This is a genomic window from Tenacibaculum piscium, assembly GCF_021390755.1.
In the GTDB taxonomy this organism is placed as follows: domain Bacteria; phylum Bacteroidota; class Bacteroidia; order Flavobacteriales; family Flavobacteriaceae; genus Polaribacter; species Polaribacter piscius.
In genome coordinates, this window is the sequence record NZ_JAJGWR010000001.1 from 807037 (window position 1) to 862545 (window position 55509).

A 55509-nucleotide genomic window follows, 5' to 3' on the forward strand; every position below is an offset into this window, starting at 1 on the left:
ACGCAATAAATTTACAACGTCATTTAAGTTCATGCCTTTTTTTAGCAGATATTTTCCACCTTTAGGTTTGGTGAATTTTTTCTTATCGGCTACCCAGTTAAAATTTTCGGGTTTGTCAATATAAGTAGCAAGTTGTTTTTTAACATCTTCAAATGTATCGTTTGATTTTATATAAATAGCGCCATTTTTAGTAATTGCTTTTCCGTAAATTTTCTGATAAAAATTAAAGCCAATAATCCCACCAATTAAAAAGATAGTCGCAATAATTCCGTATATTATTTTTTTAGTCATGATTATTTTTAATAAATTTATTTCTAAGAGCTTGTTTAAAAATTAAATAAAAACTAAATTCTCGTCATGCTGAATTTATTTCAGCATCGCATCAATAGGAGAACAGTGGCGAATCAGGATGCGAAACTGAAATAAATTCAGTTTGACGGATTCGATTCGATTATTTAAAATTATTGATTAATTGAAATAAAATTTCGTCTTTATATTTTTTATTTTTTTCATCACTAAAAATCCATTCTTTTTTGATACCAATTTGTTTAAAATGGTGTTTGTTAAAAAGTTGGATACTTTTTTGATTATCGCTGATAATATTTGCATATAATTGATGTACTTGCAACTGTGTAAAACAGTAATTTATCAATAATTTTAGAGCTTGAGAAGCGAATCCTTTTTGTTGATAATCGGGATGAATTAAAATACCAATTCCCGCTCTTTTATGTTGCGGATTAAAATCAAAAAGGTCAATCATTCCGATAGCTTTTTTTGTTTTTTTGGCTTCTTTTTTATCTTCAATAATTAGTTCAATAACTAATCGTAATTGTTTTGCTTGATAAATATCTAAATGTGCATTTTCGAGATATTGTTTTAAAACAAATCGTGAAAATGGTGTTTGCGTATGGCTAATTTCCCAAAAAGATTCGTTGTTTTCAATATCAAAAAGAAAGGCTAAATCTTCGGGTTCGATGGCTCTTAAAGTTAGATTTTCGCCTTTTAAAGTTGTCATTTTTAGCTATTTTAAATTTAATTTACATTTTTTTTGATGAAATATAGATGAAATTTAGTTACAATTTAATTTCTCCTTTAAAAACGAATTCGGCTTTTCCTGTTAAGAAAATATTGGTGTAATTTCCATTTTTTTCTTGAAAACGAACTTCTAACAAACCGCCTTCAACAGGTAATTTTATGGTATTTTCGGTAGTTTTTTTGGTGGCGTGCATGGCAATTGCAACGGCCGTAACACCTGTTCCACAGGCTAAGGTTTCATCTTCTACGCCTTTCTCATAGGTTCGAACTCTAAAGGTATTGTTGTTTATTTGTTCGACAAAATTGACATTACTTCCTTGGATTCCGTAGTTGTTATATCTGATTTTTTTACCATTTTCATAAACAGGATAATCAGCTAAATTTTCGACTAATTCCACATGATGCTGTGTGCCTGTATTGGCAAAAACGGCGTCTTTTTTGATGATAATTTCAGTAACATCAATCATCTGTAAAGAAACAATATCGTTGGTTATTTCGGCATAATGTTCGCCATCAAAAGCCGTAAATGTTGTTTTTTTATCAATAATATTTAGCTTTTTAGCAAAAGCAACTGCACATCGTCCGCCATTTCCGCACATCGTTTGGCTTGCATCAGCATTGAAATAAAACATTTCAAAATCGGTTGTTGCGTGGTTTTCTATTAAAATTAAGCCATCAGCACCCACGCCAAAATGTCGATGACACAATTTATTAATTAATTTCGTGTCGTCTTTTGGAAATACTTTAGTTCGATTATCTAGGATAATAAAATCGTTTCCAGTTCCTTGGTATTTATAAAAAGTCAAATTCATAGTAGGCAAATATACATATTTTAAGCAATCTAGTTTTATGTGATTTAACGTAATTTTAAGTGTTAAAAACACGTTAAACAATTTTTTAAAACTTTAATAAAAATGTTAAAAATACTATCTTTGGTAGTATCTAAATGTTGATGTGAAATTTTGTACGTTTTATTATAATCAAATTAAAAACAATATACATAACAAAATGAAAAACATACTTAAAACGCTATTTATAGCAGTATTAGGAGGCGTAATTGCACTTTCAGGATATACACTAATTATTGAAAAATCAGCTATAAATACCGAAAATTCTATTGAAAATAGTCGCCAAAATAAAGTAATTACTTCGGATAGTGTTCCTGTAAATTATATGCCAGAAACGGCTATTAATTCGTCAGCACCCACCGATTTTACCGATGCTGCCGATAAAACGGTTCACGCTGTTGTACACGTGAAAAATACCGCCGTAAAAACACAACAAAATCCATTTGCACAATTATTTGGAAGAAATGAAATTCGAAAATATGAACAAGTAGGAACGGGAAGTGGTGTTATTATTTCGCCCGATGGCTATATTATTACCAATAATCACGTAATTGAAGATGCTTCCGAAATTGAAATTACACTCAATAATCGAAAAAAATTAAAAGCTGTCGTAATTGGAACCGATAAAAATAATGATATCGCCCTTTTAAAAGTAGAAACACCCGAAGTTCTACCGAATTTAACTTTTGGTAATTCTGATAATATCAAAGTTGGCGAATGGGTTTTGGCAGTCGGAAATCCATATAATTTAACATCCACCGTAACTGCAGGAATTATTAGCGCCAAAGGACGAGATTTAGACGGAAATAAAAATATAGATGCTTTTATTCAAACCGATGCCGCTGTAAATCCTGGAAATAGTGGCGGTGCATTGGTAAATACGAGCGGAGAATTAATCGGGATTAATACCGCAATTTCTTCAAGAACAGGCTCTTTTATAGGATATTCTTTTGCTGTACCTTCTAATATCGCCAAAAAAATAGTCGATGATTTATTGGAATTTGGAACAGTTCAAGAAGCAATTATTGGAATTAGTATTGATAATTCTATCAAAGATATAGAAGGCGTACTTATCGGTGAAGTTGAAAAAAATAGTCAAGCAGTAGCCTCAGGTTTGCGTAAAGGCGATGTTATCACCAAAGTAAACAATGTTGAAATTATTACTTTTTCTGACTTAAAAGGACAATTAACTGCAAAACGTCCTGGCGAATATGTTAATTTAACCGTACACAGAAATGGAAAAATACTTATCAAAAAAGTACAATTAACCAAAAAAAATACCTTTACATCACGCTCTTTTGGTGTGAAATTAAAAAATGTAACATCCGAAGAAAAAGAAAAATACCACATAAAAGGAGGTGCTAAAATTATTGCAACCAATAATAAAGGTTTTCAATATTATAATGTCGGAGCAAATTATATTTTAACTAAAATAAATGGAAAACAAATTATCAGCGCCTCAGAAGCCGTAGCAATTCTAGATACTTACACAGGAAATGAACAAATGTATTTAGAACTATTAAGTCCGTCAGGAAAAATAGAACGCTACCGATTTTAACATATATAGCAACAGATACCAACAATAGAAAAAGTGGAACACAAAAAAGAAACTGATTTAAGAATAAAGAATAGACTTACAAGAAGTATTCTTGATGTAAACACACAACTTGAACATTTTACAATAATCAGTTATAAAGTAGCTATTGAAAAAATTGAACATTTAATACCTAAACCATTCAAAATTTGGACATTTAAAGAATTAGGAAAGCAATATGCGCTCGTTAGTGCTGTCGCTTTTAAGGATAAAGATTTTTCATTTTATAAAATTTCTAGACTTTTAAAATTTAAGTTTTTTCAAACTAACTTCAGAACGTATATAATTGATAAACGAGACAACAGTCATTCTGCTTGGTTTTTTGGAACAACTTTGGGATCAATCACATCTATTATTCCTAAGAACTTATGGAATATGCCTTGGGAATATGGGAAATATAAATTTAATTTTAAAAGGAATAATAATCTTTATTCTGAATATAAGGTGGAGTTTAAATCTAAGCTTGGAAATGGACTTATAGAAATTGAAAGTTCAGGAGATGATGTAAAACTGTTAAAAGGATTCAAAGATATGGATGAGCAAACTCATATATTAACACATCCAGTAATTGGATATTATGATTTATCTAAAAAAGAACTAGGAACTTATGAAATCTGGCATCCCAAAATAAATTTAAAAGAAGGAAAAAGTAGTAAATTGTATTTTGAATTATTTGAAGAACTTGGTTTTCTTACTAAATCTGAAATGAATAATCCTCATTCTGTATTAATTACTCCAAAAATTGAATTTGATATATTATTACCACCAAGAAAAATAAAAATTGTTGGTAACAAAGTAGAAAAATAACGGTAAAATTGTTAAACTTGGCTAAATGCTAAAATCAGAATAGTAAGTGCTTTTTTATCCCTTACTATTCTGATAGCAACAGATAAAACTTTTAAAAAGCTGTTTGAAAAACCTATGTTTATAGTATTTTTATATTATTTTTGTGTCAAATTTTTTTAAATTTAGTTAACACACAACTATGTCAACAATAACAAATTACGAAAAAGAAGTAGTAAATCAAGCGCAAGTAAGAAGAGCTACCGTTGAATTTATTAATATCGTAAACGATTTATGGTACGATAAATCAATCGAATTAGTTTTATTTAGAAACCAATTAGTAGATAAAAGAGCATCCGAAGTTTTAAAATTAATTGATTATGCAAAACAATTTGTAGCAAAACCAATTTCAATAAACGATGCTCTAGAAATAGCGAAAGCAATACAAAATATTGAGTTACCAGCATCAAAATTAGATATCGGTAAATTAGCGTACGAATATCATTTACAAGATGATGCAACAACCGATAAATTATCTTTTGTAAAAAATAAATTAAAAGATGCTACTAAAGCGGAAGAAATTGAACCAAAAGATGTTGTTTTATATGGTTTTGGTCGTATCGGACGTTTGTTAGCACGTGAGTTAATGAGCAAAATGGGGAAAGGTTCTCAATTAAGATTAAGAGCCGTAGTTACTCGTGGAGAAATTAACGAAGCAGTTTTAGAAAAAAGAGCCTCTTTATTAAGTATCGATTCTGTTCATGGAGATTTCTTAGGAACTGTTCAAGTAGATGCTGACAACAATGCGTTAATTATCAATGGAACTACTGTATATATGATTTCTGCTGGAAAACCAGAAGATATCGATTATACCGCTTATGGAATTAACGATGCCTTAATTATTGATAACACAGGAGCATTTAAAGATAAAGAAGCATTAAGCCGTCATTTAGTGCCAAAAGGAGCAAGTAAAGTATTATTAACTGCCCCTGGAAAAGGAATTCCAAATATTGTTCACGGTGTAAATCATGAAGAAAATAATCCTGATATTGTGGATATTTTTTCAGCAGCATCTTGTACAACAAATGCAATTACACCAGTCTTAAAAGTCTTAGAAGATAACTTCGGAATTAAAAAAGGACACTTAGAAACGATTCATGCGTATACGAATGATCAGAACTTAGTGGATAACATGCACAGTAAATACCGTAGAGGTAGAGCAGCCGCTTTAAACATGGTAATTACCGAAACAGGCGCAGGAAAAGCCGTTGCAAAAGCATTACCAGCTTTAGAAGGAAAATTAACTTCGAATGCAATTCGTGTACCAGTTCCAAACGGTTCTTTAGCTATTTTAAACTTACAATTAAACAGTACAACAACTGTTGAAGCGGTAAATGCAATTATGAAGCAATATGCTTTAGAAGGCGATTTAGTAGAACAAATTCAATATTCAATGAATAATGAATTGGTTTCTTCGGATATTATTGGAACGACTGCACCATCAATTTTTGATAGTAAAGCAACTATCGCCGATGGCGATACAATTGTTGTCTATGTTTGGTACGATAACGAATACGGATATTCGCACCAAGTAATGCGTTTAGCAAAACACATTGCTAAAGTTCGTAGATTTACGTATTATTAATGGTTTATATTAATAAATAATAAAAAAACCGAAACTTTTGTTTCGGTTTTTTAGTTTAAAATACTCTTGTAAATATACTTTGTAAATTGTAAAATCATGAATATTCAACAAACAATACAAGCGCTTCGAGATGAATTAAATCAACATAATCACAATTATTATGTGTTAGATAATGCGACTATTTCAGATTATGATTTTGATATTAAATTAAAAGAATTAGCGAACTTAGAAGCCGAAAATCCGCAGTATTTTGATGCCAATTCACCAACCCAAAGAGTAGGCGGAGAAATTACCAAAAATTTTGATACCGTTACCCATAAAAATCGTATGTATTCTTTAGATAATTCTTATTCAAAAGATGATTTATTAGACTGGGAAAAGCGACTTCAAAAAATGCTTGGTACAGATGCTATTGAATATACCTGTGAGTTAAAATATGATGGCGCATCTATCAATTTAACGTTTGAAAACGGTAAATTTATAAAAGCAGTAACCCGTGGCGATGGTTTTCAAGGTGATGAGGTAACGGCAAATATTCGTACGATAAAATCAATTCCGTTGCAAGTAAATAATTTTTTTTTAGGTGATTTTGAAATGCGTGGTGAAATTATTTTACCGCTTGATGGATTTCATAAAATGAATCAAGAACGCCTTGAAAATGATGAAGAACCGTATAAAAACCCAAGAAATACCGCAAGCGGAAGTTTAAAATTACAAGATAGTGCTGCGGTTTCAAAGCGTCCGCTTGATTGTTTGTTATATCAAGTTGTTACGGAGAATCGCAAGTATAAAACCCATTTTGAAATTTTAGAAAATGCTAGAAATGTTGGTTTTAAAGTTCCTGAAACCATTACGTTAGTAAGTTCTATTGATGCTATTTTTGAATTTATCAATTATTGGGATATTGAGCGTCATCATTTACCGTACGAAACCGATGGCGTTGTTGTAAAAGTGAATAATTTACAGCAACAAGAAGAATTAGGCTATACGTCAAAATCCCCACGTTGGGCAATTGCGTATAAATTTAAAGCAGAACAAGTATCCACAATTTTACATGAAATTACGTATCAAGTTGGACGAACAGGAGCTATTACGCCTGTCGCAAATTTAGAACCCGTACAATTGGCAGGAACTATTGTAAAACGTGCTTCGTTACATAATGCCGATCAAATTGAAAAATTAGATATCAGAATAAATGACACTGTTTTTGTAGAAAAAGGCGGAGAGATTATCCCTAAAATTATAGCCGTTGATTTATCTAAAAGACCTGAAAATTCTAAGCCAACACAATATGCAACGCATTGCCCAGAATGTAATACCGAATTGGTAAGAAGCGAAGGAGATGCCAAACATTATTGCCCAAATGAGTTTGGCTGTGCGCCACAAATTACAGGAAGAATCCAGCATTTTATCAGCAGAAAAGCCATGGATATTGATGGTTTAGGCGGTGAAACAGTCGATTTATTGCGAAAAGAAGGTTTAATTCAAAATTATGCCGATTTATACGATTTGAAAACCGAACAGATTATTCCGCTAGAAAGAATGGCAGAAAAATCAGCACAAAATATGATTGCAGGAATTGAGAAATCAAAAGAAATTCCGTTTGAAAAAGTATTGTTTGCTTTAGGAATTCGATTTGTTGGTGAAACAGTCGCTAAAAAATTAGCAAAACATTTTAAATCAATCGATAAATTAATGACCGCTGATTTAGAAACACTAATTTCCGTAGATGAAATTGGCGATAGAATTGCACAAAGTATTATCGATTTTTCAAATAATTTAGGGAATATTCAATTAATTAACCGATTAAAATTACATGGTGTACAATTAGAAGTTTCTGCGGAAAGTTTAGAGAATCAAACCGATAAACTTGCCGAAAAAGTATTTGTTGTTTCGGGTATTTTTCATCAGATGAGTAGAAATGAATTGAAAAAAGCGATTGAAGATAACGGCGGAAAAGTAAGTTCATCAATTTCTAAAAAAACAAGTTTTATTGTCGCAGGCGATAATATGGGACCAAGTAAATTAACCAAAGCCGAAAGTTTAGAAATACCAATTATTTCTGAACAAGATTTTATAGATATGATTAAATAATCAGAAAAATAATCAGAGAAATAATCAAGAAATAGTAAGAGCCTGTTTAAAAATTAAATAAAAACCAAATTTTCGTCATTCTGAATTTATTTCAGAATCACATAAAGAGAAGAACTACGGCAAATCAGGATGCGAAACTGAAATAAATTCAGTTTGACGGATGCGATTTTTCAACTATAAAATGTTTTTAAATGAAATTTAAACAGGCTCTAAAAGAAAAGAATTAAATAAATATCGAAAATGACTAAACAGCTAAAAATAAAAATAGCATCACTCGTATTTTTAATAATTGCAATTTTAGATATTTACGCAGTAATTACACAACATAAAAGTTTAGAAATTATTTGTAAACCTTTACTGATGACAAGTTTGGTTGTTGTGTATTTACTAAATATAAAAAAAGACGAAAAAGCTAATTTCTGGTTAATTTCGGCATTGTTTTTTTCCTTTTGGGGTGATGTTTTTTTATTAGATAAAAACAGTTATTTTGTATTTGGATTAGGATGTTTTTTAATCGCACATTTGATGTATATAAAAATGATAGCTGTTTTTTTAACTCAAATAAGAATCGTTGAAATATTCAAATATGCTTCTATTTTTGTAGTAGTATTCTTAGGTATTTTCTTTTTGATTAAAGATAATTTAGGTGAAATGTTACTTCCTGTATTGATTTATGGAATGGCAATTTCAGGGTTCGGAACTTGTGCGTTGTTAAATTATCAGCAAGAAAAAACACGTCCGAATTTATGGTTATTATTAGGTGCAATTTTATTTATAGCATCGGATAGTTGTATTGCTTTAAATAATTTTTATAGTTCAAAATACATTTTTGATATCGCTATAATTATCTTGTATATAATTGCTCAATATTTAATTGTACAAGCGATTATTTTAAGAGAAAAAACATTTATATTAAAAAATCCGAAGTAATATTACTTCGGATTTTTAGTTTTAATAGGTAATTTTATCTTGTTTTTCTGTCCATTTTTCAAAGGGTTCTAAGGCAATTTTTTGTCCTATTTGTTCAAAAGAAATACTACGTTTATTGTATGGAAGTGCAATTTCTTTATAAATAAAAGCATCATCAAAACCAATATTTGCCGCATCTTGCTGATTACATCCGTAGTATACTTTGTCTGGGCGAGCCCAATAAATTGCGCCTAAACACATCGGGCAAGGTTCGCAAGAAGTGTAAATAATACAGCCGTCTAACTGAAAAGAACCTAGGTTTTTACAGGCATCTCTAATTGCTGTAACTTCTGCATGTGCTGTTGGATCGTTGGTCGAAGTTACTTTATTGTTTCCTATTCCTACAATTTCGCCATTTTTTACAACAATACAACCAAAAGGACCTCCTTCATTATTTTGCATTCCTTTTAAAGCTGATTTTACAGCTTCACTCATATATTTTTCGTGTTCGTTCATTATCTGCTAATTAAGAAAAAGTTTGGTTTCTGTGTGTTATTTTGAGTATAATTTCAAGAATTAAAAATAGGCAATAAACTTGATATCGTAAAAACTTTAACTATTCCTTAGCTCCGTGGTTTTTTGCAGTTGCAATCCAATGTTCTGAGAGCCCTTTTGTATCGGCTCTTAAACCTCTTGATAAATGCAGTGCAACGGCAATTATTAAAACCGAAGCTTCGTGAAGTTCTTGAAGCGTTTGTAAGTTTCCGAATTTTTCTTGAGCTTTTAAAAGCAGAAAATCGTTATGTTTTTGAGCAAAAATAACAGGGTTATTCTCATGATTTGTTATGTTTGGAATCATTAAATAATCTAGCCATTCTTTACCAATTCTTTCTGCGGATATTTCATGTGTTTCTTGTCCTATTTCTCTCCAAGAAGCCAGTGTTTTGGTATCGTCAGAAGCGGATAATCCAGAATCTAAAAGTAATTCAAAACCAATATCGGCAATGTTTTGCATCACCATTAAATAGGCATCTAATGCTTTTTCATACTGATGCGCTTCTTGTCCTTTTAAATATTCACCAACACTAAGTTTAGGTAAATCTAATACTTCGGAACAATCTGTTAAGCACGGAAAAGCATTTCCTTCATAAATATATTCGGCTTTTTCAAACTGAACTTGACGACCTAATGGATATAAACGACAGGCTAACGGACGCCCAAGGTGCACGCTACAACCAGCGTTATCTAAATATTGACTGCATGATTTCTGTCCTTTTTTATCGGTTTTTCCATCAAAAAGCAATTGAATACCGCCAAATTCGGTATAAAGATTTCGAAAATCTTTTGTTGTGATTTTTTTCTCTTGACTAAAACTAAATAATTCCCACGGATTCAGCATTACATCTTTTCCAAAACAACACGATCCAGAACGGGAGCAGGTAAGCGGTAATATACTTTCAGAATTTAGTTTTGTTACTTGCATTTTGTATGTTTTATTTTTGAAATGAATAGTTGAAAATCAGTAATAGTTATTTTTATAGCGAGGGCAAAAATAAGATTTAAAAAACAAAAATCCCTACAATTATAAGTTGCAGGGATTTTTTTAAGTTTAATAAGAGCCTGTTTAAATTTTATCTGAAAAAAAACATCACATCCGTCAACCTGAATTTATTTCAGGTTCGCATCCTGATTTGCCGTAGTTCTTCTGTTAATGCGATGCTGAAATAAATTCAGCATGACGTTTATATCTAATAAAAAAAAAGCTTATTTCAAGCCACCAATCATTTGTTCAGGTTTTACCCATTCGTCATATTCAGCTTCTGTAACATAACCTAAACGAACCGCTTCTACTTTTAACGTAGTTCCGTTTGCGTGTGCCGTGTTTGCAATTTCAGCAGCTTTATAATAACCTATTTTTGTATTTAAAGCAGTAACTAACATTAAAGAATTGTTTACTAATTCTGTAATTCTAGTATGATTTGGTTCAATACCAGCCGCACAATTTACATCGAAAGATACACAAGCATCTCCAATTAATTGAGCAGATTGCAATACGTTTGCCGCCATCATCGGTTTAAAAACGTTTAATTCGTAATGTCCTTGCGTACCACCAACAGTAACCGCAACATCATTCCCCATCACTTGCGCACAAACCATCGTAATTGCTTCTGCTTGCGTAGGATTTACTTTCCCAGGCATAATAGAAGAACCTGGCTCGTTTGCAGGAATAATTAATTCACCAATACCAGAACGAGGACCAGAAGCCATCATACGAATATCGTTGGCTATTTTATTGATAGAAACTGCTAATTGTTTTAAAGAACCATGCGTTTCAACAAAAGCATCGTGAGCGGCTAAAGCTTCAAATTTGTTTTCAGCAGTGATAAAAGGTAATCCTGTAAATTCAGCAATATATTTAGCCACTAAAACATCGTAACCAGCAGGCGTATTTAATCCTGTACCAACAGCAGTTCCACCTAAAGCTAATTGCGATAAATGCTCTAAAGAATTTTTTAAAGCTTTTAATCCGAAGTTTAATTGTGCTACATAACCAGAAAATTCTTGTCCTAAGGTTAGGGGAGTAGCATCCATTAAATGGGTACGTCCAATTTTTACAACATCTTTAAATGCTTCTGATTTTGCTTTTAACGTATCACGTAATTGCTCAACTCCAGGAATGGTAACTTCTACAATTTTTTTGTAGGCTGCAATGTGCATTCCTGTAGGAAAAGTATCGTTTGATGATTGCGATTTGTTCACATCATCATTTGGTTGAATGGTTTTTTCACCTTCACCAATAATTTTACCTGCAATTTCGTGCGCTCTGTTGGCAATTACTTCGTTACAGTTCATGTTCGATTGTGTTCCTGAACCTGTTTGCCAGATTACTAACGGAAACTGATCGTTGTGTTTACCTGCTAAAATTTCATCACAAACTTGTGCAATTAAATCTCTTTTTTCGGTAGCTAAAACACCTAATTCAGCATTTGTATAAGCGGCTGCTTTTTTAAGATATGCAAAACCATATACAATCTCTAGAGGCATTGAGCCAGCAGGACCTATTTTAAAGTTATTACGAGAACGTTCTGTTTGCGCTCCCCAATATTTATCCGCAGGAACTTCTACATTTCCCATGGTATCTTTTTCGATTCTGTATTTTGTCATTTTAAAATTATTTATAAAATTATTTAAAAGAATATCATTTTAAGTTGATTCAAATTTACAAATTCTTATAGTTTTTAGTCGTGATTTTTATCATATTTTCTATTATTTTATTGGATAAAAAGAAAAATAGTTCTAATTTTGCTTTATAACAATTATTACAGAAAACAAATGTTAGATTTTTCACAATTTTCAGGATTAGTATTATTCATGTTTATTTTTACAACTGGTTTTTGGTTGTTAATTTTCTTATTAACATTTGTTGTTCCTTATTGGATTGGTGGAACAATTTTAGAGAACTTGAAATTAAAAAAAGAAGCAAAGAGAGCTGCTGAAGGTAAGTAGTTTTAGCTAGTTTTTTAACAGATATACATAACAAAAGCTCGTTCATTATTTTGAACGAGCTTTTGTTGTGGTTATTCTTTTTATTTTTTTGAAGCTATTTCCCGCTTTTCGCACTCGCTCTTTTTTGAAGAAAAATCAAAAAAGGAGCTCAAACAAAGCTTCAATCGGGGCTAGGGATTTTTGCTAAAATTTTTCTTTTTTACTAAGCTTTTTAAGCTGACAATTTATTGCATATTTAGACCTCACAGGTTTCTAAAACCTGTGAGGTCTGTCCTGTCTGTCCTTGAATTGAGAAAAATCATCAAAAAAAACTAAGAATTGCGTTAGGGATTGAATGGCATGTTTGAGCTCTTTTAGTTTGGTGCTTTTTTGCATCAAACTAAAAAGCGAGTAATGAAAGCCCGCTCGAACGCCCAAAAGAAAATTATCCACTAAATTCTGAATCACCGCCATTATTTTGAGATCCATTTTTTTCCATTTTTTTCTTCTGATTAAAACGATACGTAAAACTCAATGAAATCTGACGTTCACGCCATTGAAATGTTCCGTTTGAAATTGTTGAAGGATTTTCACGTCCGCCATAATAAGTCGTACTTTCCCGCTTTCTAGAATTGAATAAATCACTAACATTAAGGATGATAGAAGCTTTTTCTTTCAAAATATCTTTACTAAAAGCTACATTTGCCATAAACATACCTTTTCTATCAGTTTGTGCATTATTTTTTGCTCCTCGATACATTAAACGTGTTTGCCAATCTATTTTTCCAGGAAGCGTAATGCGTGTATTAAAACGTGCAAACCAACTATTTTCATTGACCTCGGGTAATTTTGTCGTTATTTCTGAACCATTTTTTGCCGTATATGTGTATAGAAAGGCATCGGTATTAAATTTAAAATAGTTAAAACTTGCTGATAATCGCACTTTTTTTATGGGATTATAAGTACTCGTAAACTCGAATCCGTAGCGTTTTTCATTATTCAAATTCAAGGGCTGACGCACAAAAACATTCGTGTTATTTCTTTCTTCGATAATTGAAACACCTTCAATAATATCTGTTGAATATTGATAATATAATGAAGTTCCAAAATTAAATTTTCGAATTTTTGTGTTATATCCTGCTTCAAAAGAGCTGGTAAAGGTTGGGTTTAAATCGGGATTTCCTCTAAATATATTGGTCGCTGAACTTCTACTTTCAAAAGGGTTTAAAAACCAATGACGAGGTCTTTTTAAACGACGGCTGTATCCCAAACTAAGGTTTTCGGAGTCGCTTAATTCATAGCCTAAATTTACGGTTGGAAACCATTCTGTATATTTTTTTGTTGATTTTTGCTGGGTCGTTAATACCTCTAAATCAATGTCTGTAATTTCTGAACGCAGTCCTAAAAGATATGAGAATTTATGTATTTTACTTCCATATTGCGTATAAAATGCATAGATATTTTGCTTGAAAGTGATTGCATTTGAAGGGTCGAAATTATCTTTTGGATTTAAAATATTTACGCTAAAATCAGACGTTAAATCTTGATAACTTGCTTTGTGTCCTATTTCAAACTGACTGTTTTCGCCAATTGGCAACACATAATCTATTTGAAGTAATTTTTCTTTAGAATTTGTTATTTGTGAATTTAATTCAGCTAAAATTCCATCAACACTTACAGGTGATTTTTCTGTTTCTTGACTATCGCCATATTGCAAATCGATGGTTAATTTCTGTCCTGAATCATTTAAGTTATTGGTGTAATTTATTGAATATTGTTTGTCAGTTCCGTCTTCATTTTCATTTTCAATTCGGACTTCATCATATAAAGGTTGTGTTTTATCAGCAAGTAAAAAACGATTGGTTATGTTGGTCGCAACATCATCTCCGTTTGTTTTTCGGTACACAAAATTACCTGTAATCGAGCTATTTTGATTGAGGTAATATTCCAATCCAACTGAAGCGTTGAAACTATTATTTTTTCTATCGAAAGTTCTATCTTCGGTTTGTGTGCTGTCTAAAACGCCATTTTTTAAATATGAAAAAGTAGTTTGTGAATTTCCAGGACCTTTTCGGTACGAATAACCAAGATTGGAAAATAAGTTAAATTTTTTGGTGCGATAATTTAAATTAGGTGCAATTTTAAATAAATCAGGATTTCCAGCAGTAACATTTACCGAACCGTTAATTCCTGTTATTTTTCCTTTTCTAAGGATGATATTTAAAATCCCTGCTGTTCCTTCTGCATCATAACGTGCCGATGGCGAGGTAATTACTTCGATTTTTTCAATAGCATCGGCTGGTAAATTACGTAATGCGTCTGTGCCTGTTAAGCCAACTAGGGCAGAGGGTTTTCCATCAATTAAAATACGGACATTTTCATTTCCTCGTAGGCTTACAGCGCCTACTGCATCTACATTTACCGACGGAACATTGTCTAAAACATCGGAAGCTGTACCGCCTTTTAGTGTCATATCTTTACCAACATTATAAATCTTTTTATCTAATCGAATTTCTACGGTTGATTTTTCGGCAATTATTTCAATTTCATTTAATGTTTCTAAATCTTCGGATAATAGAATAGTGCCTAAATGGGTGTTTTTTGTGAAACTCGTATTTTTAAGATTCTTTGTTTTAAAGCCAATAAATTCTACTTTTAAACCATAGGTTCCTGTTGGTATTTCAATAGAAAAATTTCCGTTAGCATCTGTAATTCCTCCTGAAATACGATTATTTTTTAAGTGAGTTACCACTAATGTTGCGTATTCTAATGGTTGTTTGGTGCTTGCTTCTATAATTTTTCCTGTTATGGTTATTTTAGAAATTTCAGCCCGATTTCTTGTTGATTTTTGTGAAAACAAGGTTATAGAAAATAAAATAGTAATTAAAAGTAGAATTTTTCTCATCTTTTGTTGATTTTTTTTATCAAGTATATTGTACAAAAAAGCGATTCAATAATAATTGGTAAGACTTCAAAGTTCTGTAAAGGTTTAATAACGTTTCGTTAAAAACATGTTAAATAAGTTGTGTAAATTATCATAATACTTAAAAAACCTGTTTAAAAATTAAATAATCTGTCAGTTCGAGTGATTTTTTTCCTTCAAAAAAATTGTACCGAAAATTTATTTAATAGCAAAGTGAATTAAAATTCATCAACATAAAAGAATTCAGAGCCTGTTTAAATTTCATCTGAAAAAAATATAGTGGCAAAAAATGTGGCAAACAAAAAAGACCGCTATAAATGCGGTCTTTTTAATATTTAAACTAAAGAAAATAACTTATTTTTTCTTTGCTTTTTGTTGTATAGCTTGTTGTTCTTGAGCTTGTTTCATAGCGTTATCTAAACGTTCACGAAACTTACTTTTAGGTTTTTCAGGCTTCTTTTTATTCTCTTGAATTTTAGCATGAATTTTAGCTTCATCAATTACATAATTTTTAATAATTAACATAATTACGATAGTAAGTAAGTTCGAAATAAAGTAATATAAACTTAATCCACTTGCATAATTATTGAAGAAAAATAGCATCATAATAGGAGAGAAGTAAATCATATACTTCATCATTTTTTGCATATCAGGCATTCCTTCTTGCGTTGGAGCTTGCATGTTTGCTTGCTGATTTTGATTCATTCTCATATAAAAGAAAATCGCAATCGACGCTAATATTGGAAATAAACTAATGTGATCGCCATAAAAAGGAATGCTAAATGGTAATTGATAAATCATATCGTATGATGATAAATCATTTGCCCATAAGAATGTTTTTTGTCTAAAATCGATATTTGTTGGGAAAAACTTAAATAACGCAAAGAATACAGGCATTTGCAATAAGGCAGGGATACATCCCGACATCATGCTAACTCCAGCTTTTCGCTGTACAGCCATGGTTTCTTGTTGGCGTTTCATCGCATTTTCTTTCCCTGGATATTTCTTGTTGATTTCTTCCATTTCTGGACGAATTACTTTCATTTTTGCACTCGATAAATACGACTTGTAAAGTACTGGCGACATAATAATACGTACAACAATCGTCATCAAAATAATAATTAATCCGAAGTTGCCAATAAAACCTTTCAAAATATTAAATACAGGATAAAATACCGTACGATTTAAGAAACCAAAAATTCCCCAACCTAAATCAGCAATTTCGTCTAAACTTGTTCCTTTATATGTTTTTAATAAATTGTAATTTGTAGGTCCGTAGAACCATTGCATATTATAATTTAATTCTCCATTTGTTAATGCCAACGGTGTTTTTAAAGCGTAAGTTTTCGTAAATACGCTATCGTTTTCTTCACCAGCAAAATCAACTGATTTTAAGGTTGCATCGTTAAAAGGTGTATCCGAAGATAAAATAGAAGAAAAGAAATGCTGTTTGTAAGCAACCCAATTAACATCACTTATTACCTCGTCATCGTTCATCTGTAAATATTCAACATCGCCATCGGCTTTGTAATAATAATACGAGTACATATTTTCGGTTTTTAAACTTTTTTCATGTCTAAAACCTTTTAAATTCCAATCTAAATTGATCGCTTGTGAGCTGTTTATTACAGTATTTAAACCTTGTGAACGCACAGAAAAATCAACACGATAATCATCTTTTTTAATCTCATAGCGATATTCTAAAAACTGAGTTTCCGATACTTTTAATTTCATTGAAAGTATTTGAGAATCATCATTTTTAGTTAACGTAGGCGCAAAAAATACATCTTGTGTATTTAAAATACGATTATCGGTTGTACCAAAATTAATATTAAACGAGGCATTTTTATCCTTTACCAAATATAAAGGAAGTGAATCGTGTGTCTTAAATTTTTTAATTAACGCTTGTGTAATTTGTCCACCTTTATTGTCGATGGTTAATTTTACTAGATTATTTTCAATAACCGTTTCCCCATTTTTGGCGGTTGATGCTCCGTAAGCAAACGCTCCTAATTTATTTTTCAGCGCAATTTGTTGTAGCGAATCATTTAAAATTGGTGTTCCTGCTACATTATTTTGAACGCTAGAAGCATTCGTAATTTCTGTTGTTTGAGCAGTAGTTTCAGGAGTTACGTCAGGTTTACGAGAGTTCATCCACCAAAGTAATATTCCTCCTAATAAAAGCATTCCAATAAAGGAATTTAAATCAAATTTTTTTTGTTCCATTGATGTTTGTTATAATGTCAAGTTGTCATTTTTTTATTTTTCTAATCATTTTTAATTCTTTCTTTTGATTAAGAATGATTGAAAAACCAGACAAATGTAGTAAAACCATATTTTTTATATGATTTTACGAGGATTAATTTTCAATAGGGTAGTAGTTCAAACAGTATTCCATACTGATGAAAATCAATAAAATTAAAATTATTTTTTAAAAAATAGAAAAAATCCTGTAACTAAAAAATTACAGGATTTTATATTTATTTTTTAATTTTTGAATGTTTTAAACCAGCTTTAATAAAACTCACAAATAAAGGATGCGGATTTAATACCGTACTTTTATATTCTGGGTGATATTGTACACCAACAAACCAAGGATGTGTAGGGATTTCAACAATTTCTACCAATCCAGTTTCAGGATTTATACCTGTTGATTTCATGCCAGCTTCTTCTAATTGCGTTTTATAATCGTTGTTATATTCGTATCGATGACGATGACGTTCGCTAATTAAGGTTGTTTTATAGGCTTCAAATACTTTAGAATCTTCGATAATTTGACAATCCCAAGCACCTAAACGCATGGTTCCACCTTTTTCGGTCACTTCTTTTTGTGTTGCCATCAAATTGATAACAGGATTGGCTGTTTTGCTATCCATTTCGGTAGAGCTCGCATCTTTCATTCCTAAAACATTACGAGAATATTCAATAACTGCCATTTGCATTCCTAAACAAATTCCTAAAAATGGAATATTATTTTCACGTACGTATTGTACGGCGGCAATTTTACCTTCAATTCCTCTGTCTCCAAAACCTGGAGCTACTAAAACACCATTTAATCCTGCTAATTGTGACGCTGCATTTTCGGGTGTTAATTCTTCCGAATGAATCCAACGAACAACTACTTTTGTTTTATTGGTCGCACCTGCGTGAATAAATGCTTCGGTAATTGATTTATAAGAATCATGTAATTCTACATATTTACCAACCAAACCAATTTCGATGGTAGAAGTAGGATTTTTATGACGTTCTAAAAACTGATTCCAAGCTCTTAGTTTAGGTTGTTTTCTGGTAGATAAATTTAATTTATCTAAAACAACATAATCCAATCCTTCTTTAAACATTAGATTTGGTACATCATAAATAGTTTCGGCATCTAACGACTGAATTACGTCTTGTTTTTTAACATTACAGAATAAGGCTAATTTACGTTTGATGGTGTCGTTAATTTCGTGTTCAGATCTACATACTAAAATGTCGGGGCTTACACCACTTTGCATTAGCATTTTAACAGAATGTTGTGTCGGTTTGGTTTTTAACTCCCCTGCAGCGGCTAAATAAGGCACTAAAGTTAAGTGAATAACAATAACGTTATCATCGCCAAGCTCCCATTTTAATTGACGGACAGCCTCTACGTAAGGTAATGATTCAATATCACCAACAGTTCCTCCAATTTCGGTAATTACGATATCGTAATCTCCTGTATTTCCTAAAATTTGAACACGATGTTTAATTTCATCGGTAATGTGAGGAATTACTTGCACCGTTTTCCCTAAAAATTCTCCTTTACGCTCTTTATTTATTACAGATTGATAGATTTTACCTGTAGTAACATTGTTTGCTTGTGAGGTCGGAATGTTTAAAAAACGTTCATAATGTCCTAAATCTAGGTCTGTTTCTGCGCCGTCATCAGTTACATAACATTCTCCATGTTCGTATGGATTTAATGTTCCTGGATCTATATTGATATACGGGTCTAATTTCTGGATAGTCACTGAGAAACCTCTTTGCTGTAATAATTTAGCTAAAGAAGCGGCTATAATTCCTTTTCCTAGTGATGAAGTTACGCCTCCTGTTACAAAAACGTATTTAGTGTTGCTCATGGTATTGTTAGGTTTGGGCAAAAGTAAGAAGTCTAACAATTCGAACAAAATAAAAAAAGTAAAAAAAATACATAAAAATTTCATAAATTTGTGAACTCAACAAATATTCAAAAAAAATAAAACTAGTTTTTGTAAAAACGAAAAACTATTGTATATTTGCAAACGCTTTTAGCAGACGGAATTTCAAAAAAGCAAAGTATAATAAAAGACCATTTTTAAAAACATAAATAATGCCGAAAAGAACTTACCAACCATCGAAAAGAAAAAGAAGAAACAAACACGGTTTCAGAGAAAGAATGGCATCTGCTAACGGACGTAAAGTATTAGCTAGAAGAAGAGCTAAAGGAAGAAAGAATTTAAGTGTATCTTCTGCTCCAAGACCAAAGAAATAATGATTAGCATTTGTTAATATATTAGGTGTTACTATTTTTATAGTAACACTTTTTTTGTATACAAACGTTTTTTACTTTTACAGATTAACACAACACCTATTTAAAATGCCTAAAAATCAAGACCTTAAATCTATTTTAATAATCGGATCAGGGCCAATTGTTATTGGACAAGCCTGTGAATTTGATTATTCAGGAACACAAGCTTTACGCTCGTTACGTGAAGACGGAATTGAAACTGTTTTAATCAATTCGAATCCTGCAACGATCATGACAGACCCTACTATGGCTGATCATGTGTATCTTTTACCATTAAATACCAAATCATTAGTACAGATATTAAAAGAACATCCACAAATTGATGCCGTTTTACCAACAATGGGTGGACAAACAGCCTTAAATTTATGTATTGAAGCCGATGAAAAAGGTATTTGGAACGATTTTGGTGTAGAAATTATCGGTGTTGATATTGATGCAATTAATATTACCGAAGATCGTGAAAAATTTAGAAACTTGATGTTAGATATTGGTATTCCAATGGCGCCTCAAGCTACGGCAACATCATTTTTAAAAGGAAAAGAAATTGCACAAGAATTTGGATTTCCTTTAATCATTAGAGCTTCGTTTACTTTAGGTGGAGAAGGAGCTTCTTTTGTGTATAAAGAAGAAGATTTTGATGCCTTATTGACCCGTGGATTAGAAGTTTCTCCTATTCATGAGGTCATGATTGATAAAGCACTTATCGGTTGGAAAGAATATGAATTAGAATTGTTAAGAGATGCCAATGATAACGTGGTTATTATTTGTTCAATCGAAAATATGGATCCTATCGGGATTCACACAGGAGATTCAATTACAGTAGCTCCAGCGATGACACTTTCTGATAAAACATTCCAAAAAATGCGTGATATGGCAATCCATATGATGCGTAGTATTGGTGATTTTGCAGGAGGTTGTAACGTACAATTCGCTATTTCTCCAGATGAAAAAGAAGACATCATTGCTATTGAAATTAATCCACGTGTATCTCGTTCATCAGCATTGGCAAGTAAAGCAACAGGATATCCTATTGCAAAAATTGCTGCTAAATTAGCCTTAGGGTATCATTTAGATGAATTAGATAATCAAATTACAAAATCGACATCAGCTTTATTTGAACCAACGTTAGATTATGTAATCGTGAAAATTCCTAGATGGAACTTTGATAAATTTGAAGGTTCTGACAGAACGTTAGGTTTACAAATGAAATCCGTAGGAGAAGTAATGGGAATTGGACGTTCGTTTCAAGAAGCATTACACAAGGCAACACAATCATTAGAAATTAAACGTAATGGTTTAGGAGCTGATGGAAAAGAAAATAAAAACTACGATGAAATTATTGAGAAGTTAACATACGCTTCTTGGGATAGAGTTTTTATTATTTATGATGCTATCAAAATGGGAATTCCGTTGAGTAAAATCCACGAAATTACACAAATTGATATGTGGTTCTTAAAGCAATATGAAGAATTACACGAAATAGAAAAAGAAATTTCTAAATATACCGTTGATACGCTTGATAGAGATTTATTATTGGAAGCAAAACAAAAAGGATATGGAGATCGCCAGATTGCACATATGTTAAAATGTTTAGAAAGTCAAGTATATAGTAAAAGAGAGGAATTAAATATCAACCGAGTTTACAAGTTAGTTGATACCTGTGCGGCTGAATTTAAAGCAAAAACGCCATATTATTATTCAACTTTTGAAAGTGATATCGTAACCAAAGAAGGTGTTACAATTATCGCTAATGAAAGTGAAGTGACTCCAAAGAAAAAAATTATCGTTTTAGGTTCAGGACCAAACCGTATCGGGCAAGGAATTGAATTTGATTACTGTTGTGTTCATGGTATTTTAGCAGCTGCAGAATGCGGTTACGAAACAATTATGATTAACTGTAATCCTGAAACGGTTTCTACCGATTTTGATACGGCGGATAAATTATATTTTGAACCTGTTTTTTGGGAACATATTTATGACATTATTAAGCATGAAAAACCAGAAGGAGTTATTGTTCAGTTAGGTGGGCAAACTGCTTTAAAGTTAGCTGAAAAATTAACTAAATACGGAATCAAAATTTTAGGAACGAGTTTTGAAGCCTTAGATTTAGCCGAAGATAGAGGAAGTTTTTCTGATCTTTTAATGAAAAATAATATTCCTTTTCCAGAATTTGGAATTGCTGAAACAGCAGATGAAGCTTTAGCTTTAGCAGATCAATTAGATTTCCCAATTTTAGTAAGACCTTCTTATGTTTTAGGAGGACAAGGAATGAAAATTGTTATCAATAAAGAAGAATTAATAGAACACGTTGTTGATTTATTAAGAAGAATGCCTGGTAATAAATTATTATTAGATCATTATTTAGACGGAGCAATTGAAGCAGAAGCTGATGCAATTTGTGATGGTGAAAATGTACAAATTATCGGAATTATGGAACATATTGAACCTTGTGGAGTTCACTCTGGAGATTCAAATGCAACCTTACCAGCCTTTAACTTAGGAGATTTAGTATTACAGCAAATAAAAGACCATACCAAAACCATCGCTTTAGAATTAAAAACAGTTGGTTTAATAAATGTTCAGTTTGCTATTAAAAACGATATCGTTTATATTATTGAAGCAAATCCAAGAGCTTCTCGTACCGTACCTTTTATTGCAAAAGCCTACAAACAACCGTATGTAAATTACGCAACAAAAGTAATGTTAGGTGAAAATAAAGTTACAGATTTTGATTTCAATCCGCAGTTAGAAGGATATGCTATTAAGCAACCTGTATTTTCGTTTAATAAATTTCCGAACGTAAATAAAAAACTAGGACCTGAAATGAAATCAACAGGAGAAAGTATTTTATTTATTGATAGTTTAAAAGACGATCAGTTTTATGACTTATATTCAAGACGTAAAATGTATTTAAGTAAATAATTTTTTTAAGATTAAACATTAAAAAGTCTATCAGAAATGATAGGCTTTTTTTTTGAATTATTCTTTAACGGCACAAGCAAGATGCTTGGCGCTAGCTTTATAGAAGAAAGTATTTTATTTATAGTTTAAAAGACGATCAATTTTATGATTTATATTCAAGACGTAAAATGTATTTAAGTAAATAATTTTTTTAAGATTAAACATTAAAAAGTCTATCAGAAATGATAGGCTTTTTTTTTGAATTATTTTTTAACGGCACAAGCAAGATGCTTGCGCTAGCTTTATAGAAGAAAGTATTTTATTTATTGATAGTTTAAAAGATGATCAGTTTTATGACTTATATTCAAGACGTAAAATGTATTTAAGTAAATAATTTTTTTAAGATTAAACATTAAAAAGTCTATCAGAAATGATAGGCTTTTTTTTGAATTATTCTTTAACGGCACAAGCAAGATGCTTGGCGCTAGCTTTATAGTTAACAAATAGCTCCATAAAAAAACCTTGAAAGTTCTAAGACGATCAAGGTTTTTAATTTTTTAGTAAAATAAAAATGATTATAGTTCAATTTTTACATTGTATTTCTCTAAATCTTTAATGTAATTATGGTGTACAAAATTTTCACTATCAAACTCTTCTTGTCGTTTATTTTTCATTTCGATACGTTTTATTGCCTTTAAAAAACGTCTGATTTCAATATCATCATTTACAATTAAACCAGGAACTTGTACGCTTTTCCCATCTTTATCTTTCGCAACCATCGTAAAATACGAAGAATTACAATGTTTCTTTTTTCCTGTTCTGATATTCTCGGCCTCTACACGAATACCAACAACCATTGAAGTACGACCCGCATAATTTACCGAAGCTTTCATGGTTACTAATTCGCCAACTTCAATCGGTTTTAAAAAATCAACCGTATCAACCGATGCTGTAACGCAATATTCGCCAGAGTGTTTTGAAGCACACGCAAAGGCAATTTGGTCTAATAATGATAAAATATATCCTCCGTGAATTTTACCGCTAAAATTAGCGTGTGAAGGCAACATTAATTCTGAAATAGTAATGCCTGTTTCCTCTACGTGTTTAAATTTTTTCATCATTTATTGTCTCTTTTAATAACATTTTTTAATTATCAGAAGCCTCTTCTAAACTTCTAAAATGTGGTGAGTTTTCTTGCTCTACATTTGTTACAAAATATTTCGTGTCACCAAGCCAAGCAAAAGTACTGTAAAGTTCTTTATAAGTGATTTTTACATACCTTCCTTGAAATTTTTGCAAATCGGCAATAACTTCTTTCTCATGATCTTGCACCGAAAAAGAGAAAATTTGAGCTCCAGAAATACCTTGGCTAATTTCACCTTCCCAGCTTTTAATAACAACGCCTTTATAACTTATTTTGATAAGTTCACCAGAACGAACGCCTTTGCTGTAAGGTACATAATAAATAAAAGCATAATAAGCAAATAAAGATAATGTAATAACAAAAATAAAAGCAACTATTTTTTTCATGATAACAATTTAGGTTGTGCAAACAAAAGTAAGGCTAATATTTAAACTTCTAAAACGATTTCAAATCATTTCAAATTAGTAAGTTTGTGAGTGTTCATTAAAAATTTATAATTAGCAATAATCATCAAGGAAACTATAAATAATTTATAAAATAAATAATAATAAAATGAATTATATTTTATTCGATAGCGCTGTTAGAACTGCGCTACTACCATTTACCTATACAAAGCCCGTTGCCGATATCAGAATCGGAATTTTAACAATTCGTGAAAAATGGGAAAAATACTTAGGATTAACCACTACCACAATTACCGAAGAATATTTAGAAGAAAAATATCCAATGGTGGAATTATCAGAAAATATTTTGATAAATGCCTCTTTTTTACCTACGGAATTATTGGTCGATACCATAAAAACATTAACCAAAAATCAGGCAATTTTTAAAGGAGAAGATGTCATTGCTTTTTATACCAATGATACGCAAGATGAGGTAGATTTCTCAACGTATCAGCAAATCGAATATGAAGAAGAAGTAATGCAAGTCAAAAATACGTGGGATATTTTTTCGTTAAATGACAAAGCAATTCGTGCCGATTTTGATTTAATTACCGAAGGTAGAACGTCTGAACCAATCCCTGAAACGGTAAATTATATCAATAAAAAAGCTATTTTTATCGAAGAAGGTGCAAAACTAACATTTGCAACTTTAAACGCTAGTTCAGGACCTATTTACATCGGGAAAAATGCTGAAATTATGGAAGGCGTTGTCGTGCGAGGTGCATTGGCAATGTGTGAGAGTTCGGTGTTAAAATTAGGAGCAAAAATATACGGAGCAACTACTTTAGGACCTCATTGCAAAGTAGGAGGAGAGGTAAATAATTCGGTATTAATGGGGTATTCGAGTAAAGGACACGATGGCTTTTTAGGAAATTCTGTACTTGGAGAATGGTGTAATATTGGAGCAGATTCTAATAATTCAAACCTTAAAAATAATTATGCTGAGGTAAAATTATGGAGCTATGAAACAGGTCGTTTCGCAAAAACAGGCTTACAATTTTGTGGTTTAATGATGGGCGATCATTCAAAATGTGGTATCAATACTATGTTTAATACAGGAACTGTTGTGGGAGTTTCTGCCAATATTTTTGGTAGCGGATTTCCTCGAAATTTTATACCTTCTTTTAGTTGGGGCGGAGCAGCTGGATTTACAGAATACAAAACCAATAAAGTTTTTGAAGTTGCTGAAGTAGTCATGAAAAGAAGAAATATCCAATTTGATGAAAAAGAAAAAGCAATTCTTGCAAACGTTTTTGAACAAACAAAACAATATCGAAACTATTAAAATAAACCTTAAAATAAATCAGGAATAAATAAAATGGCTATTTAATAATATTATTAAATAGCCATTTTTTTAGAGCCTGTTTAAATTTCATCTAAAAAAATATCACAAAAATAAGGAATCGAATCCGTTAACCTGAATTTATTTCAGATTTGCATCTTGATTTGCCGTAGTTATTTAATTTTTAAACAGGCTCTAAAGTCTAAATAGAGTTACCAATACTAGAAAGTCGCTTCATTGTATCAAAAAAAGCAGTTTTAAAAGTATCGTCTTTAGCGTATAATCTATATAGCTCTAGTTCTTTTTTTCGCTGTTTAGACATTACTTCATCTAGTATTTTTTTAAAGGCTAATTCTTTATTTTGTTGATCTTTATTCTCAACTACTTTAGGTTGAAAATCAGGATGTGCTTGAATAGATTTTGTTAAACTAACAAATTTTACACGTTGATCTTCTGGAGTTACTTCCCAGTTTTGAAACCATTTTTCATTAAAACTTTTTATAATTAAATCTAAAGGATCTTTTTCTTCTTCTGAACCATGTGCTCCTCTTGGGTTTGGGTTTTGCGGGGTAACTTCACTCTCGCTATCATCTAACCCAATAGATTCATTTAAGCGTACACGTTCTAATCCATAAGTTGATAAATCTACAGATTCTAATAACTCATCTAAACCATCAATTCCACCAGGTTTTATAGGTAATTTAGGTATTAAAAACTTTAAAAACCAATATAATTTTTCCCAAACAATAATTTCAAAATCGATAATAGAAGCCATCTGTCCGTAAATTTTTACAAACTGCTTTGCTTTAATTTTAAAATCTGCTTTTTCATCATCTTCTAAGTCAAGTTCATTACTAAAACGTTCTGCTGCTCTTTCGATAATTGGGCTTAATACCTGTGCATCTTCTTTATTAAAAAACTTTTCATTAAAATCTTCTACTTCATGCCATTCATAAACGGCTACATCGTCTAGTACTTCTTTTAATTCATGTAATACATTTACATCTGTAGCTTCACTTAACGTTGTTGCTGTGTAAAAAGGATCAAAAGAGTTTTTTATATCTGCTGTTGAATTGAAAAAATCTAACACAAATAAATCTTCTGTTTTCTTTCCTAATTTATTTGCAGACCTATTTAAACGTGATAGTGCTTGTACTGCTAATACTCCTTGTAGTTTTTTATCTACATACATAGCACACAATTTTGGTTGATCAAATCCTGTTAGGTATTTGTTAGCAACCACCAATATTCGATAAGCATCTTCATCAAATTTATCTTTCGTATCTTTTTCTGCAAAACCATTCATTTCGGCTTCGGTATATTCAATACCATCGACTTCTTTAGTTCCCGAAAATGCAATAGCTATTTTAAAGGGATTTCCTTTATCTTTTAAAATATTTTGAAGTGCTTTATAATAGCGAATAGCAGATTCTATACTTTGTGTAATAACCATCGCTTTTGCTTTTCCTTTTAGCTTTTTTTGATTTACTATTTTAGGAATAAAATGGTCGAGTATAATTTCGGCTTTCGTATTGATAGTTTGTTGATGTTGTTCTACATAAGAACGTAATTTTTTCTGTGCTTTTGAAGAATCAAACAATGGATTATCTTCAATAGATTTTTCTATTTCATAATAACTTTTCAGTGTCGTATAATTCGATAAAACATCTAAAATAAAACCTTCTTCAATGGCTTGTTTCATAGAATATAAATGAAAAGCATTAAAAGTACCATCTTCTTGTTCTTCTCCAAATTTTTCTAAAGTGATCGGTTTTGGCGTTGCTGTAAAGGCTAAATAACTCGCATTTCCACGCATTTTACGAGATTGCATCGCTTGTACAATTTTATCTTGTGCAACTAATTTATCATCTTCATTTACTTGTTGTCCCATAGCAGTATTCATACTATCGTGTGCCGAACCACTTTGGCTACTGTGTGCTTCATCAATAATAACAGCAAAACGTTTTTCACTTAAATCTGCAATGCCATCAATAATAAATGGGAATTTTTGAATGGTAGTTATAATTATTTTCTTGCCTTGCTCTAAACTTTCTCTTAATTCTTTTGAAGAATAGGCGGGGGCAATGATATTTTTTATTTCTGAGAAACTAGCAATATTTTCTCGTATCTGTTTGTCTAACAATCTACGATCGGTAACAACAATAACCGAATCAAATAAAGGATGTTCTACGCCTTTATTTCCTGGTGTATTTTCGTTTTCAGGGTAGGTTTCTATTAATTGATACGCCGCCCATGTAATTGAATTTGATTTTCCCGAACCTGCCGAATGTTGAATTAAATAGGTCTGCCCAACACCTTTTATACTCGCATCTGTTACTATTTTACGAACCACATCCAATTGTTGGTATCTTGGAAAAAACAACGTTTTACCTTGTAATGGATCTTTTAGTTTTCCATCTAAACGGACAAAATGCTGAATAATATTGGCTAAACTTTTACGGGTAAATATTTCGTTCCATAAATAATTTGTTCGATGTCCAATTTCTCCTTTTGGAAGTATAGGGTTTCCTTTTCCGTGGTTATTTCCTTTGTTAAATGGTAAAAAGAAGGTGTTTTTACCATTTAATTTTGTGGTCATATAAGCTTCGTCAGTATCTACTGCAAAATGAACCATGCAACGTGCAAAATTTAACAAGGGTTGTTTTATATCTCGTTGTTGCATGTATTGATGTTGCCCATGAACTCTAGCATTTTGCCCTGTCCAAGCATTTTTAAGCTCCATAGTAACAATAGGCAAACCATTGATGAATAACACCAAATCTATTTCTTCTCTAGGATTGTCAATAGAATAGCGTAATTGTCTGGTAATACTAAATTTATTTTGTTCAAACCTGTCTTTTATCGTTTGGCTACTACTCGCTAAAGGCAACTGATAGAATAAGGTAAAATTAGCATCATCTACTTGTAAGCCTTTCTTTAAAAGGTATAGAATACCGTATTTTTTAACCAATCGATCAAAACGATTGAGTATTTTTAATTTCCAATCGTTTTGTCTTTGAATTTTCTCTAATTCTTCTTTTTGTGTGTTTTCTAAAAACTCCCAAAAGAACTGCTCATCAATAGCAAAACGTGCGTTAAAATTAGATGCTTGTCCAATATAATAACCTTTTCCTGTGCGGTAAATTTCCGTATCTTCATTTACAGAATTTATATTTTTACCATCTGCTTTTATATCTTCTAAACAAGTTCCTGTTAATATTTTTTCTATAGCAGATTCTAATGCTTGTTCGTTGGTTTGGCTTTTCATAGCTTGATATTTATTTTTTGTTGCAAAAATTTGTCGACCAAATAACTTCACATAATTCTTTTACAATTTCTGTTCGTTCTTTTATAGCTAATTTTTTTAGTGTGTTGTGTGCTTTAAAATTGATGTCTTTTAAATTACTATTTTTATAGTTAGGATTTTTTTCATAAAAATCAGGATGTAATGTTTGAGCATAAGTATTTTCTTTTAAATAATGTGGTAATTTATCTTGATAATTATCACTATTAAAAGATTGATTTGTACCGTTTGGCAATAAAATTAATGCTCCAATGGAGTTTCTTGTTTCTACAAATTCCCATTCTTGGTCAAATTCGTCTTTATGTTTTTCAAAATGATTACTCCATAAATGTTCTATTTCAAATTTTTTTCCTTTTGGATTTTGATAGTTTTCATACGTGGTATCTTTACCAACACTTTTATCAACAAAAGCAGTAATACGGCATAAAAGATGTTTTACAAACTTTTTGTTTTGCTGATGTAATCTAAAATTAATAACACCTTCAAATGTTTGGTCTAAATGATTAATTTCGTTGCTAAGGATTTTATTTAAGTCTTCTAAATCAAGATTTCGAATACTTTTTATAATGTTAAAAAAAGTATATTGAATTGAAGAAGCTCCAAATTTTTTGTAATTAATAGCCCGACGCACCGTATAATTTTCAATAAATTGAGAAACTAAATCTATTTTTTTTATCATTGTTTGGTTGTCATCTGTACTTTTTAAAGGAGCTAATAACATGGCATCTTTTAACGAACCTGCAATTCCCCAGTAATTAATATAAAAAAGATGTGGGCAATTAGCATCGTATGTAATTGTTTTTTGCCATATAAATTGATAGGCTTTTATCATATAATCAAACTCATTTTTAAAGAATTTGTAAAAATCAGAAGAAGAAGATAATTCAAATTTATCTTGATGATTATTTTTAAACCAATCATGTAATCGTGTTGCTATTTGTTCATAATCTTGGTTTTCTGAAGCAACTTTTCGGGGTCTAACGGTTATAGCATATTTTGCTCGAAACCATGCTTTAAAGAAATCTAAATCGGCATTTGCATCAAATTCATGCAGTTTTTTTATGTTTTTTTTCCAAAGTTCATTTATTTCACTTCGTTTTTCAGATTTATTAATTCTTGATAATACATATCCTTTTAACATTTCGGTTGCCGTTAAATTCATGCCACGGTCATTCATTGTTTCGAAAATCGTGTAGGCATTTTCATCGGAATAAGCTGTAATTTTTACCAAAATAACATTACCAATAAACCAATCAATAAAATACGGTAAAGCTTCTTTTGTTAGTTCTTCTGAAAAAGCATTATGAATATCATGATATCGATGTAAAATATTTTCAATCGTTTCATCATCATTTTCTTTTAACTGATACGATTCATTTTCAAACAAACCTTTTAAAACATCTTGTCTATCTTGGTCTGTCATATTAAACGATTTTTCACCGTATTTTTCTGAAAATATTAAGTTTTCAATATTTATTTGTTGACCTTGTTTTTTTTGAAGATGATTTAAATAAATTAAAAATAAAGTAATAGACGTAATACGCTGTTGTCCGTCTATAATTGAATTTTTCCCTTCTGCAATACTAAAAACAACGGGACCCAAATAATAACTTTGGTAATTTGCAACATCAGAACGTTTATGTTCCTTTTTATAAGATTTTAAAAAAGCTGTTGATAAATCTTCGATTAAAGTTAGCATATGTTTTTCTTGCCAACGATATTCTCGTTGAAAATAATCAATAAAGAATTTTTTATCTTTTAATAAATCATTAATATTTTTATCTGATGCTTCAATTTTATTATTGTGATTTTCCATAACTTTTTTCTAATTTTTTTATTTAACAAACCCTAACTTTCCCTGTAACCACCGAATTTATCAAACTACTTTTATACTCTTTTAATTTTTCTATTTCTTCCGATTTTAAACCTATCGCTGTCGCTATTTTTTCTGATGATTTTTCTATATAAGATGATATTTCTTTTTGTTCGGATAAGGGGGGAATAATTACGTATAATTGATTAATCTTTTCTATTGTTAATCTAGTAAGAGCTGAACCAGCAATTAAAGAATACATTTGGTTCATGCATAATGGTGAAATTAAAAAATACCTTAAATATTTTGGATTAAAATATTTTAAGTTTGGTGTTATAATTCCTAATGAGGATAAAGCAACAAAATCATTATTATTTCCTACAATAGCAGCTCTACCTATTGTGCCATCTTTTGTTAGTAAAATATCATGTTTTTTAGGGCGACATCCATTCCTTGCCAAATCATCAAAATCTTTTTCATCTATTTTTTTACAATTGATAGAATCTATATTACCAAATTCATCTACATCTTTTACTGAAATATAATTCTTACCCTCAAATTGAGTTTGAGGTGAATGGTGAGAACCATCCGTTACTTTAAGACAGTATCTTTTTAAGAAAGTAAAATCCCAATGTACAGGAATTTCCCCAATCCATTGTACGCCCGAATTTTTCAGTTTTACGTTGGTATCTAAACCACGAGTTACGGCTTTGTGAATTAAAATTTGTTTGCGTTCTTTTAATAAATTTATTTGTTGCGTTTTTATGGCGATTGCTTCGTCTATTTTTTTGGTTTTATCGTCTAAAAATTCCGCTATTTTTGTTTGCTCGGATAGGGGAGGGATTGGAATATAAAAATTAAGAACTTTAGAACCTGTTATAAGTGGTTGTGCACTACTAGTATTCAAATTATTTAAGTTACCTGCTTTTAACAGAATACTTAAATAATTACAATTATTATTATCTGTTAAAGTTAATATTAATGCATTATCACTTATCCATTTTTTTTCATTAATTAATCTAACATTTCCACAATAAGCTCCAACTCTTCCAATAATAATATGTAAAGATTCAACGTTAAATTTATTGTAGAACCCCATTTTTCCATTTCCACCATAAACTTCATAAAGACCTTCTTCTGTTAGCAAAGAATTGACTACTGATTCACCGCTTTTGATTCTTCCATAATGTTTAACTTTCTTCACTTCCCAATGCTCAGGAATTTCTCCTAACCATTCCACACCAGAATTTTTATATGTTGAATATTTTTTGATGTTATTTTTAGTTATGGTTTCCATTATACAAGGTTTAAAATTTCTTGAATTAAACCATCGCTTTGTTTCTCAAGATTAATAATATCATTGGTAACGTTTTCTATATTACGTAAAGGCGTGTGTTTATAAAAATATTTATTGAAGCTGATTTCGTAGCCAATTTTGGTAGCGTCTAAATTTATCCACGCTTCGTTTACGTGTGGTTTTACTTCTCTTAAAAAATAACTGTGGATAGTATCTTTTAAAGGCACATTTTCAGTGTCACGCAAATCGCTTTCGGTTTCGTAGGTTGTGTATTCTCCTTTTTTATTGGTAGCAAAATAACCGAAATTTGCTAAATCTTTTTGTTTGCAATCTAAATGATTTAAAAGTTTTGCTAATTTTTCTTCTGATAATTTTTCAATTTTTTTGATTACTTTTTTAGCATCGGCACTATACCAGCTAACGGCATTTAAAATGGTTTTTTTATCGCTTGCGGAAATACTTAATTTTTGATTTTTAATTTCAGCATCAACTATTTTTTTAAACTCATTAAAATTGTTAAACTCATTATTTTCAATAGCATTTGATAAAGCGTTTGCATTTTGTATTAGGTTAAAATGTTTTTCCCAAGTAGCTTGTTTAAATAATTTATTTTTATTTGCTGATGATAAGTTAAGCTCATTTTTTTCGCACCAAATAGTAATATTTTCTTTCTGATTTAAAATATCGGTATATACTTTTTCGCCAAAAGTTTCAAAGGCGTATTGCATCGGTTCTTTGATTGCTTTATCAAAACGTAGGGTTTCAATTTTTTCTGCTGTAAATTGTGCTTTTAAACGCTTCGGACGTTCAATTTGAGCTTTATAATATCCGAAATCGGTATTATCAAAAACTTTAGCCGAAATACCTTGTTCGCCTTCACGTTCGGCAACACTTAAATCGGTATATGTTTTTACAATTTCGGTAATATGTTCTGGAGAAAATTCGCAATTTTTGTTACCTAAATTTTTACGTAATTTTCTGAATAATTGTCCAGCGTCAATTAATTGAACTTTTCCTTTTCTTTTTGATGATTTATTATTGCTTAAAATCCAGATATACGTAGTAATTCCTGTATTATAAAATAGGTTGTTTGGCAATTGTACGATTGCTTCTAGCCAATCATTTTCAATAATATGCCTACGGATATTACTTTCACCACCACCAGCATCACCAGTAAATAAACTAGAACCGTTGTGAACTGAAGCAATTCGAGAACCTGACGGGCTTTGGTTTAAGGTTTTCATTTTTGATACCATTTCCATTAAAAACAGTAATTGACCATCACTAGAACGTGGTATGGCATCGGCTTGTTCTAAAGTGCCAAAATAGTTTTTTAAGTTTATTTGAAAACGAGTATCAATAACATCTTTACCATCTTTGATATATTTTTGTTCGCTACTCCATGATTTCCCATACGGCGGATTAGACAACATAAAATCAAAGGTAGTACCTGCAAATTCATCAGCAGATAGGGTAGAGCCAACACGAATATTTTCAGGGTTATCTCCTTTAATCATCATGTCACTTTTACAAATGGCATAGGTTTCGTCATTTATTTCTTTCCCGTATAAATAGACGCTACTATTTATAGCTTTTATGCTTCCATTTTCATCTTTAATAAAATTTTGAGATTCTGTAAGCATTCCACCCGAACCACAAGCGGGGTCATAAATGGTCATTACAGGCGGGATATTTTCTTTGATAGGTTCAAAAATAATATGCGTCATTAGGTCGATAACTTCACGAGGCGTAAAATGTTCACCAGCTTCTTCGTTATTTTCTTCGTTAAATTTTCGGATAAGTTCTTCAAAAACATATCCCATTCCTAAATTAGAAAGTGCTGGTAATTTTTTACCATCAGAATCTTCTTTTTCAAAAGGCGTTAAATTGATGTTAGATGAAGTGAATTTTTCTAAAACATCTAATAAAACATCTTTAGTAGCCATGTGTCTTATTTGGCTACGAAGTTTAAATTTTTGAATAATTTCTTTTACGTTCGGGCTAAAACCGTTTAAATATTCTTCAAAATTAGCTTCTAAAATTTGCGTACTATTGGTTGCTGTATTTTTTATTTTTTGAAGTGTCCATTTGCTGGTATTATAAAATACATATCCAGAAGCATCTTTCATTCCGTTTTCGTCCCATTCGGTAAATTTCATTTCTTCTTTTTGAAATGTTACTTCTTCTAAAACGGCATCTTTAGTTGGTTCTAAAAGAGCATCTAAACGACGTAAAACAATCATTGGTAAAATTACGTCGCGGTATTTTCCACGAACGTAAACATCGCGTAAGCAGTCATCAGCAATTGACCAAATAAAAGATACTAATTTATTATGTGATGATTTATTCATGTAATAAGTTTAAAGTTGTGATAGTTTTATAATTGTTGTTAGCAATTTTTTTTTGAAAAACTAAAAGTAGTGTTAAAGTTTGTAAATATGAATTTTATAAGTGAAAATAGTATGCCAAGGGATTGAAATCGCTTGTTTAAGAAAATAAGACATTACCCTAAAAAAATGTGTTAAATCTCGTCAAACTGAATTTATTTTGCATAAAATTTAAACAGTATTTAAAACAAACTAAAAATAATATTTAAAAGATTAATCGGCTCAAATACAACCAAAAAATGAGCCGATTATATTTTTTAATCGGCTCATTTTATATTGAAAATTATTTAATACCTAAGATAAGGTTTTAATATTTTGGTTTGTGTACTTACTTTCCTATACAGAAATTACCGAAAATATGTCCTAAAATATCTTTATCAACATCATATTCACCTGTAATGTTTCCTAAATGACGTAAACATTCACGAATATCAATAGAAAATAAATCCGTAGAAATTTCTAAATCAATTCCTTGTTGTACAGAAGTAATAGCAGTTAAAGCGTTGTTTAAAGCTTCAAAATGACGTGAATTAGTAACAATTGTTTCATTATTACTTAAAGCACCTGTATTTACTAAAGATGTCAATTCGGCTTTTAGCTCAATAATACCTGTTTTTTGTTTTGCTGATACTAAAATTAAAGGATCAATTTCTGATTTTAAAATAGCCGTGTCATGACACGATAACGTATCTATTTTATTAGCGATAACTAACAAACGTTTGTTCGGAAAACGTTCTTTTATAGTTTCAATTTCTTGTAAAAATTCTTCACTAGCATACGAGAATTTATTAGCATCAATTAAAAATATAATTAACTGTGCATTTTCAGCTTTTTCGTACGCTTTTTTAATTCCGATATTTTCAATAATATCTTCAGTTTCTCGAATTCCTGCGGTATCAATAAAACGAAAGGCAACACCATCAATAATTAAATCATCTTCAATGGCATCACGAGTAGTTCCTGCAATATCTGAAACAATAGCTTTTTCTTCGTTTAAAAGCGTGTTTAATAAAGTCGATTTCCCAACGTTTGGTTCTCCGATAATTGCCACAGGAATTCCATTTTTCATCGCATTTCCAAAGGCAAAAGAATCAATTAATCGTTTTAAAACAAACGTGATTTTAGCAACTAATTCTTTAAATTTAGTTCTGTCGGCAAATTCTACATCTTCACCAGAAAAATCTAATTCAAGCTCAATTAATGCCGCAAAATCTAATAATTGTATACGAAGGTCTTTTAATTCGTTGGTAATTCCGCCACGCATTTGCTGAATCGCCATTTGATGACTTGCCGCAGAATTTGAGGCAATAACATCTGCAACAGCTTCGGCTTGGCTTAAATCCATTTTTCCGTTTAAAAAAGCACGCATGGTAAATTCACCATTATCCGCCATTCTACAACCATTTTTTAAAAATAATTGAATAATTTCTTGCTGAATAAATACCGAACCATGACAAGAAATTTCTACGACATTTTCGCCAGTATATGATGTTGGATTTTTAAAGATAGAAACTAAAACTTCATCTAAAATAATATTATTATTTATAAGATGTCCTAAATGTAGCGTGTGTGTTTTTTGAGTAAGTAGCGATTTTTTTTTCTTTATCGACTTAAAAAAAGTGTTCACTATTTCAATAGCTTTTTCACCAGAAAGTCGGATAACGGCAATAGCACCAACACCTGATGGAGTTGCCATAGCAATAATAGTATCATTTTGTATCATACTTAAAATAGTGATTTTAATAAGAATAAATTAAATTGCATCTTTAATAATGTCTTCATATTCATAAAAGAACAGTTCAAATTGTTCCATTGTTTTTACATAAAATTCGTAGCAATCTCGCCACGTATTTTTATTGTGGATGCTAAATTTTTTATCAAAAGGAACATAAATACGACGAATAATTTTTCGATTATCTAATTCAAAATTTTCGTGATAAATAACTTCGGATAAATATTCTGTTTCTAAAATATTTTTTAAAGACAACAATTTATCGTACAATAATTCATTGGCAATTTCATCGGGATGTTCAAAATCTAAACAAACGGAAGCGGTTTTGTGATCGCCTTGAAATTTAAAAGCAAACCCTTTAATTTTAGTATTATATAACAGCCACTTTCTAGGAAAGGATTTCCCAAAACTTGTCCAAAACTCCTTGCGCATTGCCGCTGATTCTTCTTTGCTAAACATCTATTATCCGTGTATTTTTGCTTCGGAACCTCTACTTTTCATCATTTCGGCTTCAAAAGCAAGTAAGTCGTTCCATTTTTTATTCACAATTTCTTTATCTTGATATTGACGTGCAAAACCTAAAAAAATCGTGTAATGATTCGCTTCTGAAATCATTAAATCTTTATAAAATTTTGATAATTCCTGATCGTCCATATTTTCAGAAAACACTTTGAAACGCTCACAGCTTCTCGCCTCAATTAACGCTGCAATTAATAAACGTTGCACTAAAGCATTGGTTCTGTCTTTGGTTTTGGTGAAAAATTTTTGCAATCGAATTGCGTAATCATTTTTTTGCTCACGTCCTAAAACCATGCCTCGTTTTACCATAAAATCATGCACCATTTTAAAATGTTGCATTTCTTCAATCGCAATTTCACTCATACTTTGTACAAGTTCAGTTTCTTCAGAATAATTAATAATGATAGATACCGCATTAGACGCTGCTTTTTGTTCTAAAAAAGCGTGATCTGTTAATATTTGTTGTAAATTATCTTTAGCAATATCTGCCCAAGAAGTGGCTGTTTCGAATTGTAATCCTAACATGATGTAAAATTATGTGTAATATATATGATAAGTTGCAAAATTACTGTTTTTCATCAAAAATAATTCGTTTAAAAAAATAAAATAATTAACTTTGATTCCTGCCTTAAAATCAGTCTGAATAGGAATCTTAAAACTAGCCTTAAAAAAACATTTGTATGCTTAATTTAATAAAAATTCTAACCATAACGCTCTTGTTGTTTGGTGTAAATGGATGTAAAAAATCCACAAATTCTCAAAATCAAGATGAAAATAAACAATATGTAAACTATCAAAAATATGATGAATATCTTGCTAGTTTCCCTCAAAAAATAGTTCCTGCAGTTACTGATTTTGAATTTATCTTGAAAAAAACACCCAAAATAACGACAATTGATCCTTCTGAAACGTCTATTTTTTCGATACATCCAAAGGTAAAAGGAAACGTTTTTTTAGATGAAAATACGCTTAAATTTGTACCATCAGAAAAATTAAAAAGCAATACGGAATATAAAATAACACTTCATTTATCAAAATTATATGATAAAATTCCTGCCGATTTACAAAATTTTACAACAACAGTAAAAACCAATGAATTGCTTTTTAATATTACTTTTTCATCACCTGTGGTGGTTACTCAAAACACGTATGAAGTTGAAGGAATGGTAACATTAAGCGATGTTATTGCTTCTGAAAATTTATCAAAATTACTAAAAGCGACTTATAATAAACAAAATATTTTAATCAATTTTGATACTTCTCAAGAATTTGTTTCCAAAGCTTCTTTCAAAATTAAAAACTTAAAAAGAGCCGATGACGACAAAAATTTATTGGTTTCCTGGGAAGGAGACGCGATTAATTCTCGCTCAAAAGGACAACGAGAAATAACCATTACGGGAAAGAAAAATTTTAAGGTTTTAAATGTGGAAATTGTCGATGCTGATAAACAACATATTGTTGTTAGTTTTTCGGATCCAATTAAAAAATCGCAAGATTTAAAAGGCTTAATTCAATTTAAAAACACCCAAAAAAGACAATTTACGTATCAAATTTCGAACAATACGATTACGATTTATCCGAAATCAACGTTTAAAAGTAAAGTAACTATTGAAGTATTTAAAGGTATCAAAAATACTGCTGGTTTTGGATTGAAAGAAACCTATCAAACGATGTTACATTTTGAAGAATTAAAACCAACCGTTAGTTTTATCAAAAGTGGAACAATTATTCCAGCTTCAAAAAATTTAAAAATTAACTTTAAAGCTGTAAACCTAAAAGCAGTCGATGTGTTAATTTATAAGATTTATAAAAATAATGTGTTGCAATTCTTACAAAATAATAATTTAGATACACAACATAATTTGCAATATGTCGGTCGTCCAGAAGCAAAATATACCGTTAATTTAACCAATCAAGGTGTTGATTTAACCAAAGAAAATGCGTTTGCTGTTGATTTATCAGAAATTTTATCCGTAGAAAATGGTGCAATGTATCGTGTCGAATTTTCTTTTATTCAAGAATATTCAAATTATACTTGTCAAGAAAATTCTCAAGAAAATCTAGAAGAAAATAAATTAAATACCACAATTATTTATGGAAAAAAAGAAATAGCGACCAAACAATATGATACCGATACTTATTATGGCAATTATGATTATCGAAATTACCGATGGAGCGACCGAGAAAATCCGTGTACAAACTCTTATTATTACAATAAAAATATCAGTTTAAATATTTTAGCGACCAATTTAGGAGCAATTGCTAAAAAAGGAAATAATCAAACGACTTTTATCGCCGTAACCGATTTAGTAACGACAAAACCTGTCGCCGATGCTACCGTAATGTTGTATAATTTACAGCAACAATCAATTGTTAGTGCCAAAACAAATACTGATGGAATTGTCAATTTTGATACGCCTCAAAATACTTTTTTTGCTGTCATTTCTAAAGATGAAAGTACAACATACGTAAAATTAAATGACGGAAACGCCCTGTCAATGAGTAAATTTGATGTTTCAGGAACAAAACTTCAAGAAGGAATTACAGGATATATTTATGGCGAACGTGGCGTTTGGCGACCTGGAGATAACTTATTTTTAACTTTTGTTTTAAATGATAAAGCCAATCCAATTCCTGAAAAACATCCTATAAAATTTGAATTAATTAATCCGCAAGGAAAAATTATCGAACGAAAAATAGTATTTAAAAATAATAGCAACGTATATAATTACGCTCCAAAAACAAATCCTGAAGCAATTACTGGAAATTGGAACGTAAAAATAAGCGTTGGTGGTGCCGTTTTTAATAAAACACTCAAAATTGAAACCATTAAACCGAATCGTTTAAAAATCAACTTAAAAACAACTAATAACCTAAATAATCCAAGTGATTTTATAAAATCAAACGAAAATATTCAAGGAGATGTTGCCGTAAAATGGCTACATGGAGCAATTGCTAGAAATTTAAAATTAGATATCAATGGAAAATTTACCCAACTAAAAACTGAATTTTCAAAGTTTAAAAATTATCATTTTGATGACCTTACCAGACGTTTTAGAACCGAAGAATTTAAAGTGATAAAAGGAACGTTAAATAATGATGGAGAAATTAATTTTTCAGTAAAACCAAGCCTGAAAAATAAAGCTCCTGGAATGTTAAAAGCAAGTTTTATCACCAAAGTTTATGAAAATGGTGGTGATTTTAGTACTGATGTATTTTCGAAAAAAATATCGCCCTATAAAAGTTATGCAGGAATCTTAAATGCCGAAGAAGAAGGATCTAAAAATTATTTATTTACTGATAAAAAATATACGTTTAATGTCGCCTCTGTAAATGAAAATAGCGAAGGAATAATTAATGATTTAGAAGTGAAAGTGTACAAATTATCGTGGCGTTGGTGGTGGAGTACTTCTGATAATGGACTGTCGAATTATGATGGAACACGTTATCATGAACCGTATAAAACAGTTCATGTAAAAACAAATGCAAACGGTAAAGGTACTTTTGATTTAAAGGTAAGTGAAAATGATTGGGGACGCTATTTAATAAAAGTTACCGATAAAAAAAGTAAACACGTTACTTCAAATATTGCTTATTTTGATTGGCCATCTTGGTATGGAAATAAAAAAAATCAAGATAAAACCAATGCGACAATGCTTGTTTTTACCACCGATAAAGAAGCCTATCAAGTCGGTGAAATTGCCAATGTGAAATTTCCATCATCCGAAGGAGGAAGAGCTTTAATTACCATCGAGAATGGAACGCAAGTTTTAGACCATTTTTGGGTTGAAACCTCTGAGAAACAAACCGAATTTAACTTCCCCGTGTTGGAAAATTATACGCCAAATGTATTTGTAAATATCTCCTTATTACAAAAACACAGTCAAACGGTAAATGATTTGCCTATCCGAATGTACGGCGTTATTCCGATGTTGGTTTATAATCCTGAAACAAAATTATCACCAGAAATTAAACTGCCAAACGAATTAAGACCCGAAGAAACAGCAACGCTTAACATCAAAGAAAAAAATGGCAAGCCGATGACTTATACAATCGCTTTGGTCGATGAAGGTTTGTTAGATTTAACCCGTTTTAAAACTCCAAATCCGTGGAATACTTTTTATGCACGACAATCTTTAGGCGTAAAAACATGGGATATTTTTGATGAGGTAATCGGAGCCTATGGCGGAAAAGTAAATCAAATACTAAGCATCGGTGGAGATGAAGCCGAAGCAGGAAGTAAAAATAAAAAAGCCAATCGCTTTAAACCAATGGTAACTTATTTAGGCCCTTTTAAATTAGAAAAAGGAAAAAATAAAACACATCAAATTAAAATACCGAAATATGTAGGCGCGGTTCGTGCAATGGTCGTGGCTACCGATGCCCAAAATAATGCCTACGGAAGTGCCGAAAAAACAGCATTCGTGCGTAAACCTGTGATGATTTTAGCCTCATTACCTCGTAAAATTACACCACAAGAAACCGTAACATTACCCGTAAATGTGTTTGCGATGTTGCCATCTGTGAAAAATGTAAAGGTAACTGTAGAACCAAACGAATCATTTACGATTTTAGGAAGTAAAACACAAGCCGTATCTTTTGAGCAACCTGATGAAAAAATGGTCTATTTTACCTTAAAAGTAAACGATTTTAAAGGAATCGGAAAGGTTAAAATTAATGCCGTTTCTGGACGTGAAAAAGCATCCTACGAAGTAGAAATTGATGTGTTAAATCCGAATCCTGTAACCACAGAAGTAAAAGATTTAATCCTAAAATCAAACGAGAAAAGCCAACTCAGTTTTACAACATTCGGAAGTCTTGGAACAAATACTGCAAGTGTCGAGTTATCAACATTGCCTCCAATGAATTTTACAAAACGTATGGAATATTTAATCCAATATCCGCACGGTTGCGTAGAACAAACAACATCAAGTGCATTTCCACAGTTATATTTAGCCGAAATCTTTGAATTATCCGAAGAAAAACAACTAGATATAGAACGAAATATAAAAGCAACAATCCAACGATTATCAGATTTTCAAGTAGCAAATGGCGGATTGTCCTATTGGCAAGGAAATAACAATGCTGATAATTGGGGAACTTCCTATGCAGGACATTTTATGATAGAAGCTAGTAAAAAAGGCTATGCGTTGCCTATCGGTTTTAGATCGAAATGGGTGAATTATCAAAAACAACAAGCACGAAATTGGCGAAATAATTCAAGATATCAAAACAATTCGTTAGCACAAGCCTACCGATTATATACCTTGAGCTTGGCAAATAGTGCCGATATGGCATCGATGAATCGTTTGCGAGAAACAAACGGAATTTCTAATCAAGCAAAAATAAGATTGGCAAGCGCGTATGCCTTAATCGGTAAAAAATCAATAGCAAATCAAATTTTAAATGAAGCTTTAAATCAGGCTTTAAATCAAGAAACTAACAATTCAAACAAAAATAAATACACGAATTATGGCTCTGAAACTCGAAATAAAGCCATGGAATTAGAAACCTATATCCTATTAAATCATCAAACAAAAGCAATTAAAATAGCCAAAGAAATTGCAGATAAATTATCCAGCCAACACTGGATGAGTACACAAACCACCGCATATAGTTTACTCGCAATGAGTAAATATGCCTTGCAAAATGGTGAAAATACAGGAATTAAGGCAAGTTATATATTCAATCAAAACAATAAATCAAGAAATATAAACACTTCCAAAGCCTTATTTATAGAAGATTTAAAAAATGTTTTAGAAAAAAATAAAACAGAAAATAAACTTGAAAATAAACTTGAAATTTCCAATAAAAGCAATGGCGTATTATATGTCCGTGTTTTTAATAAAGGAATTTTACCCGTAGGAGAAGAAAAAGTATTTCAGCATAATTTACAAACAACAATTACATATCAAACAAAAGATGGGGCTGAAATAATGCCAGATATCGTATCGCAAGGAACAAATTTTATAGCAGAAGTTACCGTGAAAAACACGACCAATACTAGTTTAGAAAATGTCGCCTTAACGCAATATATTCCGTCTGGTTGGGAAATTATCAATACCCGTTTTACCGATTTTGGAAACAATACGACTTCTTCTAAAGTTGATTTTATAGATATTCGAGATGCGAGTATTCATACGTATTTTAGCTTAAAAGGATATCAAACAAAAACATTTAAAACACTGTTAAATGCCTCGTATTTAGGAAGCTATTATTTACCTGGAGTTCAAGTACAAGCTATGTATGATAACGATTATATCGCTAGAACAAAAGGAGAATGGATTAATGTAATCAAGTAAAATTATAAAAAATGTTATAAAAATTTACATGAGTAGTAAGTTTAAAAAAAAATCGCCTAAAAATATTTTTAGGCGATTTTTTCATGTTTTATAATATGTTTAAGTATCGTTATCCTCTTTTGTGAAAAAAACAAGTTAGTTAAAGTTTTGTTAAAATTTTATTAATTTTTTCATAAGTAGTTGAAATACAAAAACATTTATATATATTTGACGCAGAAATTGCTTTCTAAAAAAAAATAGTGAAAAAATAAAAAATTGCTGAAATTATTTTTTTATTTTATAACAAAACAAATACTACCCAAGTATAATTGAAGATTAATTTTTGTCAAAAAAAATGTCTTCAATATTTATAGGGCTTAATTTGTTGTTTTTCACTCAAAATTGTGTATAAATAATTACAAATAAATATTAAAAAGAAAAAGAATGAAAAATTTTGGAAAATTTACGCTTGCCGTATTATTAGCTGGTACTTTAGGTTTAACATCTTGTGTTGAAGAAGAAATGTCTACTGAAGTAGAAGCTATTTATAAAGGACATGCAGAGCTACTTTCTGCTAGAAAAACTTTAAAAATAGCAGAACTTGATATGGAAAAAGCTAAGTTAGCTTTAAAATTATTAGAAGTTAAAAGTAAAGAAAATTCAAATGCTACTGAATTAGTACAAGGTGAATTAGCAATTGCAGCTGCACAAAATGCACTTGAGTTAGCAAATCAATCACATATTAAAGCTTTAGCAACCTTAAAATCAGAAATAGAAGACGTTAAATCGGAAACTGTTAGAGATTATTTAGGTAAATTCTTCGCAGAAAAAGGACAAATTATTAGCTCTGAAGCCGATTTAGCAAAGAAAAATCGTCAATTAGTGAAGTTAAAAGCTGATGTTGTTGATGTTTTTAATAAAGATAACACAATCAAAAGTCAAGAATTATATATCTTGGAATTAGAAAGTGATTTATTAAAAGAAACTGATAAATTAGCATTATTAGAAGCAGTTTTATCTGACCCAACAACTGTTGGTGCTCAAGTTCTTGAAATTCAAAAAACAATAGATGCTTTAAAAGCAACAAACAAAGAAAAAACGGCTAGAATTACCGAAATTGAAACTACAGAATTATCGGTATTTGGTGACTATAATCAGAATTTAAATGAGTACCAAAACGAAAAAAACAATCTAAATTCTTATAAAAGACAAATTGAATATACTACTAATGATTTAGCAACTGCTAAAGAAAATTTAGCAGTATCTCAAGAAGAATTAACCGAGTTAACAGCAGGAACAGTAGTAAGTTATGAAGTTGCTTTAAGTAATAGAACAACTGCAGAGGCTCTTTATGATGAAACAAGAGAAGCGTATCAAGATGCAATGAGATTTTCTTCAAACTATAGCAATCTTATTACGAATATTCAAAATAGAAAGAATGATATCGCTTCTTATGAAACGACGATTGAGTCTTTAGAGAATAATATAAGTTCTTTAGAAGCAGAATACAAAGCGGCTAAATTAAAGTTTGATGCAAGCCCGTCTGATGTTGTAATTACTTATAATGGTAATGATGGTAAAGCAGGTATTGCGAATAATGGTTCATTATATACTTACTATGAAGTTATCAGTAATGATAATGGACAGGTAGTTTTTGGTACAACAGCCTATACTTCATATTCAGATGTTGTAAATAATGGAGGTGAAACTACTAGTTATCAATATGGAAGTTCTAATGTTGGTAAATTCTTTGATGTTGAGCAAGATGACCAAACAAAAACAAATACACAAGTATTTAATGATGCTCAACAAGTTTTAGGAAATACTAAAAGAAACTTGAGTAATTATGAGTCAATGTTAAATTCTAGTAAATCAGCATTAGCTGAGTATGAATTAGAATTAGCGGAAAATGATGGTATTGTATTAGGGACTGATTTATCAACAGCTAGAACAGCTTATGATAAAGCTACCGAAGAGTATAATACAGCTAGGGATATTGTAACTTCTTTAGAAAGCACAATGGAATTAGAAAATGAAATTTTAAGTGCAGAAAATAAATTAGAAGAAGCTAAGAAAGATAAAGCAACTTCTGAAACAGAAATTACGCGCTTAGAAGCTTTAATTGATACGACTCAATTGGCAGAATATCAAGCTTTAAAAGATAAAATAACTGCTTTAGAATTAGAAGCAAAAGTGAATCAAGAAAAAATTGATGATCTTCAAGGAGATATCGTTTATTTTAATGGTTTAGAATTAGAGTTAGAAGCAAACGAATATTCAGGTCAAGATTATGAAGATCGTATGGAGCAAATTACCGAACAAATCAAAGATCAAAAAGCCGAAGTTTTAGAGGTAACTGATAGAATATCAGAAGTTAAATATCAAATTGAACAGGTTAAAAAAGGTAAAACTGATCTTACTGATGAAAGAGCAGAAGAAATTGCTGATTTAGAAAAAGAAATCGCTGTTTTAGAAGTTAAAATTGAAAAAAATCAGAAATCGGCAGAAATGTATAAGGCTTTAATGGAATCAGCATTATCAGCATAGGTATTTTCTTTAAGGTAAACACAATAGTACCCAAGTTTTATCTTGGGTACTTTTAACTCAAAAAAATTTCTTAAAGAATCTAATTATGAAAAAATATAAAAAATATATACTGATAACATTATTCTCTTTATCAGGTTTTGTAGCGAATGCTCAAAATGAAACTGATATAGTTGTTGATACTGAGATAACTAGCGATGTCGAAAATAATGAATTTAGACCTAAAAAAGGAAGCTATACTGTTTCTTTATTGATGGGAAGAGGTTCTTATATAGAACAAGGAGGGAGTTATATTGGCAATGCAAATCAAGTAAGCGGTCAAGCTCCTTATGTCAATACGATTAATAGTAATGACAATAATATGATGAATATGGCAGGAGTTGAAGGTAAGTATTTTATTTCTGATAAAATGGCACTTTCTTTAAATGGTGGTTTTACTTTTAGAACTACGCCTTCTGATGTTAATATTCCTGCTGTTTTAGATGATGAAAACACTGTTGTTGTTCCTGCATATCAAGCAATTATTGGAGAGGATAAATACAGTTTACATGCTGGTTTGGGTTTACAATGGTATTTGAAACTTAAAAGCCCTAAATTAGTGCCGTATGTAGGTTTTTCTTTACCTGTAGATTACACAAGAACTTCTACTTTTGATCCTACTGTTAATTTTGATACTACCGCAACGGTATCAAATTTAGGATTAAGTCATGTTGAACTATTTGGAGTTGGAGTACAAGCTGTTGCTGGTTTGGATTATTTTTTAACTAAAGATATGTTTATAGGTTTTGACGTAAAACCTTTGAGCTATAATTATGTAGTAAATACTAAGAAGAAGAATTCAGGAACTCTGGGTCGTAAGGCTTCGAATTCAACATTTTCTTTTTTCGGACAGTATTTTTTCAAGATAGGATTTAAATTAAATTAATAAGTATTTTTAATTTAGTTTGATTTTACAAGAAATCATATACTGAAACGTTATATAAATCGCCTAAAAATATTTTTAGGCGATTTTTTTGTTTTAGAGCCTGTTTAAATTTTATCAATTTTATTTATAAAGTAAATACTTTGCTCTTATTTTTTTAAATTCTGATATTTCTTTTTGCCACGATTTTTTAATTTCTTTTTCAGACAAACCTTGTTCAATTTGATGTTGTAATTTTTTTGTTCCTGCTAGTTTGGTAAAAAAGGTTGTGAAAAAATATTTTTTAGGAGCTTCTTTATACGTTTTCAATAGCCAAGATAAGTTTAAGCTCGAAAGTTTTTTATTTCCTTGCAAGTTTTCTCCATGGCATATTTGTGCTTTGTATTTTGGATGTTTTGCACCTTCATTGGCTTGTGGCGTAAAGCTAAAAGGAGTTTTTTTCAAATAAGGTGCGCCATAAATTTGAAATTGTTTATCGGTTCCTCTACCTGCCGATACATTTGTTCCTTCAAAAAAACATAAACTTGGATATAGATTAATAGCCGTTGCATTTGGTAAATTTGGGGAAGGTTTTATGGGTAAATTATAGGGTGTATTGTGCGTATAATTTTCTAGAGGAATTACGGTTAAATCACATTTTATATTGTTATTTAAACTATTTTTCAGCCAATTTTCACCATTAATCATCTGTCCATATTCGCCGATTGTCATTCCGTAAACCACGGGAACAGGGTGCATTCCTACAAAACTTGTATGTTTCATTTCTAAAAGAGGACCATCAATATAATGGGCATTTGGATTAGGTCTATCTAAAATAATTACAGGAATTTTTGCTTCTGCACAGGCTTCCATCACGTAATGTAATGATGAAATATAGGTGTAAAAACGTGCGCCAACATCTTGAATATCAAAAATTACGACATCAATATTTTTTAATTGCGTTTGCGATGGTTTTTTATTTTTCCCATATAATGAAATAATCGGTAATTGTGTTTTGGTATCAACGCCATCGATTACAGTTTCGCCTGCATCGGCTTTCCCTCGGAAACCGTGTTCTGGAGCAAATACTTTTTTTACAGCAATATTTTCATCGGTATATAAGTAATCAACAATATGTTTTGATGTTCCTTTTATGCTTACAGTTGAGGTTTGATTGGCAACAATTGCCACATTTTTCCCCTTTAATTTCGAAAGATATAAATTGGTTCTATCGGCACTTATTTTTAAAATTTTTGTTGATTTTTCAATATTAATTGCTTTATTTTTTTGAATTTTATCGTTGTCTGATTTCCGTTGTTGTGCGCATGACGAAAATTGAAAACTAATACAAACTAAAAATAGGGCAAAAGACGTGTAACTTTTTTTCATATAATTTTGAGATGAATTTTAAGATAATTTTTGATTTAAAAGTATAAAATTACTACTTAAAAATCTTTTAGCAACAAAATAAGGAATAAAAGAACAATAAGAAGCGTTAAAATTAGGTTTAGAATCAGTAAGAATTAATTACTTTTGAATTTGTTAAAAAAACGTAACTTTTGAATTTCGAATTATTTATAGCCAAACGAATTATTGCTGGAAAAGCGTATAAAAGTAGTATTTCATCGCCGATTATTAAAATTGCAACGAGTGCGATTGCGCTAGGAATTGCTATTATGTTGGTGGCAGTTTCTATTGTTGCTGGATATCAGGAAAAAATCAGTGATAAAATGACAGCTTTTAAAGGGCATGTTCAGATTGTAAATTATGATACAAATAATTCGGATATTTCTACGGTTCCGATTTCAAAGAATCAAGATTTTTATCCGAAGTTTAAAAATATAGAGGGCATTAAAAACGTGCAAGTTTTCGCAAATGTTGCGGGTATCATCCGAACGCCTACTGATTTTGAGGCGATTATTTTTAAAGGAGTTTCTTCCGATTATGATTTTTCATTCTTCAAAGAATATTTACAACAAGGGCGTTTGCCTAATTTTAATCAAGCTCGAAATAAAGAAATAATAATTTCTCAGGCTATTGCAAATCGGTTGGGTTTTAAGTTGAACGATACGATTCAAACGTTGTTTAGTGCCGAAAAAAGTAAGTTAAAATACAAAATGCGTACGCCTATTATTGTTGGTATTTTCAATACAGGTTTTACTGATTTTGATAAAACGATGGTTATTGGCGATATTCGAGAAGTGCGTCAAATCAATCGTTGGAAGGCTGATCAGGTTGGAGGTTTTGAGGTTTTGCTTGATGATTTTGACACATTACAATCAAAAGGAGATGAGATTTATAGTACTATTGGAGCAACATTAAATAGTAGTACTATTGTCGAAAATTACCCATTAATTTTTGAATGGATTAAATTATTTGATAATAATGTATGGTTTATTATCGGAATTATGATTTTAATTGCAGGAATTAACATGATAACAGCTTTACTTGTTTTAATTTTGGAGCGTGTTCAAATGGTTGGAATTTTAAAAGCTTTGGGAAGCACGAATTGGAGTATTCAAAAGATATTTTTATACAATGCGTCTTATTTAATAATCAAGGGATTATTTTGGGGAAATTTAATAGGGATTTCACTGTTGTTAATTCAGAAATACTTTAAGCTTATTAGTTTAGATTCAGCGACTTATGCGGTTTCTACGGTTCCTGTAAGCATCAGTATTACAGCGGTATTTTTGTTGAGTTTTGGCACACTTTTATTGTGTTTTTTAATGTTGATAATTCCATCGTATATTATCACGAAAATCGAGCCTTCAAAATCCATTAAGTTTGCATAGTTTAAGTTTTGTATACTTTAAGTTTGATTTTTTTGGAGCTATTTCCCGCTTTCCGCACTCGCTCTTTTTTTGAAGAAAAATCAAAAAAAGGAGCTCAAACAAAGCTTCAATCGGGGCTAAGGTTATTTATGAAGTTTCGGCAGGTATTTAATTTCGTTTTTTTTTAGATAATTAATAACGAATACTAAACAAATAGGATACTTGTAAAACGTTTAAAAAAAATTACCTTTGTTTTTGTAAAACGAAGAAATGAGATACGCAAAAAATATTTTAGAGACTATTGGAAATACGCCATTAGTTCAGTTAAATTCTGTGACTAAAGAAATTGATGCTTTAGTGTTAGCAAAGGTAGAAACGTTTAATCCAGGAAATTCTATTAAAGATAGAATGGCATTAAAAATGATTGAAGATGCAGAGGCTGACGGTCGTTTAAAACCAGGAGGAACGATTATCGAGGGAACTTCAGGAAATACAGGAATGGGTTTAGCATTGGCGGCAATTGTAAAAGGATACCAATGTATTTTTGTAATTTCGGATAAGCAATCTAAAGAAAAAATGGATATTTTACGAGCTGTTGGAGCAGAGGTTATCGTCTGTCCGACCAATGTAGAGCCAGAAGATCCTCGTTCATATTATTCGGTTTCTAAGCGATTAGGGGAAGAAACGCCAAATTCTTGGTATGTGAATCAGTATGATAATCCATCAAATGCGATTACACATTATGAGCAAACAGGACCAGAAATCTGGGAACAAACAGATGGGAAAATCACGCATTTAGTGGTTGGAGTAGGTACAGGAGGAACGATTTCAGGAACGGCAAAATATTTAAAAGAGCAAAATCCGAATATAAAAATTTGGGGAATTGATACATACGGTTCTGTATTTAAGAAATATCATGAAACAGGTATTTTTGATGAAAATGAAATTTATCCGTATATCACCGAAGGAATTGGCGAAGATATTCTTCCTAAAAATGTTGATTTTTCAGTAATTGATGGATTTACCAAAGTTACCGATAAAGATGCGGCGGTTTATACTCGTAAAATAGCTTTAGAAGAAGGGATTTTTGTAGGAAATTCGGCAGGTTCGGCAATTAAGGGAATGTTGCAATTAAAAGAAAATTTCAAAAAAGATGATGTGGTGGTGGTTATTTTTCATGATCACGGAAGTCGATATGTAGGAAAAATGTTTAATGATGATTGGATGCGTGAGCGTGGTTTTTTAGATAAAGAAATTACAACGGCAGCCGATTTAATAAAATCACATCTTGACAAAGATTTAATTACGGTTCAAACTGAGGAATTAGTTTCTCATGCTATTGAGCGAATGCGTGAATTTAAAATTTCGCAAATTCCTGTAAGAGATGTGAATGGTTTGGTTGGTTCTGTTGATGAATCGGCATTATTGCATCGTTATATTGAAGATAAAAATATTGCAGATACTCCGATAAAAAATGTGATGGGAGCAATGTATCCTGTGGTGCAATTAAATGCTTCGATTGATGCTGTTTCGAAATTAATAACCAAAGAAAATCAAGCCGTAATGGTTGATTTAGGAAACGGAAAACATCATATTATTACAAAACATGATATTATAAATGCTATTTAACATACGTTTTATTTAAAAATAAGAATACATAAAAAGAAAAGCCCAACATGAGATTGGGCTTTTTTTTTATTAAATAATTCAAATAATTTACATAATGAAAACAGTTTACAAAGCTGATTTCATAATACCTTATCACAAGTACGCTACAAATTTAGCTATAAAACTATTAATTTATATTTGTTTTTAATTATTTGACATTTTTTTAACGCTTTTTTGTTAAAGTGTTAAAAAATCATTAAAAAACAATGCTTTATTGTGCGTGTTTGTGTGCTTTGTATGAAGAACGTACTAAAGCGCCACTTTCTACGTACATAAATCCCATTTCTAAACCTAAGGTTTCATATTTTTTAAATTGTTCAGGCGTAATAAATTCTTTTACAGGCAAGTGTTTTTTACTTGGTTGTAAATATTGTCCAATAGTAATGATGTCTAAACCAACATTACGTAAATCTTTCATGGTTTGAATTACTTCTTCTTCTTTTTCTCCTAAACCGAGCATAATCCCCGATTTTGTACGCATTCCGTTATCTTTTAGATATTTTAAAACACCTAAACTTCGGTCATATTTTGCTTGAATACGAACTTCACGAGTTAATCTACGAACGGTTTCTACATTATGAGAAACTACTTCAGGAGCAACGTCAATAATTCTATCAATTAGTTTTTGATTTCCTTGAAAATCAGGAAGTAATGTTTCGATTGTTGTTTTAGGATTTGCTCTTCGGACTGCATTTACAGTTTCTGCCCAAATAATAGAACCGCCATCTTTTAAATCATCTCTATCTACCGAAGTTAAAACGGCATGTTTGATGTTCATTAATTTAATAGAGCGGGCAACTTTTTCGGGTTCATCCCATTCTACGGTTTCTGGTCTTCCTGTTTTCACGCCACAAAAACCACAAGAACGGGTGCAGATATTTCCTAAAATCATAAAAGTAGCCGTTCCTTCTCCCCAACATTCTCCCATGTTTGGGCAACTACCGCTGGTACAAATAGTGTTTAATTTATACTTATCTACTAATGTTCTTAATTCGGTATATTTTTTCCCAACAGGTAACTTTACACGTAACCATTTTGGTTTTTTTACTCTTTCTGGTACTATTACTGATTCGTTTGCCATTTCGATAAAAATTCGATAAAATTGAATAGCAAATTTACAAAGATTTACAAAGAAACGTCTTATAAATTCATTAAAAACCAAATACTAAATGCGAGTAAAAAAATGATTCCTAGAATACTTAAAATCCGCAAGGGTAATTTTGGTCGATTTTTTACAGGAGTATGTTTTCCTGTGATCAAAATATAGTTTAAAATAGCATAAAATGGTGCTGTTAAAAATGATAAAACCGTTGCTATTTTTACTAAAAATCCCATATCTGATAAAAAATAAGATAAGATTACGAAGGTTCCAGCGGTTAAAAAAAGCATCCAAAACCAATAATTTAGTTTATTTTTTTTGTTGAATAATGCTTCGGATAATAATTCTGAAGTTTTTGTCATGGCTCTAGGAGAGGCATCTAGGGTTGTTAAGGTGGTGCTAAACATGGTCGTAAAAGCGGCAATTCCTATGAATAAATAAGAAAAATCTCCTAAGTTTTTGGTATATAAATGAATTAATTGTTTTGCAAAAACAGTTCCTTTATTAGAGAATGTTTCTCCTGATTGATACATGACTAATGCTCCTAAAATAACAAAACAAACACCTAAAAAAAAGGTAGCGATGTAACCGACATTAAAATCAAAAATAGCATGTTTGGGTTTTATTTGTTGAAAAGTAGTTTTACTTTTTTCGACCGACCATAATGAATGCCAAATAGATACATCTAAAGGCGCGGGCATCCATCCTAAAAAGGCAATTAAAAAAGTAATTTGTGCCGTTCCGCTAGGTAGTATTTGTTGAAAATTGAATCCTTTTTGAGTGCTAAATAAGGCGACAATTACAGAAATAATAGTGCTTATTGTTAATATGAAGATAATATATTTCATTAAATTATCGAGTAATTTATATTTCCCAACACTTAAAAGAAGCATACTGATTCCTAAAATAAGTACTGACCAAATAATTAAATCACTTGTAAAACCAAAAATTGTTGCCGCTAAACTAGCGGTAACAATTGTAACAGCTGCTTGAATGGTAAACATAGTTGCGAAATTTAATATAAAATAGCAAAGTAGTACTCCTTTGCCTAATTTTTTATATCCGTCTAACAATGTTTCTCCTGTGGCGGCAGCGTATCTGGGACCAAATTGAAAAAAAGGATATTTAAATAAAGATACAATTAAAAGTGCCCAAAGTAACCCGAAACCAAAATCGGCACCAGCTCTTGTTGCTTGCACTAAATGAGATACGCCTATGGCAGCTCCCGCAAATAGCAATCCAGGCCCTAATATATTTGAAAGTGATTTTTTCATATAAAGAGATCAAAAAAAGATAAAACAATGTATTGATAATCTTAAAATTAACGGTTAGGTTACGTGTTTTTTTTAAGTTATGGTTTTTTTATTATTTCTGCTAATAGTTTTTTAGCTCGTAATAATTTTATTTTTACATTATTGATAGGTTCTTTAGTTTTATCAGAAATTTCTTTGTAGCTCAATTCTTGAAAAAAACGCAAATGAATAACTTCTTGATATTTCGGTTTTAGTTTTTTAATATCTCTTAGAAGTTTGGCTAAATTTTGTTCAGTAATAATTTTATCTTCAGGAGAAGGAGCATTGTCAATAATTCTAGATGCGGCTTCTTCTTGTTCTTTGGAAGTATCGAGTAAAATACGGCTATTTTTTTTTCTTAAAAAATCAATATATACATTTTTAGAAATAGCGATTAGCCAAGTTTTAAATTTATATGTTGTATTAAACGTATGAATTTTATCAAATGCTTTCGAAAAAGTTCGGATAGTAATATCTTCGGCATCGTTATCGTTTTTTATTTTTGATAATTGATACCGATATACATCATTCCAAAAAGTATCGAGTAAAAAATTAAAAGAAATTTGATTTCCTTTTTTAGCTTTCTCAATATGTAGTTGTACTTTTTCGTTTTGTATTTCCAAGATTTTCCAAGATATTTTTAGAAATGGTTTTTGATAGTATTAAACACTAAAATAACCCTGAAAATATTATTTTAGTATTTAATACGAATCATTTATTTTTTTAGGTATAGAATAGGTGTAAGAGTAGTGAAGTACTGATTTTTGAATTAAAAAGTTTTTTATTTTTCGTGTTCAGGTTCACTACAAGAGTTGAATTGGTCTGGTGTTTTACCGCAAAACCCACAAGATTCACCAGATTCATTTAAAACAGGATTTTGACTTGCACAAGTTCCTGCAAATTCGCCATCTTTTTTAGCCCAAATTTTTATTGCGATTCCAGCAAAAGCAAGTGCTAATAATCCGATAGTAATAAAAACTAATTTCATAATTTAAAATTTTTTGTTTTACAAAGATACGAAAAGATACGAACTTCTTTTTTAGAGAATTATTTTATTGTAGGTTTATGTGCGTGACTTTTATTTTTATTTGGTGTCATAATTAAAAAACAATAACAATTAATTTAAACTTTAGAGGTATGAAAAAATATTTAGCGGAATCATTCGGAACATTTTGGTTAGTTTTTGGAGGTTGTGGGAGTGCTATTTTTGCGGCGGGTTTTCCTGAGTTAGGAATTGGTTTTGCGGGAGTTGCTTTAGCATTCGGATTAACTGTTTTAACGATGGCGTATGCTGTTGGTCATATTTCGGGTGGTCATTTTAATCCTGCGGTATCATTAGGATTATGGGCAGGAGGAAAATTTTCAGCAAAGGAGTTGTTACCTTATATTATTTCTCAATTATTGGGAGCTATTTTGGGAGCTGGAGCATTATATTTAATTGTTTCTGGGAAGTCTGATTTTGAAAGTATTGGTGGTTTTGCGGCGAATGGTTATGGTGAATTATCGCCAGGAGGTTATAATATGACATCTGCTTTTGTAGCGGAATTTTTATTAACGATGTTTTTCTTGTTGATAATTTTAGGAAGTACGAATGAACGTGCGCCAAAAGGTTTTGCACCAATAGCGATTGGTTTGGGTTTAACATTGATTCATTTAATTAGCATTCCGATTACGAATACTTCTGTAAATCCGGCACGTTCTATGAGTCAGGCGTTGTTTGCAGGTGGAGGATATTTAGCACAATCTTGGTTATTTTGGGTAGCGCCAATAGCAGGAGCAATGGTTGCAGGTTTTATTCATAAAGCATTGTTTGATAAAGCGTAATATTTTAATTATTTCATAGTAGGATTTTTAAGATTACAAATCACCTTTTATTTTTATAAAGGGTGATTTTTTTTTTGGAGCTATTTCCCGCTTTCCGCACTCGCTTTTTTTGAAGAAAAATCAAAAAAGAGCTCAAACAATTGCTTCAATCGGGGCTAGGTCTATTTATTAAAATTGTTCAAGTTTAGAACCTGTTTAAATTTCATCAAAAAAAAGTTTTATAGCATGAAAACAGAAAATCGAATCCGTCAAACTGAAATAAATTCAGTTTGACGGATTCGATTTTTCAACTATAAAATGTTTTTAAATAAAATTTAAACAGGCTCTTAGAATATCCTTGGCTAGCGAAAGTATCTTGCTTGTGCTAAAATATTTTTTATTTCTTGTGTTTTTAACTTTGTTCACGAGCAAGATGCTCGCGATAGCGATATCTAATTTTTACAGTAAATTTAAATAGGC

Annotated in this window: 38 protein-coding genes (1 of these 38 only partly in view); 15 read left to right on the forward strand and 23 right to left on the reverse strand. The window is 30.8% G+C overall.

Features of this window, described 5'->3' with window-relative positions; genetic code table 11:
- The 3 genes from mltG to dapF form a co-directional block, all read right to left on the reverse strand.
- Positions 1 to 291, reverse strand: the start of a protein-coding gene (gene mltG, locus L0U72_RS03810; RefSeq protein WP_101916971.1) for an endolytic transglycosylase MltG. The gene continues 738 nt to the left of window position 1, outside the view; 291 of the gene's 1029 nt are visible here — the first part of the coding sequence; the start codon lies at positions 289 to 291; the stop codon falls past the left edge of the window.
- Between the two features lie 160 nt (positions 292 to 451).
- A complete protein-coding gene (locus L0U72_RS03815) occupies positions 452 to 1015 on the reverse strand; it encodes a GNAT family N-acetyltransferase (RefSeq protein ID WP_233898451.1) in 564 nt (187 codons plus the stop codon).
- Positions 1016 to 1073: 58 nt separating this feature from the next.
- A complete protein-coding gene (gene dapF, locus L0U72_RS03820) occupies positions 1074 to 1847 on the reverse strand; it encodes a diaminopimelate epimerase (RefSeq protein ID WP_233898452.1) in 774 nt (257 codons plus the stop codon).
- 196 nt (positions 1848 to 2043) lie between these two features.
- On the opposite strand from dapF, the gene L0U72_RS03825 reads away from it, so the two are divergent.
- The 5 genes from L0U72_RS03825 to L0U72_RS03845 all read left to right on the forward strand — a co-directional run bounded on the left by L0U72_RS03825 (position 2044) and on the right by L0U72_RS03845 (position 8929).
- The gene (locus tag L0U72_RS03825; RefSeq protein WP_233898453.1) at positions 2044 to 3441 is read left to right on the forward strand and encodes a trypsin-like peptidase domain-containing protein; all 1398 of its coding nucleotides are present in this window, start codon (positions 2044 to 2046) and stop codon (positions 3439 to 3441) included.
- Between the two features lie 33 nt (positions 3442 to 3474).
- A complete protein-coding gene (locus tag L0U72_RS03830; RefSeq protein ID WP_233898454.1) occupies positions 3475 to 4284 on the forward strand; it encodes a DUF2071 domain-containing protein in 810 nt (269 codons plus the stop codon).
- Positions 4285 to 4462: 178 nt separating this feature from the next.
- Positions 4463 to 5905 (forward strand): glyceraldehyde-3-phosphate dehydrogenase, encoded by a 1443-nt coding sequence (locus tag L0U72_RS03835; protein WP_193706598.1) that lies wholly within the window; start codon positions 4463 to 4465, stop codon positions 5903 to 5905.
- A gap of 96 nt (positions 5906 to 6001) precedes the next feature.
- Entirely contained in the window at positions 6002 to 7999 is a 1998-nt protein-coding gene (ligA, locus tag L0U72_RS03840) for an NAD-dependent DNA ligase LigA (protein WP_233898455.1), read from the forward strand.
- Between the two features lie 240 nt (positions 8000 to 8239).
- The gene (locus tag L0U72_RS03845) at positions 8240 to 8929 is read left to right on the forward strand and encodes a lysoplasmalogenase (protein ID WP_233898456.1); all 690 of its coding nucleotides are present in this window, start codon (positions 8240 to 8242) and stop codon (positions 8927 to 8929) included.
- A 21-nt stretch (positions 8930 to 8950) separates the two neighbouring features.
- Here L0U72_RS03845 and L0U72_RS03850 read toward each other — a convergent pair whose 3' ends face one another.
- The 3 genes from L0U72_RS03850 to fumC form a co-directional block, all read right to left on the reverse strand.
- Positions 8951 to 9424, reverse strand: coding sequence for a nucleoside deaminase (locus L0U72_RS03850; RefSeq protein WP_101916978.1), 474 nt, complete (start codon positions 9422 to 9424; stop codon positions 8951 to 8953).
- Positions 9425 to 9524: 100 nt separating this feature from the next.
- Complete coding sequence (locus tag L0U72_RS03855; protein ID WP_233898457.1) at positions 9525 to 10391, reverse strand: YkgJ family cysteine cluster protein; 867 nt, start codon at positions 10389 to 10391, stop codon at positions 9525 to 9527.
- Between the two features lie 281 nt (positions 10392 to 10672).
- A complete protein-coding gene (gene fumC / locus L0U72_RS03860) occupies positions 10673 to 12073 on the reverse strand; it encodes a class II fumarate hydratase (protein WP_233897728.1) in 1401 nt (466 codons plus the stop codon).
- A gap of 168 nt (positions 12074 to 12241) precedes the next feature.
- Between fumC and L0U72_RS03865 the strand changes: the two genes are divergently transcribed.
- On the forward strand, positions 12242 to 12415 hold the full coding sequence (locus L0U72_RS03865) for a hypothetical protein (protein ID WP_193699837.1): 174 nt from the start codon (positions 12242 to 12244) through the stop codon (positions 12413 to 12415).
- 424 nt (positions 12416 to 12839) lie between these two features.
- On the opposite strand, the gene L0U72_RS03870 is transcribed toward L0U72_RS03865, so the two are convergent.
- The 3 genes from L0U72_RS03870 to L0U72_RS03880 all read right to left on the reverse strand — a co-directional run bounded on the left by L0U72_RS03870 (position 12840) and on the right by L0U72_RS03880 (position 19417).
- Positions 12840 to 15299 (reverse strand): outer membrane beta-barrel family protein, encoded by a 2460-nt coding sequence (locus L0U72_RS03870; protein ID WP_233898458.1) that lies wholly within the window; start codon positions 15297 to 15299, stop codon positions 12840 to 12842.
- Between the two features lie 372 nt (positions 15300 to 15671).
- Complete coding sequence (gene yidC / locus L0U72_RS03875; RefSeq protein WP_233898459.1) at positions 15672 to 17543, reverse strand: membrane protein insertase YidC; 1872 nt, start codon at positions 17541 to 17543, stop codon at positions 15672 to 15674.
- A gap of 254 nt (positions 17544 to 17797) precedes the next feature.
- Positions 17798 to 19417 carry a CTP synthase gene (locus tag L0U72_RS03880; RefSeq protein WP_101916985.1) on the reverse strand — a complete coding sequence of 540 codons (1620 nt, stop codon included), beginning with the start codon at positions 19415 to 19417 and terminating at the stop codon, positions 17798 to 17800.
- A gap of 230 nt (positions 19418 to 19647) precedes the next feature.
- Between L0U72_RS03880 and rpmH the strand changes: the two genes are divergently transcribed.
- Positions 19648 to 19809 (forward strand): 50S ribosomal protein L34, encoded by a 162-nt coding sequence (rpmH, locus tag L0U72_RS03885; protein ID WP_058884776.1) that lies wholly within the window; start codon positions 19648 to 19650, stop codon positions 19807 to 19809.
- Positions 19810 to 19914: 105 nt separating this feature from the next.
- The gene (carB, locus tag L0U72_RS03890; protein ID WP_233898460.1) at positions 19915 to 22767 is read left to right on the forward strand and encodes a carbamoyl-phosphate synthase large subunit; all 2853 of its coding nucleotides are present in this window, start codon (positions 19915 to 19917) and stop codon (positions 22765 to 22767) included.
- Between the two features lie 554 nt (positions 22768 to 23321).
- On the opposite strand, the gene L0U72_RS03895 is transcribed toward carB, so the two are convergent.
- Both L0U72_RS03895 and L0U72_RS03900 read right to left on the reverse strand, forming a co-directional pair.
- Positions 23322 to 23867: an acyl-CoA thioesterase gene (locus tag L0U72_RS03895; RefSeq protein WP_101916987.1), complete on the reverse strand. Its 546-nt coding sequence runs from the start codon at positions 23865 to 23867 to the stop codon at positions 23322 to 23324.
- A 25-nt stretch (positions 23868 to 23892) separates the two neighbouring features.
- Positions 23893 to 24276: a 6-phosphogluconate dehydrogenase gene (locus L0U72_RS03900; protein ID WP_101916988.1), complete on the reverse strand. Its 384-nt coding sequence runs from the start codon at positions 24274 to 24276 to the stop codon at positions 23893 to 23895.
- 166 nt (positions 24277 to 24442) lie between these two features.
- Between L0U72_RS03900 and L0U72_RS03905 the strand changes: the two genes are divergently transcribed.
- Complete coding sequence (locus L0U72_RS03905) at positions 24443 to 25618, forward strand: GlmU family protein (RefSeq protein WP_233897726.1); 1176 nt, start codon at positions 24443 to 24445, stop codon at positions 25616 to 25618.
- Positions 25619 to 25817: 199 nt separating this feature from the next.
- On the opposite strand, the gene L0U72_RS03910 is transcribed toward L0U72_RS03905, so the two are convergent.
- From L0U72_RS03910 to miaE, 7 genes are all read right to left on the reverse strand, one after another.
- A complete protein-coding gene (locus L0U72_RS03910; RefSeq protein WP_233898461.1) occupies positions 25818 to 28883 on the reverse strand; it encodes a type I restriction endonuclease subunit R in 3066 nt (1021 codons plus the stop codon).
- Between the two features lie 10 nt (positions 28884 to 28893).
- Complete coding sequence (locus L0U72_RS03915; protein ID WP_233898462.1) at positions 28894 to 30735, reverse strand: DUF262 domain-containing protein; 1842 nt, start codon at positions 30733 to 30735, stop codon at positions 28894 to 28896.
- 22 nt (positions 30736 to 30757) lie between these two features.
- Positions 30758 to 32029: a restriction endonuclease subunit S gene (locus L0U72_RS03920; protein WP_233898463.1), complete on the reverse strand. Its 1272-nt coding sequence runs from the start codon at positions 32027 to 32029 to the stop codon at positions 30758 to 30760.
- Positions 32029 to 34380 (reverse strand): type I restriction-modification system subunit M, encoded by a 2352-nt coding sequence (locus L0U72_RS03925; protein ID WP_233898464.1) that lies wholly within the window; start codon positions 34378 to 34380, stop codon positions 32029 to 32031. Before L0U72_RS03925 ends, L0U72_RS03920 begins: the two co-directional genes overlap by 1 nt.
- 364 nt (positions 34381 to 34744) lie before the next feature.
- A complete protein-coding gene (gene mnmE / locus L0U72_RS03930) occupies positions 34745 to 36139 on the reverse strand; it encodes a tRNA uridine-5-carboxymethylaminomethyl(34) synthesis GTPase MnmE (protein ID WP_233898465.1) in 1395 nt (464 codons plus the stop codon).
- A 30-nt stretch (positions 36140 to 36169) separates the two neighbouring features.
- On the reverse strand, positions 36170 to 36607 hold the full coding sequence (locus tag L0U72_RS03935) for a DUF4268 domain-containing protein (RefSeq protein ID WP_233898466.1): 438 nt from the start codon (positions 36605 to 36607) through the stop codon (positions 36170 to 36172).
- Between the two features lie 3 nt (positions 36608 to 36610).
- Positions 36611 to 37192, reverse strand: coding sequence for a tRNA-(ms[2]io[6]A)-hydroxylase (miaE, locus tag L0U72_RS03940; RefSeq protein ID WP_233898467.1), 582 nt, complete (start codon positions 37190 to 37192; stop codon positions 36611 to 36613).
- Between the two features lie 155 nt (positions 37193 to 37347).
- On the opposite strand from miaE, the gene L0U72_RS03945 reads away from it, so the two are divergent.
- The 3 genes from L0U72_RS03945 (at position 37348) to L0U72_RS03955 (ending at position 46417) form a co-directional block, all read left to right on the forward strand.
- Positions 37348 to 42969: an alpha-2-macroglobulin family protein gene (locus L0U72_RS03945; RefSeq protein WP_233898468.1), complete on the forward strand. Its 5622-nt coding sequence runs from the start codon at positions 37348 to 37350 to the stop codon at positions 42967 to 42969.
- Positions 42970 to 43392: 423 nt separating this feature from the next.
- Positions 43393 to 45495 (forward strand): coiled-coil domain-containing protein, encoded by a 2103-nt coding sequence (locus L0U72_RS03950; RefSeq protein WP_193706587.1) that lies wholly within the window; start codon positions 43393 to 43395, stop codon positions 45493 to 45495.
- Positions 45496 to 45580: 85 nt separating this feature from the next.
- Positions 45581 to 46417: a BT1926 family outer membrane beta-barrel protein gene (locus tag L0U72_RS03955; RefSeq protein WP_101917005.1), complete on the forward strand. Its 837-nt coding sequence runs from the start codon at positions 45581 to 45583 to the stop codon at positions 46415 to 46417.
- 120 nt (positions 46418 to 46537) lie between these two features.
- Here L0U72_RS03955 and L0U72_RS03960 read toward each other — a convergent pair whose 3' ends face one another.
- Positions 46538 to 47782, reverse strand: coding sequence for an exo-beta-N-acetylmuramidase NamZ family protein (locus L0U72_RS03960; RefSeq protein ID WP_233898469.1), 1245 nt, complete (start codon positions 47780 to 47782; stop codon positions 46538 to 46540).
- Between the two features lie 170 nt (positions 47783 to 47952).
- Between L0U72_RS03960 and L0U72_RS03965 the strand changes: the two genes are divergently transcribed.
- Together L0U72_RS03965 and L0U72_RS03970 are read left to right on the forward strand one after the other, a co-directional pair.
- Positions 47953 to 49188 (forward strand): ABC transporter permease, encoded by a 1236-nt coding sequence (locus L0U72_RS03965; RefSeq protein ID WP_101917007.1) that lies wholly within the window; start codon positions 47953 to 47955, stop codon positions 49186 to 49188.
- Between the two features lie 249 nt (positions 49189 to 49437).
- A complete protein-coding gene (locus tag L0U72_RS03970; RefSeq protein ID WP_233884162.1) occupies positions 49438 to 50796 on the forward strand; it encodes a pyridoxal-phosphate dependent enzyme in 1359 nt (452 codons plus the stop codon).
- A 250-nt stretch (positions 50797 to 51046) separates the two neighbouring features.
- On the opposite strand, the gene lipA is transcribed toward L0U72_RS03970, so the two are convergent.
- The 4 genes from lipA to L0U72_RS03990 form a co-directional block, all read right to left on the reverse strand.
- Positions 51047 to 51916, reverse strand: coding sequence for a lipoyl synthase (gene lipA / locus L0U72_RS03975; protein WP_101917059.1), 870 nt, complete (start codon positions 51914 to 51916; stop codon positions 51047 to 51049).
- A gap of 59 nt (positions 51917 to 51975) precedes the next feature.
- The gene (locus L0U72_RS03980; protein ID WP_193706585.1) at positions 51976 to 53208 is read right to left on the reverse strand and encodes an Nramp family divalent metal transporter; all 1233 of its coding nucleotides are present in this window, start codon (positions 53206 to 53208) and stop codon (positions 51976 to 51978) included.
- A 77-nt stretch (positions 53209 to 53285) separates the two neighbouring features.
- A complete protein-coding gene (locus tag L0U72_RS03985; RefSeq protein WP_233897691.1) occupies positions 53286 to 53849 on the reverse strand; it encodes an RNA polymerase sigma factor in 564 nt (187 codons plus the stop codon).
- Positions 53850 to 54007: 158 nt separating this feature from the next.
- Positions 54008 to 54214, reverse strand: coding sequence for a membrane or secreted protein (locus L0U72_RS03990; protein ID WP_233884161.1), 207 nt, complete (start codon positions 54212 to 54214; stop codon positions 54008 to 54010).
- Positions 54215 to 54363: 149 nt separating this feature from the next.
- On the opposite strand from L0U72_RS03990, the gene aqpZ reads away from it, so the two are divergent.
- Positions 54364 to 55050 carry an aquaporin Z gene (aqpZ, locus tag L0U72_RS03995; RefSeq protein WP_233897690.1) on the forward strand — a complete coding sequence of 229 codons (687 nt, stop codon included), beginning with the start codon at positions 54364 to 54366 and terminating at the stop codon, positions 55048 to 55050.
- Positions 55051 to 55509 lie beyond the last annotated feature (459 nt).

Coding starts and splice junctions, on each gene's coding strand:
- L0U72_RS03815 (WP_233898451.1), bottom strand. CDS start 1,015: ATGACAACTTTAAAAGGCGAAAATCTAACTTTAAGAGCCATCGAACCC.
- dapF (WP_233898452.1), bottom strand. CDS start 1,847: ATGAATTTGACTTTTTATAAATACCAAGGAACTGGAAACGATTTTATT.
- L0U72_RS03825 (WP_233898453.1), top strand. CDS start 2,044: ATGAAAAACATACTTAAAACGCTATTTATAGCAGTATTAGGAGGCGTA.
- L0U72_RS03835 (WP_193706598.1), top strand. CDS start 4,463: ATGTCAACAATAACAAATTACGAAAAAGAAGTAGTAAATCAAGCGCAA.
- ligA (WP_233898455.1), top strand. CDS start 6,002: ATGAATATTCAACAAACAATACAAGCGCTTCGAGATGAATTAAATCAA.
- L0U72_RS03845 (WP_233898456.1), top strand. CDS start 8,240: ATGACTAAACAGCTAAAAATAAAAATAGCATCACTCGTATTTTTAATA.
- L0U72_RS03850 (WP_101916978.1), bottom strand. CDS start 9,424: ATGAACGAACACGAAAAATATATGAGTGAAGCTGTAAAATCAGCTTTA.
- L0U72_RS03855 (WP_233898457.1), bottom strand. CDS start 10,391: ATGCAAGTAACAAAACTAAATTCTGAAAGTATATTACCGCTTACCTGC.
- fumC (WP_233897728.1), bottom strand. CDS start 12,073: ATGACAAAATACAGAATCGAAAAAGATACCATGGGAAATGTAGAAGTT.
- L0U72_RS03865 (WP_193699837.1), top strand. CDS start 12,242: ATGTTAGATTTTTCACAATTTTCAGGATTAGTATTATTCATGTTTATT.
- L0U72_RS03870 (WP_233898458.1), bottom strand. CDS start 15,299: ATGAGAAAAATTCTACTTTTAATTACTATTTTATTTTCTATAACCTTG.
- yidC (WP_233898459.1), bottom strand. CDS start 17,543: ATGGAACAAAAAAAATTTGATTTAAATTCCTTTATTGGAATGCTTTTA.
- L0U72_RS03880 (WP_101916985.1), bottom strand. CDS start 19,417: ATGAGCAACACTAAATACGTTTTTGTAACAGGAGGCGTAACTTCATCA.
- rpmH (WP_058884776.1), top strand. CDS start 19,648: ATGCCGAAAAGAACTTACCAACCATCGAAAAGAAAAAGAAGAAACAAA.
- carB (WP_233898460.1), top strand. CDS start 19,915: ATGCCTAAAAATCAAGACCTTAAATCTATTTTAATAATCGGATCAGGG.
- L0U72_RS03895 (WP_101916987.1), bottom strand. CDS start 23,867: ATGATGAAAAAATTTAAACACGTAGAGGAAACAGGCATTACTATTTCA.
- L0U72_RS03900 (WP_101916988.1), bottom strand. CDS start 24,276: ATGAAAAAAATAGTTGCTTTTATTTTTGTTATTACATTATCTTTATTT.
- L0U72_RS03905 (WP_233897726.1), top strand. CDS start 24,443: ATGAATTATATTTTATTCGATAGCGCTGTTAGAACTGCGCTACTACCA.
- L0U72_RS03910 (WP_233898461.1), bottom strand. CDS start 28,883: ATGAAAAGCCAAACCAACGAACAAGCATTAGAATCTGCTATAGAAAAA.
- L0U72_RS03915 (WP_233898462.1), bottom strand. CDS start 30,735: ATGGAAAATCACAATAATAAAATTGAAGCATCAGATAAAAATATTAAT.
- L0U72_RS03920 (WP_233898463.1), bottom strand. CDS start 32,029: ATGGAAACCATAACTAAAAATAACATCAAAAAATATTCAACATATAAA.
- L0U72_RS03925 (WP_233898464.1), bottom strand. CDS start 34,380: ATGAATAAATCATCACATAATAAATTAGTATCTTTTATTTGGTCAATT.
- mnmE (WP_233898465.1), bottom strand. CDS start 36,139: ATGATACAAAATGATACTATTATTGCTATGGCAACTCCATCAGGTGTT.
- L0U72_RS03935 (WP_233898466.1), bottom strand. CDS start 36,607: ATGTTTAGCAAAGAAGAATCAGCGGCAATGCGCAAGGAGTTTTGGACA.
- miaE (WP_233898467.1), bottom strand. CDS start 37,192: ATGTTAGGATTACAATTCGAAACAGCCACTTCTTGGGCAGATATTGCT.
- L0U72_RS03945 (WP_233898468.1), top strand. CDS start 37,348: ATGCTTAATTTAATAAAAATTCTAACCATAACGCTCTTGTTGTTTGGT.
- L0U72_RS03950 (WP_193706587.1), top strand. CDS start 43,393: ATGAAAAATTTTGGAAAATTTACGCTTGCCGTATTATTAGCTGGTACT.
- L0U72_RS03955 (WP_101917005.1), top strand. CDS start 45,581: ATGAAAAAATATAAAAAATATATACTGATAACATTATTCTCTTTATCA.
- L0U72_RS03960 (WP_233898469.1), bottom strand. CDS start 47,782: ATGAAAAAAAGTTACACGTCTTTTGCCCTATTTTTAGTTTGTATTAGT.
- L0U72_RS03970 (WP_233884162.1), top strand. CDS start 49,438: ATGAGATACGCAAAAAATATTTTAGAGACTATTGGAAATACGCCATTA.
- lipA (WP_101917059.1), bottom strand. CDS start 51,916: ATGGCAAACGAATCAGTAATAGTACCAGAAAGAGTAAAAAAACCAAAA.
- L0U72_RS03980 (WP_193706585.1), bottom strand. CDS start 53,208: ATGAAAAAATCACTTTCAAATATATTAGGGCCTGGATTGCTATTTGCG.
- L0U72_RS03990 (WP_233884161.1), bottom strand. CDS start 54,214: ATGAAATTAGTTTTTATTACTATCGGATTATTAGCACTTGCTTTTGCT.
- aqpZ (WP_233897690.1), top strand. CDS start 54,364: ATGAAAAAATATTTAGCGGAATCATTCGGAACATTTTGGTTAGTTTTT.